Origin of the sequence: Faecalicoccus acidiformans (assembly GCF_014202635.1) — a bacterium.
In the GTDB taxonomy this organism is placed as follows: Bacteria; Bacillota_I; Bacilli_A; order Erysipelotrichales; family Erysipelotrichaceae; genus Faecalicoccus; species Faecalicoccus acidiformans.
Genome location: NZ_JACHHD010000010.1, coordinates 1 through 57,671, shown reverse-complemented (window position 1 = coordinate 57,671; position 57,671 = coordinate 1). Strand labels below are relative to the sequence as shown.

Genomic DNA, 57,671 nt, shown 5'->3' with positions numbered 1-57,671 from the left:
ATCTGTTGTTGATGCTTGATCACGGAATCCCATCGATCAGCAGTGCTAAAGAATTTGTCGATGAATGCCAGAGAATCATTGTTATCGATCATCATCGCCGTAATGATCATTTTGTGCATAATGCGATTTTGACTTATGTCGAGAGCACGGCCAGTTCTACTTGTGAGCTTATTGTTGAAATGTTGCAGAATATTCCCAATCATGTGCCTATTTTTGAAGCTGAAGCAACGATCATGTATCTAGGTATTCTAGTGGATACGAATCGCTTCAAGATGCATACAGACGCACGCACTTTTGAAGCAGCGGCGGTTTTAAACACTTGGGGTGCCAATGTGAAATTGGCCGAGAAAGCACTTTGCGAAGATTTTACACATTTTACTTTGAAGCATCATCTGATTCAGCAAGCAAAACCATTCCATCAAGAGTTTATGATTGTCTGCGAAGAACAGGAAGTCGTTGACAAGACGCTGTTAGCACAAGTCAGTGACTCATTGCTATTGATCAAAGGCTGCAGAGCATCTTTTACGATTGCCAGAACTTTGGATGCCGGGCATCCTACTTCTTGCAGTGCTCGCAGCGATGGAAGTTTTAATGTTCAAAAAATCATGGAAAAATTGCATGGCGGCGGCCATTTCAGCGCGGCTGCTTCGTCTACCATGGATTATGGACCGCGGGCGTTCTATGATCAGCTGGTTACGATATTAGAGGAGGAAATTTAAAATGAAGGTAATATTGCTTAAAGATATTAAGAAAGTGGGAAAGAAAGATGAAGTCATCGAGGTCAGTGATGGCTATGCCCGAAACTATTTGATCAAACGAAATTTAGCAATTGCGTATACAAAGGGAAGTCAAAAAGTTTTAAATGAACAATTGGCACAAAAGGCAGAAGAAGAAAAGCATCTAAAAGCCGAAGCGGAAGTTTTAAAAGCTAAATTAGAGAAGATGAGATTGGAATTTACATTAAGTACCGGTAAAGAAGGACAGGTTTTTGGATCGATTTCAACGAAGCAGATCCATCAGGCTTTGCTCGATCAAGGAATCGAAGTCGATAAACGAAAGATCCATCTTGATGCACCGGTATCAAGTTTAGGTATGACCAATGTCGAGGTGGACCTATACAAGGGGCAAGTCATAGGAACGATTCATGTCCACGTCTCTGAAAAGAGGTAATCATGGTTAGAGAGTTACCAAATTCCCAGCCTTTGGAACAAGCTTTATTAGGTTCATTGATGATCTATCCTTCTGTTATGCAGGAATGCATGGATCTTGATTTACAGCCAATCGAATTTTATCTACCGGCTCATCAACGTCTGTTTGCTTGTATGCAGGAAATCGTTTCAACCGGACAGCGAATTGATCTGAACTTGGTTTTGACTCGTCTTAAAGATAAAGAAGAATTAGAAAGTGTTGGCGGTACGGATTACATCATTCGTCTTCAGGACAGTGCTATCAGCAGTGCCAATACTAGAAACTATATTGAATCTATCAAGAATAGTGCCCAATTGCGCCGGCTTATTTTTGCGGCTGAAAAGATCAGTAACGAATCATACGACGCTTCGGAAGATATTGATACGATCTTAGACGAGGCAGAACGTGAAATCATGGAAGTAACTCGGCAAAGAAGAGGGGCAGAATTTGAATCTAGCCAGACTGTAATCAACCGTGTGATGAATCAATTGATGGAACTGCGCAATAAAAAAGGAGTAACCGGTATTCGAACAGGATATGTGGAACTGGATAAGATTACGAATGGTTTTCAGCGAGGTGATTTGATTATTCTGGCGGCCCGTCCTGCCATGGGAAAAAGTGCTTTGGCTTTGAATTTTGCCAATGAGGTTTCTAAGCTCAATGAAGGTGCAGTTGCCGTCTTTTCTTTGGAGATGCCGGCAGACTCTTTGATGAAACGTTTGTTGAGCTCAGAATCACAAGTTCCTTCCAATAAGCTAAGAGATGGGAAACTGACGGATGCGGAGATGTCTCGTTTGAATTTTAGCGGCAGTCAGTTAGGGGAACGCAATCTGTTTATTGATGATACTAGTTCTATCAAAGTCTCACAGATTTTTTCAAAGTGTCGGAAATTGAAAAACGAATATGGCTCCCTTTCGTTGATCGTAATCGATTACCTTCAGTTGATCACGGGAAACAGAGCAGATTCGCGCCAACAAGAAGTTTCAGATATTTCCAGAAACCTGAAGATCTTGGCTAAAGAATTGGACTGTCCTGTGATTGCTCTATCGCAGTTGGCTCGAAAGGTAGAAGATCGCTCGGATCATGCTCCTCAGCTGAGCGATTTGCGGGAGTCGGGGTCTATTGAACAGGATGCCGATATTGTCATGTTTATTTATCGCGAAGATTATTATAAAAAAGAAGAAGAGGAATCTAAAGATGATACTTCGGTAGTCGATCTTTCCTTGGCAAAACATCGAAATGGCGCTTTAGGTCATATCAATCTAGTCTTTGAAAAAAATATTTCTAGATTTACAAACTTTTCTAATCAAAGTGAGGATATTTATGCGGGTTGATCTGCTGTGCTCCGGATCTAAAGGAAACAGTTGTCTTGTGCGAACTGACAGTACTTCAATTTTGATTGATTGCGGTTCTACAAAACGTTATTTAATGGATGCTTTATCTCGTGTACAACAAGATCCATCGTCCTTAGATTCTCTTTTGATTACGCATACACATAAAGATCATGTTTCTCAGTTATCTCGTTTTGCATCTGTTCCTGTTTATAGTTATTGTGAATTGGATCATGATCAATGGCATTTGGTGCGGCCGTTGGATTGCTTTGTACTCAAAGATTTACGAATCACGGTGATTGGATTAAGCCATGATGCACCTAAGACCGTAGGCTTTGTGATCGAGGATCAAAAAGAAAAACTGGTTTATATCACAGATACGGGCTATTTGCCCAATCATGAGAAAGTTTACTTAGAAAATGCCGATCATTATATTTTTGAAAGCAACCATGATTTGGGAATGTTGATGAAAACAAGTCGGCCTATGTTTGTCAAACAACGGATTCTTTCGGATTCTGGGCACTTGTCTAATGAAGATTCGAGCATGAATTTGACAAGTTTGATCAATGATCATACAAAAACGATCTTATTGGCTCATATTTCGCAAGAAGCTAACGATCCCGAAAGAGCGCTGGATGTATTAAAGAATACTTTTTTAAAAAAAGATATGCCTTATCGCGGCCTTCGTATCGAAGCGGCCCAGCAGTTTTCTATCACATCGATTCTTAATGATTAAACAAGTCTATAGAATACTCTATAGGCTTGTTTTCTGATTCAAAACTGTATGAATTTTGAAAGGGTTTCCATGTCTTTTCTGTTATCAAGTTTCTTGATTCCTTGTTATCCCTGGTATAAACTTAAAAAGTAGGTGATGCGAAATGTTAAAAGTTTTTGATCATCCGCTGATTCGACATAAGTTAACGATCATGCGTGATAAAAATACGAGTTCAAAAGATTTTCGACAAAATTTAAATGAAATTGCGTCGTTAATGGTTTTCGAGATCACTCGTGATTTTCCTGTAACGATAAAACAGGTAGATACTCCCTTATGTTCTTGTAAAGGATATGAGCTGAGTCGGGATATCGTGATTGCGCCTATCTTGCGGGCAGGGTTAGGTCTTGTGCAAGGTATCCAAGATTTGATTCCAACTGCTAAGATTGCTCATATTGGAATGTATCGGGATGAAAAAACGCTTTTACCTAAACCTTATTTTGAAAAGTATCCTTCCAATATAAATGACGCTTTAGTTTTGATCGTAGATCCTATGCTGGCAACAGGAGGATCGAGTATTGCGGCTATTGATCGTGTAAAAATGCAAGGAGCCAAAGATATTCGATTAGTTTGCCTGGTAGGTTCGCCAGAAGGAGTAGAGGCGGTTACACGGGCACATCCGGATGTGGATATTTATCTGGCAGCTTTAGATGATCATTTGAATGAACATGGATATATCGTTCCTGGCTTGGGCGATGCCGGTGATCGTATCTTCGGGACTAAGTAGATGAAACCTCTGACTTTTTCTGGGGTATTGCTTGTCAATATTCTTGTCAGTGTCTGGATTGGTTATCAGTTAGATCAATGGCTTCATACTCTGCCGCTTTTTGTGATAGCAGGATTGATGTACAGTGTAATTGGGTCTATCTATTTATTAATACGTAAGGATAAAAAACATGAATGAATTAAATGGAATGAATAAGAAAATACTGAATTATTCTTTGGGAATCGTTGCGATTGCCTGCATCGTTTCCTTTATCTTGTTTAAAGACTGGAAAGTTGTTTTGGGACTATTGGCTGGTCTAGCGATTGCCCTATTAGGATATCGGATGATCATCGCGATGACACTGTCATTGCGGCCGGATGAAAAATCAGGACAAAAACAAGGATCTCTAGGTTATGTAGTACGCTATCTTTTCTACATCTGCACCTTTGTATTGCTGGTTGTTTTAGGGATTCCTGTTCTTGCTTTGTTGGTTGGCTTTTTGTGTCACAAAGCAGCGATATTATTGTATGTCGTATTGAATAGAGAGGTGGATGATAATGACTGAGGTCAGTGCGTTAGAGATACATCTAGGTTCTTTCTCTTTTGAGATCCAGCAGTCGATATGTGTCTGGTTATGTTTGTGCGTCATCTTCGCTGGTTTCTTTATTTATGCCGGCAAAAAGATTGATCAGGCAGATCCTTCTAAAGCAAGCAAAGGCATTGTTTATATTTGTGAAGAGGCGTTGAACCTGGTTCTCTTTATTGTAAATACAAATTTGAGAGAAAAAACAAAAAAATATATTCCGCTTTTTGGAACATTGATCTTAATGATGCTTGTTTCAAATTTGATTGGTTTAGTAGGCCTTCAAAACCCGACGAGCAATGTCAGTTTCAATGCGACACTGGCCATTACAATGTGGCTGATGATCCAGGGAAATGCGATTCGCAAAGGAGGCTTATTGGCTCGGATGAAGGAATTGACAGAACCGATGGTTCTTTTGACTCCTTTGAATATTATAGGGGAATTGGCATTGCCGATTTCTTTGACGATGCGTCTATTTGGAAATATTTTGGCCGGAAGTATCATTACGATGCTTGTATATACATTGATTAAGGCAATCTTGCCTTGGGGCGTACTAGGATTTGCATTCACGCCATTCTTACACATGTACTTTGATATCTTTTCCGGTGTCATACAAACGTATATCTTCTTTACATTAGCTTCGTTCTTTTTAGGACAACAAGTAGCAGAAGAGGAGTAATAGGGAGGAAACGAAAATGGAATTTAATGAATTTTTTGTACAAGGTATGGCTCTGTTAGGTGCCGGTATTGCGATGGTTGCTGGTTTTGGACAAGGAATTGGACAAGGTTTTGCAGCGGGTAAAGGGGCTGAGAGTGTTGCTCGTAATCCGGAAGCCGCCAGCAAGATTCAGTCAATTATGGTTTTGGGTATCGCTTTGGCAGAAACTACTGGTATCTACTCATTGGTTATTGCGATCTTATTGATCTTTATTAAGGGATAGTTATCGGGTATGGATAGTTTCAATATTGATAACTATCTGCGAATTTCTTTGACGGATGTTGTTCTTGTCTGCATATCCACTTTTCTGATTGTTTTGATTGCGAAGAAGTTTTTTTGGGATAAATTGTTGGCGTATATTCAAAAACGCCAAGATTTGATCCAGCATAACATTGATTCTTCTGTACAGATCAAACAAGAAGCACAAGATATCAAAGATCAATATGATGAAAAGATGAAAAATGCGGGCAAAGAGGCTCATGCGATCTTAGAATCTGCTAGAGCCAGTGCAGCGCAGGAAAAACAGCAGATACTGGAAGAGGCGCAACATGAAGTTTCGCGAATCAAAAAACAAGCGCAAGAAGATCTGGAACGCGAAAAACGAAATGCCCAAAAAGATATGAAAGAGGCAATTAGTTCTGTAGCGATCGAGGCTGCAAAAAAGCTTGTGAAAAAAGAGATGGACGAAGCGGCGCAAAAAGAATACATTGATGATTTTATTGATGAGGCAGGTTCTTCAAAATGGTAGAACAAATGATGCCTTATGGACAGGCTATCTATGAGATTGCGAAAGAGGCAGACAAAGAAGCGGAGTATAAAGGAGTTTTGTATGAACTTTCTTTGATCTGGGAAAAAGAGCCGTCGTTTGTGCTGGCGCTTTCGCATCCGAAGATTTCAAAAGCAGAGAAACAAAAATGGCTCATGGAATTGTTCGAAGATTCTCTGCCGCCAGTAATGATGAAGACATTGTTGATATTCAATGAGCATGGAGTGATTCAAGCTTTGCCGGATATTTATAAAGCGTATGTTCAATGCTTTGAAAAAGACCATGATATCGAGAGTGTCTTAGTGGAAACAGCGTGTCCATTAGATGAAAAACAACAGACATCTTTACAAAAGATGTTGGAACAAAAATTACATAAAACGATTTCCTTGACTTATAAGATCGATCCGGAACTGATTGCGGGCTTACGCGTCAGAGCGGGAGATCTAGTCTTGGATAATACTGTTTTATCGCGGTTAGAAGCGATAAAAGAAAAAATCAGAAACTAGCGAGGTGAATCTATGAGTTTAAATCCTACGCAGATCTCACAGCTGATCAAAGCTCAAATTCAAAATATTGATCAAGACTTGGAAATGAATGAAAGCGGCACGGTTCTGAGCATTGGTGATGGTATAGCTACAGTGTACGGATTACGAAATGCGATGATGAGTGAATTGTTGCTTTTCCCTCATGATGTTTATGGAATGGTCATGAATTTGGAAGACGAACAGGTGGGCGTTGTTTTGATGGGCGACAACAACGATATCAAGGAAGGTGATCTGGTTAAACGTACAGGACATATTGTGGAGGTTCCTGTAGGAGATGCCTTGATGGGACGTGTAGTCAACGCTTTAGGGCAGCCCATTGACGGACAGGGTAATATTGATACTACAAAGACAAGACCGGTTGAACGAGTGGCACCAGGTGTTATGACTCGAAAAAGTGTGTCTGTTCCTTTACAAACGGGTCTTAAAATCATTGATTCCATGATTCCTATCGGACGCGGACAACGAGAATTGATCATTGGTGATCGCCAGACGGGTAAAACAGCGATCGCAATCGATACGATCATTAATCAAAAAGGACAAAATGTAAAATGTATCTATGTTGCCATTGGTCAAAAAGCCAGTACAGTAGCACAGATCGTTGAAAAATTAAAACAACACGATGCCATGGCTTATACTACGATCGTAGTCTCTACTGCCAGTGAACCAGCTCCTTTACAATATTTGGCTCCCTATGCAGGCTGCGCGATGGGTGAAGAGTGGATGGAAAATGGAGAAGATGTTTTGATTGTATACGATGATCTTTCAAAACACGCCGTGGCGTATCGTACTATGTCTTTATTATTGAGAAGGCCTCCGGGACGGGAAGCCTATCCTGGAGATGTTTTTTATCTGCATTCTCGATTATTGGAAAGAGCTGCTCGTTTAAACGAGGACTATGGAAACGGTTCCTTAACGGCTTTGCCGATCATTGAGACGCAGGCAGGAGATATTTCTGCTTATATTCCAACCAATGTGATTTCGATTACCGACGGTCAGATCTTTTTAAAAACGGACATGTTTAATGAAGGAATCCGGCCAAGTGTCGATTCTGGTTTTTCGGTCAGTCGTGTGGGTTCGGCGGCACAGATCAAAGCGATGAAACAAGTCTCTGGTTCTTTGAAACTGGAATTGGCGCAGTATCGTGAAATGGAGGCTTTTTCAAAATTTGGCTCCGATTTGGATGCTTCGACCAAAGAGGTTCTGGATCATGGTGCCCGCTTGACGCAACTATTGATTCAAAAACAGTATTCACCGATGCGTGTGAGTGAACAAGTCATTTCATTGTTTGCGGCCAAACATAAGTACCTCAAACAGGTTCCGGTGGAAAAGGTTCAGGAGTTTGAATCGGGCTTGATCGCCTATATCAACCGGGAATATCCATATGTTCTGGATCAGATTGAAATGAAAAAGGCATTGGATGATGAATTAGAACAACAAATCAAGAACGCCCTAGACGCTTATGCTAAAGAGTTTTCATTGACACTGGGAGCTTAGTATGGCACAGACTAGACAAGCGATCCAAGCGCGAATCAAATCAGTCGATTCGACAAAAAAAATCACAAAGGCGATGCAGCTGGTAGCTTCCAGCAAATTGACAAAACAAAAACAGATCATGGAGCAAAACCGTGAATATGCTTCGGCCTTGGAAGAAATGCTGATGATGGTTTTACGTTCTGCAAAGAAAAATTCCATATACTTAAATAGCGATAAAACGAAACCATCCTATGTTTTTGTGATTGCGAGTGATATGGGTCTTTGCGGAGGATACAATGCCAATATCTTTAAGAAAATACAGAGCGATCTAAAAGCAGAAGATCAAATCGTGATGATAGGATCGAGAGGGCTTGCATGGATCAAAAATCGTAACTATACAGTTGTTGATCAGCTGTGTGATCTCAATGAGGATTCAATGTATCCGGCTCTCTCCAGCAAGATGGAAGAGGCTTTGCATCTTTATGAAAAGCAAGACATTTCTAGTATCAAGATCTTATATACGCATTATAAGAATACCTTGACTTTTGTCCCAACTTTGCAGACGATTCTTCCTGTATCCAAACCATTGAAAGAAGAAAATAAACTTGAACCAGAAATGATATTTGAACCCGGGAAACAAGAAATGCTTGCGGATATGATTCCCATGGCAATGAAATCGGTCTTGTTCTCTAAATTTCTCGAAAGTAAGACCAGTGAACAAGCTTCACGCCGCATGGCTATGGAAAGTGCCACGGATAATGCGAACGAATTACAGGATGCTTTAGAGTTGGCCTTTAACCAGGCTCGGCAAGCGGCCATCACGCAAGAAATCACAGAGATCGTTGGTGGAGCGAATGCATTGGGATAGGAGATGATTGTAATGGCAGAAAATATAGGAAAAGTTGTACAGATCATTGGACCTGTCGTTGATATTTCGTTTGATGAAAATCATTTACCAGATTTATTATCGGCAATTGAAATCAAACGAGAGGGACAGGAAAGCTTGATCGTAGAAGTGGAACAGGGAATCGGAGCTGATCGTGTCCGTTGTATCGCAATGGGAAGTACGGATGGGTTAGTTCGAGGCATGGAAGCTTATGATACTGGAAAACCAATCCAGGCACCTGTGGGAGATGCGGTCTTAGGTCGCATGTTTAATGTATTGGGTCGTCCTATTGACGGCTTAGGCGAGTTGAAGGATGTAGATTGGGAACCTATCCATCGCAATCCTCCGGCTTTTGATGAACAAAGCACGGAGAGCGTTCCTTTAGAAACAGGGATCAAAGTCATTGATCTTCTTTGTCCTTATGCCAAAGGAGGAAAGATTGGTCTATTTGGGGGAGCTGGAGTAGGAAAAACCGTGCTGATCCAGGAATTGATCCATAATATCGCAAAAGAACATGGTGGAAAATCCGTTGTTGTCGGTGTTGGAGAAAGAACTCGTGAAGGAAACGATATGTATCACGAGATGAAAGATAGCGGTGTTTTAGATAAGACAGTTTTAGTGTATGGACAGATGAATGAAAGTCCTGGGGCTCGTATGCGAGTTGGACTGACAGGCTTAACAATGGCCGAACATTTCCGTGATCAAGAGCACCAAGATGTTTTATTGTTTATTGATAATATTTTCCGCTTTACTCAGGCAGGGTCGGAAGTTAGTGCTCTGCTGGGGCGCGTGCCTAGTGCAGTAGGATATCAGCCGACATTAGCAACAGAAATGGGACAATTGCAAGAACGAATCACATCAACGAATGAAGGATCTATTACGTCGGTTCAAGCAATCTATGTCCCGGCTGATGATTTGACAGATCCGGCTCCGGCGACTGCCTTTACACATTTGGATGCCAAGACCGTACTTGACCGAGATATTGCTGCTTTGGGGATCTATCCTGCTGTTGATCCTCTAGAGTCGAGTTCTCGTATTCTAGACCCGCTGGTTGTAGGTGAAAAACATTATAAAGTAGCTAGAGGTGTCCAGAATATTCTTCAAAGATATAAAGAGTTGCAGGATATTATTGCGATCTTGGGAATGGATGAGTTGAGCGAAGAAGATAAAAAAATCGTCAATCGTGCTCGTCGTGTTCGTAATTTTTTGTCGCAACCGTTCAATGTAGCAGAAGTCTTTTCTGGCATTCCAGGCAAATATGTGCCGCTGGAACAAACTATTCGTTCTTTTGAACGGCTGTTAGCAGGAGAATTTGACGATTTACCAGAACAAGCCTTCATGTTTGTAGGAACAGTGGAAGAAGCTGTCGAAAAAGCAAAACAAATGGCTGGTGAGTAATATGATCTCTTTACGGATTATTACACCTCAGGGACAATATGCGAGCAAAGAGGTCAACAGTATCCATCTGACAAGTGTGGAAGGCGAATTGACCCTGTTGACAAATCATGTTCCTATTTTTATGGCCTTGGTTCCTTGCCGATTGATCTTAAAAGATACAGAGGATAAAAAATGGGAATATGCCATTGCGGGTGGCTTTTGCCATCTCGAAAAGAATAAAGCCATGCTTTTAACAGATGCTATCGAGGGCAAGGGTGATATTGATCTCGAACGCGCTAAAAAAGCATACCGCAGGGCTCGTGAACGTCTTGAAAAGAAAGACAGCAAGACGAATATGAAACGTGCAAATCTTGCTCTTGTACGGGCAATGAACCGAATCAAGATCCATAACGACTAGATTTTCTAGTCGTTTTTTAACTGTACTATTAAATTGAGGAGATGAGAGTCAGGGAAATTTCATTTTCTCCTTTATTTATGCTGTTATCTAAGGAAAAATCCAAAATGGATGGGAAAATTAGGATTTATCAGTCATACTTTTCAATATTTGTCGTAGCAATCGCTGATTGATTAGGCTCTCCTGTTTTTAAGTCTTGTGGGGCAGGGACTAACATCATAAATCCGTCTTTTCCATATCGTTTTTTATAGCCCCGTGCGTATTCTTCTTCGACGGAAATATGCTGTACTTGCCCGATAATCATTGAAGTAATGCCTGCTCCGCTTAAATCCTGCGTTTCTTTCAAAGTACACTCCATATTTATAAATGCCTCCTGTATCATAGGGGCATGAATGGTCTTGGCATTTATAAGCGCAAATTTCCCTACTGAAAATTCATCAGCTTCGTAGTCGTTATGGTTAATGGTATCTACTAATTTATCATAGTAACTTATTGGAAGAAAATTGATACAAAAGCACTTTTCCCTTTGGATATTTGCATAAGTATGAGTGTGTTGATAAAGATTTCCCATAACAGCAAAGAAAGCTGTTTTATCACCATGAAAACAACTCCATGCGTGGAAGCATACATTAGGCTTTCTGTTTTCTTTCCATGTGGTAATTGCAAATAAAACCGTTGGTATTCCGGCGGTTACTTCAAAATGTGAAAACAATTCAAATTCTTCTGGATATGAGGATTTGAAATACTGCGGAAAATCTTTCCCAATCTCTATTTTCATTGCGACACCTCTCTACAACTTCCAATTTATAAAAATATTATACCTCTGTTCAGTATCATCTACAATGAAAGCAGGTGTTATAGCTAATACATAAAAATATTATCTTGTCAAATTACTAAAAAAGTGCAATCTCCCCAATTCACTAGTACAGTTCGTTTTTTAGTTCTGTATACACCTTCATAAAAAAAGAGTATAATAAAAAAATGATTTCTACTGTTTTGTTAGATGTGGACAACACATTATTAGATTTTAATGCTTGTGCGTTAGCATCGATGCAAGATGCTTTTTGCGCCTTTGATCTTCCTTTTTCAAAGGAAGTTGTTTTTCCAACATTTTTGCGAATCAATGATCAACTCTGGGCTCAAATCGAAGAAGGAAATTTGACAAAGAGAGAACATTATCAAATCCGATGGAATTTGATTTTAAAAGAATTAGGGATCGATTTCGATGGGATCCGGTTAGAAGAAAAGTTTGTGGAAGGATTGCATCAATATGCTGTACCGATTTCTGGCGCTATGGAACTGGTATCCTATCTATCAAAAAGATATAGTGTTTGCGTGGCCTCTAATGCTCCTTGTTCTCAACAAAAACAGCGGCTTAAAACGGCTGGATTGTTTTCGTATTTTGACCGTTTCTATTTTTCAGAGACGATTGGGCATCAAAAACCATCAAAAGATTTTTTTACCTTTTGTTTAAAGGATCTTGAAATCTTAGATCCCAGACAAGTTGTTATGATTGGTGATTCTTATAAAGCAGATATTCAGGGAGCAAATTCATGCGGCATTACAACCATATGGTATGATGCCAAGAATTCTTGGCGCAGGAGTCGATCTGGTGCGGACCATATTGTGCACGGACTTTTAGAAATAAAAAAAATTTTATAAAAAGTGTTGCATTCTTATTTTCATCATGGTAATATAAATGAGCGCTGATTGAGTAGCGTTCCTGACTTGATTAACTTGGAGAAGTACTCAAGTGGTTGAAGAGGTGCCCCTGCTAAGGGTATAGGTCGGGAAACTGGCGCGAGAGTTCAAATCTCTCCTTCTCCGCCATTTTATTTAAATCTATCTATTTTGGTCCAGTGGTGTAGTGGTTAACATGCCTCCCTGTCACGGAGGAGATCGTGGGTTCGAGTCCCATCTGGACCGCCATTTATTTTTTGCAGGTGTAGTTCAATGGTAGAACTTCAGCCTTCCAAGCTGACTACGTGAGTTCGATTCTCATCACCTGCTCCATCTAATTCCATCTATCAGATTCTTTTGAATCTGATTTTTTTATGTTAGGCTATTGATATGATCTTAAATATAAGCGGACGCACAGATATCGTTGCGTTTTATACCCCATGGCTGATGAATCGTTTGAAGGATGGGTTTGTTCTTGTACAAAATCCGTTTGATCCGCATCAGCTTTCCCGAATATCTTTTGATGAAGTCGATTTAATTGTTTTCTGTACTAAGGATCCTAGGCCGATCCTTCCATATCTGGACATTCTTAAAATTCCTTTTGTGTTTCAGATCACATTGACTCCTTATCATAAGGATATTGAACCCAATGTATCTCATAAAAAAGATATTCTGTCATCCATTCATTTATTGAAAAAACATTGTATCTTGGCAAAACCTATTCTGCGATATGATCCAATCTTACTGAATGATCGATATACGACTTCGTATCATATACATGCTTTTGATAAACTATGTCAAGATTTAGAGGGAGTGATCGATAAGATTATTATCTCTTTTGTTGATATCTATAAAAATGTAAAAAAACATCAACAAGAACTTCGGCTTAAACCAATTCAAGAAACAGATATGTTTGTATTAGCTGATGCTTTCTCAAAAAGCGCCACTCAGCATGGAATATGTGTTCAGACTTGTTTTGAAAAAGTAGATTTGTCGCCTTTTGGAATATCACAAAATGTATGCTTAAGTGTAGAAGAAGCTTTTCGGTTTACTGGGAAAATCTTTCCAAAATGGAAGGCACGCCCTTGTGGATGCGTAGAAATGGTGGATATTGGATCCTATAATACTTGCTCTCATCTTTGTAAATACTGTTATGCGAATTACGATGAACAAAGTGTGAAATCAAATCGTAGCCGCCATGATCCCAAAAGCCCGCTTTTGATAGGAACTTTACAGAATGATCAAATTATCAAAGATCGCCACGATCATATTATTTTTAAATAATGCTTTACAATTTCAATGAAATTGGATAAAATAATTGAGCACATGGCGGTTGTGGTGAAGTGGTTAACACAGCGGATTGTGGCTCCGTCATTCGCGCGTTCGAATCGCGTCAGCCGCCCCATGAGATAATTACACTCGAAAGAGTGTTTTTTTTTATGTTTTTGACGTATTTAATGCTATGAAGGTAAAAGAGATGAGTATGAATCTAAGGCCGCGCGAAAAAGCGATTCGTTATGGTCTGCATTATTTGAGTGATTTGGAGATCTTATGCTTGTTGCTGCAAAGCGGAAATCGAGAAAAGAGTGTTTTTGATTTGGCCGAAGAAGTTTTGGACCTTTCTGAGAATCTTAACCGACTCTTTGATTTACGTTTGGAAGAGTTGATGGAAATTAAGGGGATTAAACAAGTAAAAGCACTGCAGATTTTAACGGGAATAGAACTATGTCGACGAGCCCTTCAAAGAAAGAATTATCAAGCTTCGGTCTATCAGCCGGATGATTTGGTGAAATGGTTTCAATTGGAGATCGGCCCTTGTTTTCAAGAGCATTTTGTGTGTGTTTATTTAAACGCAAAAGGGAAGATCATCCATCATCAATTACTCTTTGTCGGTACTTTAACTGAAAGTTGTGCTCATCCTCGTGAAATCTATCATGATGCCTATCTTTATCATGCGAATGCTTTAATTATGATCCATAACCATCCTAGCGGAGATCCTACTCCTTCTTCACAAGATATAGAGTTTACGAGATGTGTTCAAGAGGTGGGGAAGATGACGGGAATTCCATTATTGGATCATATCATTGTTGGAAAAAATGCCTGGTTTTCCTTTAAGCAACATCAATATCTCGATTGAGTATATACTGTAATTAGTTAGGGATAAAGATATAATATCTTTATAAATTGGAATTTGAGAGGAAGTGCAAAAATGACAATTTCAAATATAAAAGACAGCATTGATAGTAATATTCATAAAGTTTGGGAAACTGTTTTAGCTGTTGATAAATATACTCAATGGCGAAGTGATTTAAGTAAAACGGAAGTAATAAATGAAGAACAATTTATTGAATATACCAAAAACGGCTATCCCACCACTTTTACTATCACTGTTGTAGAACCGCATAAGCGCTGGGAATTTGATATGGAAAATAGCAATATGAAAGGACATTGGGTTGGCATTTTCACTTCCATAGGCGATAAAACGGAGATTGATTTTACAGAACAGGTAATAGCAAAGAAATTCTATATGAAGCCGTTTGTAAAATCATATTTAAAAAAACAGCAAGCACAGTTTATTATGGATTTGAAAAGAATATTAGAGAAATAAATTATAATTTATCGAGTAGATCAACTTATAATAGTTGGTTTTTTTTATGCTCTAATGAAAGGATGTGATTTAATGAGCATACTACAAGAATATGAAGAAATAAGAAAAGAATTAGGAAACGGTATTAATAAGGGTATTGAGTTATACCTATCAAAAAATCCTAATTTAGAAAAAGGTGTTTAAGCACTATATTTAAAAGACAAATTAAAATATACCTAGTGGAAACGTAATTCTACTAGGTTTTTCTTTTGAGTGTTGAAAAAAGTCAAAATCGAAGAAAGTTTCTAAAAGTTCGATAAACAAAGGCTTATTTAAAACTCAAAAAAATTTCATCCTCCGATTTTTTCAGTATAGAACTCGATTGATTGATTATTGAAATCCTATTATAATGAGTAGTAGTTTGGGGGACTTCAATGAAAAAGTTTACACGGCTGCAAAGGATCCTGCTGATTGCCAACATTGTGTTGCTGATTTTTGGATGCCTGATGATGGGGTTGCGGCAAAATACACTTTCGAATATAGGATATAGTGCTTGGACATATATAAAATATGGATTGATCGATTATCCAATTACATCTTTAACGAATATGTTTAGTGATTTTGCGAATCTTTGGCATGCTTATGATGATAATCAATATTTGAATGAACAGCTGGCTCAACAGCGAAGTTATAAAACACTGTATGAAGAACAAAGAAACCGTAACCAGGAGCTTGAAGAATTGATTGAGCTTAACGGAACACTTGATGAAGCAACTACGGTATCTGCTTCTGTTTTGGCGCGCGATACGGATGCTTGGGATCAAACGGTCACGATTTCTGCCGGTTCTACGCAAGGTGTGGAAGAAAATATGATCGTTTGTACTTCCCAGGGGGCTGTCGGTTTGGTGGAGTCGGTACAAACGGCAACGAGTACAGTTCGTCTTTTAACCAGTGATACCTTGATCAATGATATTGCCATCAGCATATCATTAGATGATGGAACGAATGTAGAAGGTGTTTTGGAAAGTTATGATCCGGATGCTCACGCGTACCGCGTTTCATTATTTGATAACGATGCCAGTGTAACGCAGGGACAAGAAGTTAGCACTTCGGGACGGGGAGGAAATTATCCTTCAGGGATATATGTCGGTTCGATCCAAGATGTTGAAACCAATGACAGTGCTTTGATTTCGACGATTTATGTGAGTCCGGTTTCCAATATCGGCAGTTTTAATTATGTTTTAGTGATCGGAAGTGGAGCTCTATCATGAAACTACAAAAAGAGCTCCTGATTGTTCTGCTGTTTTTTCTGATTGATGATCTGATCGAGTTTATATTTCCTATGGATCCGCTCTTTGAACAGTTTTCATTTCTTTCTCAATGTGGATTTTTGTCACTCTGCTTGATTTCTTATCATACTTCTCTTGCAACTGGGTTTTTATTTTCAGCTCTGTGCGGGTTGATCCAAGATCTTTTGTTTGGAGTGGGTTTTCCATTTCATGGGATTCTTTATGGTATATTGGGATGCTGTGTCAGCTTCTTATCGAGGTCTGGAAAAGAGGGTATCTTACGAAAATTCAGTATCTGTTTTTCGTTATTAGTATTAGGAAATTTGATTTCTTTTGGATGGTACCGTATAACAGGAATGATTCAGGTCCATTTTGGAACATGGTTCGTTCATCATGAATTAGGCACAATGGTATTCAATGCGTTTGCTTTCTTTGCCTTAGAATATATTTTTGGGGTTATGGAGCGATATCAGACGATACGCAGGCATCGGATCCAACGTCAGGAAAAAAGAAAATATCGCCGCTTGCGACTTAACGGGAAATGAGTCTTCTCATTTCTTTTTTTTGACCATGTGTTACAATTATTTCAAGAAAATGGAGATCTTTATGAAAAAACTAATGTTACTCGACGGAAATTCAATGTTATTCCGGGCTTATTATGCTACTTTATATACACATAGAATGTCTACATCCAACGGTATTCCAACGAATGCGGTTTTTGGTTTTATTATGATGTTAAAAAAAGCACTCGACCTTATTCAACCAGACGGATTATTGGTTGCTTGGGATGCCGGGAAAAAGACATTTCGCCATGAGAAATATGAAGCTTATAAAGGAACTCGCAAACCATTGGATGAAGAACTCATTGTTCAATTTCCCATTGTTCGGGAGTTTTTAGACGAAGCCGGGATCTTTCGCTATGAAATAGAGGGTTATGAAGCCGATGATATCATTGGTTCTATGGCGAAATCGCACCCGGAACTTCAGACTACGATATTGACTAGCGACCGGGACCTTCTTCAGCTGGTGGATGCTTCAACCTCTGTTTTGTTGATGAAAAAAGGGATCTCAGATATGGATTTAATGAATGTAAAGCATTTTAAAGAAAAGTATCAATTAGATCCCATGCAAATCATTGATTTAAAAGGCCTGATGGGTGATTCGAGCGATAATATACCAGGTGTGAGCGGTATTGGAGAAAAAACCGCTTCAAAGCTTCTGCAACAGTATCAAAGCGTTGAGAATGTCTTTGACCATATTGATGATATTAAAGGAAAACTAAAAGAGAAGCTGCTTCATGACAAAGAATTGGCATTTTTGTCAAAAGAACTGGCAACGATCTACACCCAGATGGAGTTTCCTTTTCAGTTAGAAGATTTAAAATTTGAAGGAATGCAAGATTCAGTAAATGCTTTTTTTCAAAAATATGAGATGCGTTCTTTAATGAATGAGAGACAATCCGTAAAAAAGGAATCTTTGCCTCTTAAAACGATTTCGACATTGCCTGAGATAGAACATCCCGCTCTTTTGATCCCGGTATGTACAAAAGAAAATTTTTTAACGCAAAAGCTTTACGGATTTATGATTCCGACATCTCAAGAAGTTCTCTATATTTCAATAGAGTCAGCCATGGAAGATCAAAATTTTAAAGCGTTGTTAAATAGGAAGGATCTCTCTACATGGGATGCCAAAGAATGTAATCATCTTTTAGAACGTTATGGTTTGCCGACGGTTTCGTTTAAAGAAGATCTCCATATCGCTTCTTTTCTGCTGCATTCGCAGGCAACAGATCAAGATGCGTTGATGATGGCTTTAAACATTGAATTGACAGAAAGTTTTCACGAGTTATCCAAGAAGAAAAAAGATCAGGAAGCATATGCTTGTTGTCGTATGCTGCCGGTAATGCATGCATTCAGCGAACAGCTTCAGGAAAAAGAAAGCGAGATTCTTGAAGAACTGAAAAGGGAAGAACTCTTTGAATTATACGAAACGATAGAAAAGCCACTGATCCCAATTCTTTTTGAAATGGAAAAAGAGGGAATCGATATACAAGAAAGTACTTTAGATGCGATAGGGGAAGAAGTTTCTCGGAAGATGACCGATTTATCGAATCAAATTTATGAATACGCGAATAAGATCTTTAATATCAATTCGCCAAAACAGCTGGCCATCGTTCTTTATGATGATCTGGGCTTAAAAGGGGGAGGAAAGAAACGAAGCACGAGTGCAGAAGTTCTTGAAAAATTGCTGGGCGTACATCCGATTATTGAGACTTTATTAGAATATCGGAAGTTTTCAAAGATCATGTCCACTTACATCGATGGTTTAAAAAAGCATATTCGTACTGATCATAAGATCCATACGACATTCAATCAGACCATGACACAAACTGGACGGCTTTCAAGCAGTGATCCGAATCTTCAGAATATCAGCGTTCGCGACCAAGAAGGTCGAGAGATCCGTAAAGCTTTTGTGGCACCTCCAGGATGTGTGCTTTTATCAGCGGATTATTCGCAAATTGAATTGCGGATGTTAGCTCATATGGCTAATGAAGAACATATGATCCAAGCTTTTATTCATGATGAGGATATTCATAATAAAACAGCCTCTTTGATCTATCATTGTGATTTAAAAGACGTGTCTTCGTCGATGCGTCGCGTTGCGAAGACAGTCAATTTTGGTATCGTGTATGGACAGACGGCATTCGGTTTGTCGACACAGTTACATATCACTCGTAAAGAAGCTACTGAATTCATGAATTCATATTTTGAGAGTTATCCGAATATACATCGTTATATGAATCATTTAATCCAGGATTGTCAGGAAAAAGGATATGTAGAAACACTATTCCATCGGCGTCGGCAAATTCCGGAAATCAACGATAAAAATTTCATGACACGAGAATTTGGCAAAAGAGCTGCCATGAATGCGCCGGTCCAAGGCAGTGCTGCTGATTTGATCAAGATTGCGATGATTCGTGTTGACAAAGCAATGAAAGCGGCGGGTGTCTCATCAAAACTTCTTCTTCAGATTCATGATGAATTAATCTTTATGGTCCCGGAAAATGAATTAGAATGCATGGTTTCATTAGTTAAAGAAGCTATGGAAAATGCGATGACGCTCCGCGTTCCGCTGAAGGCCAGCATTCAGTCTGGCAAAACATGGTACGAGGCTAAATAATGCCAGAAGCACCAGAAGTCCAAACGGTCTTATCGACATTAGAGGATCAGATCAAAGATTTAAGAATTGAAGAAGTCCAAATTCGTTATGAAAAACTCATCGAAAATGAGTCGGTGTCGAGCTTTATTGAAAAAATCAGCAATCAACATTTCCGGCAATTTCATCGCTATGGAAAATACTTGATCTTTGCGTTGGATGATTATGACTGGATCGTTCATTTGCGGATGGAGGGCAAGTTTTATTTGCTTACTGACTTGCCGAAAGATAAACATATTCATGCCGGTTTTTTATTGAGCGATGGCAGATGGTTATGTTATCATGACACACGAAAGTTTGGCAGGATGAAACTCTATCTAAAACAAGAAGATTTTCAATCTCTTCCTTGTTTTCAAAAACTGGGGCCGGATGTCTTAGATCCTTCTTTGAATGCGGATTATCTGTACCAGGCTTTTCATCATTCAAACAGGAGTTTAAAAGCATGTCTGCTGGATCAAAGTCTGGTTGCCGGCATCGGGAATATTTATGCCGATGAAATCTGTTTCGCATGTCAGCTGGATCCTCGCAGCCGTTCTAAACGGATATCAAAGAAAGACTGTGTTCATTTAGTTTATCATATGCAGAGGATTATTAGAGGAGCAATGCGTTATGGTGGAACTACTATTCGAAGTTATACCTCTAGTTTAGGAGTAACCGGTCGATTTCAGTTAAAACTGCGAGTACACGATCGAAAGGACGAAGAGTGTACAGTGTGTCATACTTTAATCAAGAAAATCATAGTGGCCCAAAGGGGGACTTATTTATGCCCAAAATGTCAAAAAAGAAAATAATAGCGATCACAGGAAGTATGGGGTCGGGAAAATCTATGGTTTCCACCATGATTCAAAAGCGATATCCGGTCTTAGATGCGGATCAAGTCAATCGAGACCTGATCAAAATGGGAAATGCAGGATATCGGGCATTGAGCAAGAAACTGGCTTTACCACTGGATTCTCATCAGGAGATCAATAAATCTGAGTTTTCAAAAAAAATATTTTCGGATCCCATATATCGAGATCAAGTGGAAGCAATTCTACATCCTTTGATTATGAAAGCGATTCAAGACTGGATCAAAAATCAAAAAAACACGCTTGTGTTTATAGAAATTCCTTTATTATTTGAAGCGGGGATGGAAGATCATTTTGAAGAAATCTGGTGCGTTGTTTGTGATGAAGAGGTTGCCCTGGAACGATTAAAGGCAGGACGTAATATTTCAAGAGAAGAAGCAAAAGCGCGTTTGGCATGTCAATATTCTCCAGTGATTAAGGTTCAGAAAAGTGATGTCGTCCTTTATAACAACGGAACGATCGAACAGCTTCAAGAGCAGGTCGATCTGTATTTAGAAAGGAGTGCCATGTGAATACCCAAACATTTTCAATTCAGACGCAGTCTTCTCTCAAGGAGGAGACTCTTTCTTCGTTGATTTTATTGTATGGTCCTTTGATAGGAAATGATGCCGTATTACTTTACCAGAGTTTTTATGTGCTTCGAAATCAAATGACAGAAGGAAGCATTGATATTTTGATTCAACTTTGTCATTTGACTCAAACACGATTTCAAGCGGCTAGAAAAAAATTAGAACAGTATTCTTTATTACGCTCCTTTTATGATAAGGACAAAAGGAATTGGTTATTTGTGCTGTGTTCTCCCAAAGAACCGGAAGAGTTTTTGAAACACGATGTCTATTCTCGCCTTTTTTTAGAAAAAGAAGGGTCGGGACAGTTGGATCGTATGAAACTTTTATTCTCTTTTACGGCTCGAATTACCGATTCTATGGTTGATGTCAGTGAACCTTTGGATATTTCTTTGTTGGATGCTTGGACACAGGAAAAAGAACAAGCATTGGATTCTGTTCCTGTTTCTTCCTTTACATCCTCTTATCCTTTTGATTTTGGCCTAATGTTTCAGGGGATGGATCGTATTATTCCGCAGCGTTTGCGAACAAAAGAGAATTTACAGCGTATCCATGAGCTTGCTCGTATTTTTGGAATCGATGAAAAAACAATGCGTCGTTATTTGTCGTTGAGCATTGACCCAGCTAAAACACGAATCGATTTTGAACAACTTAGAGAACGAGTGCTGCAGGCTCGAAAAACAAAAACATCTAGTCAGGATCCATATGAACTTTCTCCGGTTGCATTCCTGCAATGGAAACAAAACGGAATGCCGGTTTCTGTACCAGATAAATTACTTCTGGAGAAGGTTATGGTCGATTATAAACTGCCTAACGAAGTCATCAATGTTTTGATTGATTACGCTTTGCGGGCAACCGATCAAAAGTTCAATCGGTCTTTTGTGGAGAAAGTGGCAAGTTCTTGGGCCCGATTACAAATCGATACAAAGGAAAAAGCGCAAGAGCAAATTCATTCAAGACCACAAAACAAAGAAGAACTGCCCTCTTGGTATCAGGATAGGACTCAACAAGAAAATGATCCTAATCTGGAAAAAGAAATCGAGTCTATGCTTAAAGCATTGAAGGAGGAATCAGGTGATGGAAGCATTTAAAAAAGTACAGAACATGGATCTGGAGTGGATCGTAAGTCTGGCTCAGGAAACAGAAGTTCACGACTTTTTAAAAAGACATGATCTGGGCATGGATTTTTTAAAGAAAAATGCATCTGATTTTTTGTTATGGAAAGAGACTTTGGATCGATGCAAAGACTGTCCGGGTCTTTCCAGCTGTTCACAGCCATTACCTGGAAAGCGAAAAATGTTGGAAATCGACGAAGAGGGTTTTTTGATTCAGAACTTTGTTTCTTGCGCTTATCAAGCGGCCATTGATGAAAAAAGAAAACATCAAAAAAAGTTCTGGCTATCCCATATGAGTTCAAAAGAATATGAGATCGATCTTTCGATTTTGGCTAAGGGGCAAGCCAAGGAATATCAGTTAGCTTTTCGAACCATTCTTGCATCGATTCAAGATGCACAGGGGGTATATCTGTATGGCCAGCCAGGGGTTGGAAAAACGTATTTGATGCTGGGGCTATGCAATCTCTATGCAAAGGAAAACAAAAGTATTTGTTTTGTCAAATTGCCGCAGTTGATCAGTGATTTCAAACAAAAATTGACAGATAATGAATATCGGTTAAAAAACATGTCGCTTTTACAAAAAGCAGATATCGTAGTTTTGGATGATATGGGAGCGGAAGCCATCAGTGCATGGACCAGGGATGAGATCGTTCTTCCTGTTTTGGAATATCGTATGACGCATCAAAAGAAAACATACTTTACAAGTAATTATGCACCGGAAGAGTTATTTAACCAATATATAATTCGTAATGAGAGCAATTCAAAGATCAGTGCTTTACGTTTGTTAGAACGAATTCGCAGCTTGGCAAAACCTTGTAAATTATCTGGAGAATCACGTCGGTAATTCTTTTCAAATCTATTGAATTGGAGTAAAATAATGATAGCAAATTAAACATAAAGGAGGAATTGAAACTATGTTAGTATCTGCTACTGAAATGATCAATAAGGCGCATGAAGGTCATTATGCGATCGGTGCTTTTAACATCAACAACCTTGAATGGACAAAAGCTATTTTAGCAGCCGCTGAAGAAGTAAAATCACCTGTTATGTTAGGGGTATCAGAAGGTGCCGCTAAATATATGTGTGGTTTTAAAACGGTTGTTGCGATGGTAAAAGAGATCCATGATTATATGGGTATTACGGTTCCTGTTGCGATTCACTTGGATCACGGAACATATGAAGGTGCGAAAGCTGCTATTGAAGCTGGATTCACATCTGTAATGTTTGATGGATCTCATTATGATTTCGAAGAAAACTTGGCAAAATCTAAAGAAATGATTGAGCTGGCACATTCAAAAGGCTTGTCTATCGAGTGTGAAGTTGGTGGAATCGGTGGAGAAGAAGACGGTGTCGTTTCTGCTGGTGAATTAGCTGATCCTCAAGAATGTAAAACAATTGCTGAGCTGGGTGTTGATTTCTTGGCTGCCGGTATTGGAAACATTCATGGTAAGTATCCAGCTAACTGGGCTGGCTTGAGCTTTGATCGTTTGGCTGAGATCCAGGCTTCTACAAACGGTAAACCGTTAGTTCTTCATGGTGGTTCTGGAATCCCTCGTGAACAAGTTAAAAAAGCAATCGATTTAGGTGTATCAAAGGTAAATGTCAACACAGAATGTCAGTTGGTATTTGCTGATGCAACTCGTAAATATATCGAGGCAGGCAAAGATCAGCAAGGAAAAGGATATGATCCTCGTAAATTGTTGAAACCAGGTGCAGATGCCATCACTGAACTTGTAAAAGAAATGATGACAAACTTCTTTGGTTCTGCCGGAAAAGCTGAATAATTCGTAAAATATCGAAAGGGCTGATCGTTTTTTGATCAGCTCTTTTTGTTTTGGGTGGATAGATCAGAGAATCTTAGGTAAAATAATCTTTGAAAGAACCCGGGTTTTTGTGTATTATATATGAGCATGTTCGGGAGGTGTCTTATGGAAGAAGTTATCAAGATTGAAGGTGGCCATCCATTAGAAGGTTCAGTCCGTATCAGCGGATCGAAGAATGCAACGGTGGCTTTGATACCTGCTTGTGTGTTAGCCAATGAGCCCATCACGATTTTTGATGTTCCCAATATCAGCGATGTAAAGTCACTTAAAGTTCTCTTAGAAGAACTTGATGTTATAGTAGAGCAGAAAGATGATGACACTTTATATATAGATCCGTCAAAAATGGTCAATCGTCCAATGACCAGTACAGCAGTTAGTAAGTTAAGAGCTAGTTATTATTTCATGGGTGCACTTTTAGGAAAGTTTGGTCATGTTGAGATCAAAATGCCTGGAGGATGTTATCTGGGGCCCCGTCCGATTGACCTCCATCTAAAGGGCTTTGAAGCTTTAGGCGCCAAAGTAGAATACATCAAAGGATGTTATATATTGGATGCTGACAAACTGACAGGTACGAATATTTTCTTAGATATTAGCTCGGTAGGGGCTACGATCAACATTATGATGGCTGCAGTTTATGCAGAAGGAAGAACGGTCATTGAAAATGCGGCTCGTGAACCAGAAATTATTGATATTGCGACTTTGTTAAATAAAATGGGAGCCAGAATCCATGGCATGGGCACGAGCACACTGACAATCGATGGTGTAGATCGTTTAGGCGGATGTATGCATGAGATCATTCCAGATCGCATTGAGGCAAGTACATATTTGATCATTGCGGCGGCAATGGCTAAAAAGATGCGCATTGAAAATATCATTCCACAGCATGTGGATGCCATCACGATGAAGTTAAAAGAAATTGGAATCAAGATGAAGATCGAATCGGATGCGATCGAAGTGTATGAGTCGAAAGATCTATTAAAACCTACGGATATTTTGACAAAACCATATCCGGGTTTTGCGACTGATGTGCAGCAGCCGTTTACCGCATTGTTGACCAAAGCGCAAGGGCAGTCGGTTGTGACCGAAACAATCTATACCGAACGTTTTAAGCACTGTTATGAATTAAATAAGATGGGTGCTGACATTGATGTTCGTGTCCCGAGTTCTTTTATTAACGGACCAACTCCTTTATATGGGACTAGCGTTACGGCAACAGATTTGCGATGTGGGGCTTGTCTGGTCATAGCGGCTTTGATGGCAGAAGGAGTCACCGAAATCCATGATGTTTACCATATTGATCGCGGCTATGAAGATCTTGACGGGAAACTAAAAAGCTTAGGCGCTAATCTCTGGCGAGAATTTACAGAATGATCATTTCTATAAAAAAGACTGTAATTGATTTTACAGTCTTTTTTGGATTAGAATAAAAATATGATCAAGGTTGCGATTCTCGAATATGAAAATGAATCAATGGAAGTTGCTTTGGCTCTTTCTAAGATCTATGCGTATCAAGATTGGACATTCCGCCACTTTACAAAAGCATCTGATCTGGCCAGGCGTCTCAAAGAAGAAGAGTACCAGCTTTTTGTTTTTGACGAAGTTTTTAAAACGCCTCGTTTAGAAAGCGTTTTCGTTCATGACCATCCTAATTCCATGTTTGTCTATTTGTGCGAGAACCCCATTCGAACCAAAGGAAATGATCAGCGCCATCGAGTATTATATCTGGATAAAGGAAATATTCGTCAAGAAGTGCTGCAGGTCCAAGATCAGCTTTTATCTTTGAGTCATCAAATGGATTCTTATGAATTGAATTACGATGGAGTCCATGTTTTCTTGCCTTATCCGGATATCTATTATTTGGATAAAATGGAAAAAATGATCTATTTCCATACAAAAAAGGGAGAATTTCACGAAAGAGCAAATATGTCTGATCTTGAAAAAGTGTTTACACCATATGGATTTTTACGAGTTCATGTTTCTTATTTAGTGAACGCCATTCATATCGTAGCATGGTATAAAGATGAGGTTGAATTGGATAATGGGGATAGGATTCCACTTTCTCGACAACAAAAGCGAAAGATCTTAGCCTTGAAAAAGTCAAATCGGACACTTGGCTGACCGATTTATCCATTTGTATTGTCTTCAGAGTCATCGACGATATAATAGAGTTGAACAAAGGGATTAGATAGGCATAGACGAATTCCTTTTGAAAGAACTTAAGCTGATAGAGAGCGGTGGGAAGATGACAATACAATAATAGCCGGGAACAAGTTTCCTGGCGAAGCACGAAGCTATGGAGAGAAGACTCCAAACGTCAGGTCGGATAAAACCGAAAAAAACATTCCTTGGACTTGGTTGATGATAGAATGTCAGAATTGAACAGACCGATATTTGGCTGTTACAAGATCCATGATCAGAATAAAAGGACAATAGATCATTAACTAAGGAGTCATCTAAAGTCTGCATAAAAAGAGCACAGACACCTGAATAACAATAGAGGAAATGCTGTAGAAAATACGTTATGCAGTCGCTGATCGATAGATGAAAAGAAATAAATATTGAATAAAGAATATAGAAAACGAGGCTTGTGAAGAGTCTCGTTTTTTGTTGTGTTTTGAATTATGTGATTTTCACGAAGTATGGTATATTATATTCATAAAAGAAAAGTTGAGGACCTGTTATGAAATTATTAGCAACGGATTATGATGGAACATTGAAATATGCCAGCCACATCATGCCTGAGGATCTAGAAGCCATCCAGGACTGGAAACAGGCAGGAAACATGTTTGTGATCGTGACTGGCCGTTCGATGGAATCCATTGAACAACAAGTCAAGGAGAACGACCTTCCTGTGGATTATTATGTAACCAATAACGGTGGAATGGTCTTTGATAAAGAGGGCAACGAACTGCTTGCTCATTATTTGGATCTGGTTACCGCAATTGATATTATTTATGCTGCTCAAAACGAAGAGGGGGTTGCCAGTGTTGTGATCAATGATGGTAGAAACCGTCATAAGATGACCGTTGATCCAAGTGTTTCAGACCGGCGATACCCGCATATGCAAGATGATATGACAATGGAAGATCTTGAAAACTGCCCAAAAATTGCACAGATTGTTCTGTCAATGGCCGAACAGAATATGGCGGTAACTTTAGCCGATAATATCAATATGTTCTTTGGGGAGAATGTGGTTGCTTATGCGAATAATTTTGTAGTCGACGTTGTACCGAAAGGGATTTCTAAAGCTACCGGATTAGAATTTGTGGTTGAATATGCTGATATTGACGAAGCTGATGTCTATACGATCGGCGATTCTTATAATGATATTCCTCTGATGACGTATGGATATAACGGAGCTTGCATGACAACGGCTCTAGAAGAAGTGCAACAAAATGCTACGGTTCTCTATGATTCAGTGGGAACGATGATCTATTCCATTTTAGATTAGTGAAAAGGGGGATGGGAAATGGATATTACGACAAGTGATATTTCATTGATCCTTAGATTGATCCTCGATGTGATCGTGATTTGGGCTTTGGTTTACTATGCTTTGCGTATTGTCCGCAACAATACTCGAACGATCCAGATCGCAAAGGGGATCTTGTTTATTTTGATCGTACAAGGATTATCTGCAATCTTGGGGCTGAATGCCTTGAACTACCTAATCAATATCTTTGTGAATTGGGGAGTAGTTGTCATTATGATTATTTTTCAGCCGGAGATTCGTGCTATGCTTGAAAAATTCGGGAAAACTTCTTCGATTTTAGGGCTGAATGTATCACATGATGAGCAAATTAGTATGATCGATGAATTGGTCAAAGCCTGTGCGCAAATGTCTAAAACAAAAACCGGAGCTTTGATTTCGATTCAAAGAAATACATCAATGGAGGATTATGTCCATACTGGAATCGAGATGGATTCGGTTGTTTCCAGTGAACTGTTAGGGACGATCTTTCAATATGGAACGCCGATGCACGATGGAGCTGTCATCATCATCGGCAATAAGATTGCATGTGCAGCGGCTTATTTTCCGCCAACCACTAAAGATCTGCCAAGCAAATATGGAGCCCGCCATCGTGCTGCGGTCGGAATCAGTGAGATTACCGATTCCATCACGATCATTGTGAGTGAAGAAACTGGAAATATATCTGTCGCAATGAATGGTCAGCTCACTCAATATAAAGCAGAAGGGCTTCATCGCCTTCTGATGAATCTTCTGGTGCCGGATAGAGAGGAAGGAGCGACCTCTTCTTTGTTGAGGCCTGTTATCAACACCGCAAAAAATTTAGGTTTGACGCGAAGCCGAAAACCTGGTGAAACAAAATATTCTGCGGATGAGCGTATTCAGCCTCTGGCCATAGTGGATTTGCGGGATCAGGGGGTGAATTCACATGAATGAGTCGAACAGATCTCCGCAAAATAAGAATAAAGGCTGGATCGAATCCTTTAAAAATGCAATCGGCTCTTTTTATCGTCGAGTCAATAAGTTATTCGATCGAATTGTCTTCAATAAAGCAGGATCGTTGATCGTTTCCTTGATGATCTCTCTTGTTATTTGTGCGGTAGTGGATTATCAGGATATTCGGTATGAATTGTTTGATAATACATCGACTACGGTAAATCTTGGTAATGTGGATGTGAATATCCTGAGTGATCAGGAACAGTATGAAGTCAGCGGAATTCCAAATAGTGTTCAAGTGACTCTGACAGGAAACGCTGCCGAAATCCAAGTGTATCGACAACAGCACACAAATTTGAGTGTTACAGCGGATCTGCGTCCCTATGAGGAGGGCAGTTTTATTATTGATTTGAGCTTAGATGATCTGCCTTCTTCGATTGAAGCCACTTTATCACCATCTAGTGTTACTGCTACAATCACGGCAAAGAAAGAGCGATCCTTTACAGTTGATCCGGAAATGTTGATTGGTTCAGGACAAAGAGCTTCTGATTTTAAAACGCCAACTTTATCTTCTTCGACTGTTAAGATACGCGCTACGGAGGATGAACTGAATGCAATTCGGTTTGTTCGGGCAATCGTGGATGTTAGTGGATTCACAAATGGCGATCAGTACACGACAGAAGCTACTGTTGTTGCTTATGATGCGGAAGGAAATCGTGTCCAGGTGGAGATTGATCCATCGACTATAGAAGCAACGGTTGAGAAAAACGATACAGATACAGAATAGGAGTATTCAATATGGGTAAATATTTTGGAACGGATGGCGTACGAGGACGAGCCAATGAAGATCTAACATTAGATATGTCCATCCGTATTGGTCAGTATTTAGGAATGTATTATGGCAAAGACCGCCATGCGAAGATCTTGATCGGAAAAGATACGCGGTTAAGCGGAGATATGTTTGAACTTGGTCTGGCAGCGGGAGCAACTTCCATGGGGGCGATGGTGTATCTATTAGGTGTTTGTCCTACCCCGGCAGTCAGTTATTTAATTCGTAAAGAAAGATTTGACTGCGGGATCATGGTATCGGCCAGTCACAATCCTTATTATGATAATGGAATCAAGATTTTCAATCATAATGGAGAAAAAATGGAAGAGGACGTCTTATTGCAGATTGAAGATTACATGGATGGAAAGACTTCGCTGGACCTTAAAACAGGAAGTCAGATTGGAGAGTATTTCGATTGGCAGGATGGATTGGAAATCTATATGTCTTGGCTGAAAGAGACTGTCCCTGTTGATTTGAGCGGATTTAAGATTGCTGTAGATAATGCGAATGGTTCAGCTACCAGTACGGCTATTGAGACTTTAGATTCTTTGGGGGCTACTGTAGAAGCAATCTCCAATTCCCCTAACGGAATCAATATCAATAAGGATTGTGGATCGACTCATCCTGAAAAACTACAAAGAAATGTGCGCGAAGGTGATTTCGATATTGGTCTTGCCTTTGATGGAGATGCAGATCGCTTGATTGCAGTGAATTCAAAAGGGGAACTGGTCAACGGGGATTATATTTTATATATCTGTTCTCGTTATATGAAGTCTCAAAATTCATTGAACAAAAATATGTGCGTTACCACGGTAATGGCTAACTTAGGACTTTATAAAGCGCTGGATGAAAATAAGATCGATTATATTCAAACTCCGGTCGGTGATAAGTATGTCTTTGAAGAGATGCAGAAAAATGACTATTATCTGGGCGGAGAACAAAGCGGACATATCATCTTCTATGAACATGCAGTGACAGGAGATGGCCTTTTGACAGCTTTGAAGCTTTTGCAGATCATGAAAGAAACAAACAAGAGTCTAGAAGAGCTATCCGATGGTTTGTTCATTTATCCGCAGCTGCTGAAAAATGTTAAAGTTAACTGTAAAGAAAAGGCGTTAAAAGATCCTCGGTTATTGAATGTGATCCAGGAAGTTGCTGATGAACTTGGAGATGAAGGTCGAATCTTAGTCAGACCGAGTGGAACAGAGCCTCTGGTTCGAGTTATGGTTGAGGCAAAAACAGATGATTTGTGCGAAAGCTATGTACAGCGTGTTGTTGATTTTATTGAGCAGAATCAATATTAAGGAGGTATCCTATGAAACGAGTGATTTGTGTCGTAGAAGATGAAAAAGACTTAAATAATTTAGTTGCCCAATATTTGCGTAAAGAAGGATATGAGGTCCGCTCTTACTATACGTATGAAGAAGCTAGTGCTCATGTCCAAGATGATGATGTTCATCTTTGGATCCTCGATATCATGTTGGATGACAAATCAGGTTTTGATCTGATTGAAGAGATTCGTTTGCAGGGCCCAGAAACACCGGTGATTTTCATGTCGGCGCGCGATAAGGAATTTGATCGCATCATCGGTTTGGAAAAGGGATGCGATGACTATATCACAAAACCTTTTTCACCTAAAGAAATGGTATTGCGCGTCAATAATATCATTAAACGAGCTTATAAAGATGACAATAATCGAATTGCAGTTGATGGATATGAACTTGATGAAGAACAACGTAAGATCTATGCAGATAATGTAGAGATTGAGCTGACCACAAAAGAATTTGATCTTTTGATGATGTTTATCAAGAATAAAGGGATTGCTTTTTCACGAGATAAGATCTTGGAGAATGTTTGGGATGAAAATTACTTCGGCAGCGATCGAGTTGTAGATGATACTTTACGTCGGTTGAGAAAGAAATTACCAAATTTAAATATCCATACCATTTATGGGTATGGTTATCGCCTAGGATAAAATCATGATTTCACGTTTATTTAAAAAAATGTCTTTGACACAGCAGGTCTTGATCATGATCCTGCTGTTTATCAGTTTTTTTGGGATTTTCTTTATCTTTTACCTAAATAACAACATCGAGACAACGATTGCCAATCAGATGTATATGACAATGGCCAATCGTCAACAGCCCATTATTTCTTTAATGGAATCAGGGTTTGCCGGAGAAGATAATATCTATGAATATTTGGCGGCAGACAGTATTCAAACAAATTGTATCATCAATAATAAAACCATTACGGTTTTAAATCCAGATGAAAACCAAAAGACCAGCAGAAGCTTTTATGAGTATCTTGTTGAACGGTCTCAAAGCTTGATTTACGAAAGTGACGAAACCGACCAAGGAACCATCATTCATCAAGGGGAACGTTATTATTATCGTATGCAAGTTGTCGAAACAGCTTTGGGAGACCGTGTATTGGTCAGTTTTATGAATGACACTTACCCCCAGTCAATCAAAAATACGTTAGTGGATTCTACGGTGTATGCTACGATTCTTGCCTTTTGTGTTTTCATCATCATCATGATGGTTTGGGTATTCTCTATCATCCATCCATTGAATCAAATCAAGAATTATATTGCACAGGTAAAACAGGGAAAAGAGGTTGAACTCCATTTAAATCGGGATGATGAAATAGGGGAAGTAGCCAATGAACTGATCAATATGAAAGACGAACTTCAAAAACAGGAAAAAGTCAAAGAAGAAATGATTCATAACATTTCTCATGATTTAAAAACTCCAATCGCAACGATCAAATCGTATTCTGAATCCATTAAAGATGGGGTTTATCCTTATGGCACTTTAGAAAAAAGTGTTGATGTGATCTTAGATAATGCGAATCGTCTAGAAGCAAAAGTACACAATCTGCTTTATTTGAACCGAATCGAATATTTAATCACGAGCGATGCAGAAGGCGTTGTGACGAATATGAAGGAAGTAGTTGAGGAAGTAGTCTTGAATTCAGCAGTGATTCGTCCTGAGATCTCTATTATAACGGATGTAGAAGAAGTATTCTTTGATGGTCTTTTGGAATCGTGGCGCGTCTGTATTGAAAATATTATGGAAAATGCATTCCGATATGCACAGAGCTATATTAAGATCCAAGTTCGTGAAAATGATTTACAGATTTCCAATGATGGACCAAAGATGCCGGAAGATCGCATAGAAGCGCTTTTCCGTCCTTATGAAAAAGGAGAAGGCGGCCGTTTTGGATTAGGCTTATCCATTGTATCGCGCGTTGTGAAAGCAAATAAATATCACGTTAAGGGATATAACACAGAAGATGGAGTCTGCTTCAGAATCTATCGAGACGAACCGAAACAAAAGAAAAAACAAAATGAAAAGAAGGCGCGACGTGATTCAAAAAAAGAAGTTTTAGAGGGGAAAAAAGATTTCTTTGTTTCTCATGAATCAAAGGATCATTCAGAATAGGAGAGTTTAAAATGAAAGTAGGTACTATCGGCAGCGGTGTGATTGTGGATCGTATGATCGAGGCTATGAAAATGACGCAGGGAATAGAAGTATGCGCCGTTTATTCTCGAACACTTTTGAGAGCAAAGGAATTTGCTCAAAAACATCACATCTCAAAATATTATGATGATCTCGATAAGATGTTAAACGATGACGATCTGGATACGATTTATGTTGCCAGTCCTAACGGCTTACATTATAGTCAATCAAAACAAGCTCTTTTGGCAGGAAAACATGTGATCTGTGAAAAGCCTTTTGTCCCTACCGTTCAGGAAGCTATCGATCTTTTTACGATTGCTAAAGAAAAAAAAGTGTATATTTTTGAGGCGATCACGACGATCCATCTTCCAAACTATAAAATCACAGCTTCCCATTTAAAAGACTTGGGCGATATTAAGATGATTCAATGTAATTTCTCTCAATACTCTTCTCGTTATGAAAAATATAAAGCATTTGAGGTGACCAATGTATTTGATCCGGCTTTTTCCGGAGGTTCTTTGATGGATATCAATGTATATTGTATTCACTTTGTGGTTGGGCTTTTTGGAAAACCAGATTCTGTTCAATATGTTTGTAATCGAGGATTCAATGGGGTGGACACCAGCGGGACTGCCTTGCTGTTTTATCCGGATAAGTTTGCAATCTGTACTGGTGCAAAAGATTCAAGTTCTCCAAACCATGTTTATATTCAAGGAGATCAAGGAACGATCCGCGTTTATGGATCTAGCTGCGGAGTTTGTGCGCATGTTGAAGTCTTACCGACAAAAGGAGATATGATCGGCAAAAAAGATACTTCTTCTTCGCGTGATATCGGAGTAGATCAAAAACCTCATATGATTTATGAATGTGAAGACTTTTTGTCAATCGTTCAAAATCATGATTCTCCTGCTTATGAAAAGCTTTGTCAACAAACATTAGATGTTGTATCTATTTTAGAAGAATGCCAAAAACAAAACACAATGGTTTGACCATTGTGTTTTATTGCTTTTTGCGTGTGAAAACAATTTGGTTTGAAGAGCTTAATGATTCAGAATAATGATAACCCAAAAGGTCAAAATGTTGGATTTCTTTAACGGATTCGATTTGATTTTGAGCAAGATAGCGAACCATTTCTCCTCGAGCAATCTTAACATATACTCCTTTTTCGACAAGACGATGGGAATTCTGTTCAAAGAATTTTACATCGATCAAAGAACGATAAGGGCGGATGCATTTGGCATATTCTTCGCTGGCAAGATTCAGAATAATAGGATCTTGAATGGAATCTGCTAAGGTTGATCCCCAAAATTCATATAAAGAAAAAGGGATCTTTGACTGCATTTCTAAACGATATTTAACGATCGTATCAAAAGGCCGCAACAAACCATAAAAACCAGATAGGATCAACAGATGTTTTGAAAGATATCGAAGAGCTTCATCCTCCAAGATCTCGGGAGACATCGTTGTATATTGGATGCCGCGATAGGCAAATAATGCAGGAGTATTTGCTCGATTCAGATCTAGGGTCTGATAGTTTTCATACGCTTCTCTTGCGATCTTTTCAGAGCATTTGAAAGCTTTTTTTAACTCTGGATAAGGTAGAGATTTTAAATGCTCTAATAAAAGATTTGTTTTGTGCAGAAACAGAGGCGATGAAGAGGTATTAAAATAATCATCATAAGATTTCATCTGTTTGGCAGGGCTGATCAGTATTTTCATGTCTTTATTTTAACATATTAAAAACGATGAATCGATTCAGTCAGAATGAAAGCGCTCGTCAATTTCTTTGAAAATATTTTCAAAAAGAATACAAAAGAACATGAAAGTTTGCTATAATAAAAATCAAACATAAAAGAAGAAGGTGAGACCATGAAATTAACGGGAGCACAGATCACTGTGGAAACGTTGATTGAACAGGGGACTGAAGTTGTCTTTGGATATCCTGGAGGGCAAGTAATCGATTTATACGATGCTTTATATCAAGCCGGTGACCGAATTCATCATGTGTTGACAGCACATGAACAGGGTGCTTCTCATGCAGCAGACGGATATGCCCGCAGCAGTGGAAAGGTGGGAGTCGTGATTGCGACTAGCGGTCCGGGAGCAACAAATTTAGTCACAGGGATCGCAACTGCCCATTTGGATTCTACGCCAATGGTTGCGATTACTGGAAATGTATCGAATGCGATGATTGGACGAGATAGTTTTCAAGAAGTCGATATTACCGGTATAACGATTCCAATCACAAAACACAACTTTATTGTCAAACATGTTGAGGACTTGGCCGATACGATCCGAACAGCGTTTCAGATTGCTAAATCTGGACGGCCGGGCCCAGTATTGATTGACATTCCTAAAGATGTGCAGACGGGTATTTGTGAGTTTGAGGCGGCCGATGTTGTTGAAAAAGAAAAGCAGCGACTACCAAAGGAGTTCAAGATCAGATTGGCTGCGAATATGATTCGTGAATCGCAACGCCCGTATATTTATATTGGCGGCGGTGCTATCACAGCAAAAGCAAGTCAAGAGATCGAAGAATTGGCAGACTGTATTGATGCACCGATTGGTTCTACGTTAATGGGACTTTCTGCCATTTCTCATGAAAATCCCAGATTCTTAGGTATGGAGGGAATGCATGGACACTATGCAAGCTCTATGGCACAGAATGAAGCGGATTTGATTTTGGCTGTTGGAGCTCGTTTTTCGGACCGAGCGACAGGGAATGTGAGCAAATATGCTAAGAAAGCAAAAATAATTCATATCGACATCGATCGAGCGGAGGTCGATAAAAACATCGCTTCGGATCTTGGCATTGGCGGAGATCTGAAAATAGCCCTTCAAGAACTCTTAAAAATTGTTGAACCCAAAAAGAATTTGGAATGGGATCAAAGGTTAGACGAACTTCGTCGTGAGGAACAAGAGCAGTTCCAAAAGAATTGTTCTGACGATTTATTAGAACCTTATGCTTTGATTCATGAAGTACAAAAACACACAGATCCGGATATGCCTGTTGTGACGGATGTTGGACAACACCAAATGTGGGTTGCACAGTATTATCGATTCCATAAACCACGGACATTTATTACGAGCGGAGGACTAGGTACGATGGGATTCGGCTTGGGAGCCGCCATTGGTTCTTGCCTGGCTACAGGCAAGAAAACAGTTTTGTTTACAGGGGATGGCAGCTTTGGAATGAATCTTAATGAACTCGCAACGGTCTCCAAGCTTAATGCGCCAATCGTTATCTTTATTATGAATAATGGTGTATTGGGAATGGTACGCCAATGGCAAAACCTGTTCTATCATAAACATTATTCGCAGACAACGCTGGATCGCAAAACTGATTTTGTGAAATTGGCGGACGCTTTTGGACTAAAAGGGTATCGTATCTCAAATCGCGAAGAATTATCGGATGTTGTGGCTAAGGCGATGAATGAAGACGGGCCTGTTTTAGTGGATTGTTTGATTGATAAAGATGAATTGGTGCTTCCTATGTTGCCTCCTGGAGGATCTTTTGACGATATTATTACTTTAAAGGAGGATCCCTCATGAAAGATGATCAATTTATCATTGGTATTTTAGTGGATAATGCGGCTGGGGTCTTGACTCGTGTCAGCTCTTTGTTTACTCGAAGAGGTTTCAATATTGATAGTTTGACTGTTGGAACCACTGAAGATCCACGATATTCTCGTATTACGATCTCTGCACATGGAGATGATGCAATTCGCAAGCAGATCATCAAACAAGTTCGTAAGCTTTACAATGTCAAAGAAGTGAAGATCCTTCCCGTTGATAACAGCGTCAAACGTGAATTGGCTCTGATCAAATTGCGAAATAAGCCACAAACACGAAATGATATATTATCCGCTGTTGATATCTTCCGTTGTAAGATCGTTGATTTTTCACCGAATACATTGTGTGTTGAGATTACGGGGAACTCTTCTAAGATCGATGCGTTTATTACAGTTGTAAAACCGTTGGGAATCCTGGAACTTTGTCGTACAGGTGTCACGGCATTGGAAAGAGGATGTATCTATTTAAATAGCGAGACAAAAACATTTGAAGAAATTTGTGAACAAGAAAAAGGAGAAGAATAAAATGTCTAAAATTTATTATCAACAAGATTGTGATATCCAAAAATTGGATGGTAAAAAGGTGGCCATCATCGGTTATGGCTCACAAGGACACGCACATGCTTTGAATTTAAAGGATTCTGGTGTTGATGTTGTAGTCGGGTTGTATGAAGGAAGCCGCTCTATTGAAAAGGCTAAGCGTCAAGGCTTAGAAGTAATGTCTGTCGGAGAAGCCACGAAAGCAAGTGATATCATTATGATCTTGATTCCGGATGAAAAACAGCAGGCAGTTTATGAATCTGAGATTGCTCCAAATTTGACAGCCGGTAAAACATTGGCTTTTGCTCATGGTTTCAATATTCATTTTGGCTGCATTGTTCCACCTAAGGATGTTAATGTTATCATGATTGCTCCTAAAGGACCTGGACATACTGTACGTAGCGAATATGAAGCAGAAAAAGGTGTTCCTTGTCTTATTGCTGTAGAACAAGATGCAACTGGAGATGCCTGGGATCTTGGTTTGGCTTATGCCGCTGGTATCGGGGGAAGTCGTGCCGGTGTCTTAGAAACAACGTTCCGAACTGAAACGGAAACAGACTTGTTTGGTGAACAAGCAGTTCTTTGCGGTGGTGTTTGTGCTTTGATGCAGGCTGGTTACGAAACGTTATGTGAAGCGGGATACGATCCAAAAAATGCATACTTTGAATGTATCCATGAAATGAAATTGATCGTGGATCTGATTTATCAATCTGGTTTTGCTGGAATGCGTTATTCAATCAGCAACACAGCAGAATATGGTGATTATATCACAGGACCAAAGATCATCACCGAGGATACAAAGAAAGCCATGAAACAAATTTTGAGTGATATTCAAGATGGTACATTCGCGAAAGATTTCTTATTAGATATGTCTAAGGCAGGTAATCAGGTTCATTTCAAAGCTATGCGTAAAAAGGCTGCTGAACACGATTGTGAAAAAGTGGGTGCGGAAGTACGTGCTTTATACAGCTGGTCAGATGAAGATAAACTGATCAATAACTAAGATGAAAATTAGACAATCCGTTATGGGTTGTCTAATGCTTTATATAGGATTAGGAGGAAAATATAATGAAGAGTGATGCGATGAAAAAAGGTTTTGATAAAGCCCCTCAACGTTCTTTGCTGCACGCATTGGGATTGACCCAAGAAGAGATCGATCGGCCTCTTGTCGGGATCGCCAGTTCATACAATGAAATCGTTCCAGGCCATATGAATTTGGATAAGATTACAGAAGCAGTCAAAATGGGAGTTGCCATGGCGGGAGGAACCCCTATTGTATTTCCTGCGATCGCCGTTTGTGATGGGATTGCCATGGGGCATCAAGGCATGAAATATTCTTTGGTGACTCGAGATTTGATTGCAGACTCTACAGAAGCCATGGCTTTGGCTCATGCTTTTGATGCCCTTGTTATGATTCCTAACTGTGATAAGAACGTTCCGGGTCTTTTAATGGCGGCTGCACGAATCAATGTTCCAACGATCTTTGTTTCTGGTGGACCAATGTTAGCTGGGCATATCGATGGCCATAAAACATCTCTATCAAGTATGTTTGAAGCGGTTGGTGCCTATCAGGCAGGAAAGATCAGTGAAGAAAAACTGACAGAATATGAATTGAAAACATGTCCGACTTGTGGTTCTTGTTCCGGAATGTACACGGCCAATTCCCATAACTGTTTGACAGAAGTATTAGGAATGGGACTTCCAGGGAACGGGACGATCCCATCGGTTTACTCGAAACGCATTGAATTGGCTAAGCATGCTGGAATGCAAGTTATGAAATTATGGAAACAGAATATTCGTCCCTTGGATATCATGACTGAAAAAGCTTTCCATAATGCATTATGTGCAGATATGGCATTAGGATGTTCAACAAATTCTATGCTTCATCTGCCGGCTATTGCGAATGAATGTGGAATCCAGATCAATTTGGATATTGCTAATGAAATTAGTGCTAAAACACCGAATCTTTGTCATCTGGCACCTGCAGGACCTACATATATCGAAGAATTGGATGCCGCTGGTGGAGTTTATGCGGTTTTAAACGAGTTGAATAAAAAAGGATTGATTTATACAGATGTTATGACATGTACGGGCAAAACGTTAGCAGAAAACTTAAAAGGACATCCGAATTTGAACCCAGATGTGATCCGTCCTATTGATCACCCATATTCAGAGACGGGAGGCATTGCTGTTTTAAGAGGAAACTTGGCTCCAAATGGATGTGTAGTCAAGCAAAGTGCTGTGGCACCCGAAATGTTGGTGCATGAGGGACCAGCCAAAGTATATGACAGCGAAGAAGAGGCCATAGCCGGTATCTTCAATCGGGAAGTCCAAGCTGGAGATGTTGTTGTGATTCGCTATGAAGGACCGGCCGGAGGGCCAGGTATGCGAGAAATGCTTTCACCGACAAGCGCAATCGCGGGAATGGGATTAGATAAACAAGTTGCCTTAATTACGGATGGACGTTTTTCAGGAGCAACTCGTGGAGCAAGTATTGGTCATATATCTCCGGAAGCAGTATCTGGTGGAACCATTGCTTATGTGAAGAATAATGATGTGATTGCTATTGATATTCCTAATCACTCCATTACTTTAAAAGTAAGTGATCAAGAGCTGGAAAAACGTAAAGAGACGATGCCGATTAAAGTGAAGACAAATGTCAAAGGATATTTAAAACGTTATGCACAAATGGTAAGCAGTGCTGATAAAGGAGCAATTATCAACAAATGAGTCTAAGAGTGTTAAGTGATGTTCAATCTTTTACTGTGTTTAAAGCGTTAGATAAGGATAAAGTAATTCATAATTTTTATCGTCTTCTATTGAAAGAAGATATGGAATCGTATTCAGATTTTGTGAGCTCATTATATAAAACAGGGACAGATGACTGGACACAATATCTTTACGATAAAGTAATGTCTCTGGAAAACTGTATTGTCAAAAACACTTGTGAAAAAAAGGATATTCCTCATTCTATTCAAGAAGCTCTTTCATTTGAATTAGGTATCTTGCAGGAACTTTCACAGATGGTTCCGGATGACTTCAAAATGAAAGGATTTAAAGCATCTTGGGTCACACACTCGGTTAATTTCGAATCAGAATACTATGACCGCTTGTCTCATATTGAACAATTTGGTTTTGGAGATTATGCTCGTTTTACGACATTCCGGCTAGAATTGACGGGCCAGGAACCAGGTTTTGTATTAAAGCCGGTTGAATATCCTGATCCCATCTGTTTTTCAGATTTGATAGGCTATGATCTTCAAAGACAGCAAGTGATCGCGAATACGGAAATCTTGTTAAAGGGTCGTTTAGCCAGTAACGTTTTACTATACGGAGATGCCGGTACAGGAAAAAGTGCGACAGTCAAAGCTATAGCCAATGAGTTTAGTAATCGAGGTCTTCGCTTGATCGAATTAGGGAAGAAAGAACTGCATCTTCTTCCTAAACTGTTAGATCTTTTGGCCAAGAATCCTTTGAAGTTTATTTTATTTATTGATGATCTTTCTTTTCAGGAAAATGATGATGATTTTAGCGCTTTAAAAGCTGTCTTAGAAGGCAGTGTATCTGTTCGTTCAAATAATACGGTTATTTATGCGACCAGCAATCGTCGACATATTGTAAAAGAAACTTTCCAAGCACGAGAGGGAGATGAGATTCATCGCAATGACACGATGCAAGAAACCATATCTCTATCCGAAAGATTCGGCATGAAAGTTTATTATGAAAAACCCAAAAAAGATTTATATCAGGAAATTGTATTTGGATTAGCAGATCAATATGGTCTGAATATTGATAGAGAAATATTGGCTTTAAAGGCAGAACAGTTTGCGTTACGAAAAGCGGGACGCTCTGCTCGTGCGGCTCGGCAGCTGATCGAGCAGTTGAGCGCCCAAGAAGAGAATCCGAGGTGAAAAGATGCTGACACTGGATAAAATCTATCATGCGAGTTATGTTTTAAAAGATGTTGCACGTAAAACAGATGTTTTATATGCTCCTAAGATCAATCCTGATGCGAATGTTTATCTAAAAACCGAGAATCTTCAGAATACAGGTTCATTTAAACTTAGAGGAGCATATTATAAGATCAGTTCATTGTCCGATGAGGAAAAAGCGCACGGTGTTATTGCATGCTCAGCTGGGAATCATGCTCAAGGAGTCGCTTTTGCCGCAACAAAAAACAAGATTTCTTCCGTAATCTGTCTTCCGGATGGGGCGCCTATCTCAAAAGTTGAAGCAACAAAAGGATATGGAGCGCAAGTGGTTTTGGTTCCCGGTGTTTATGACGATGCTTATAATAAGGCTCTAGAGCTTCAAAAAGAAAAAGGGTATACATTTATTCATCCTTTCGATGATGAAGATGTAATTGCGGGTCAAGGTACCATTGGTCTAGAGATACTCAGTCAACTTCCACAAACCGATGCGGTCGTTGTCCCGGTTGGCGGAGGCGGCTTGATTTCTGGTATTGCTTTCGCAATAAAGAGCTTAAATCCTAAAATCAAAGTATATGGGGTTCAGGCAGAAGGTGCTGCCAGCATGGTCGAATCCCTGAAGGAAGAAGAAATCGTTCAATTAGAAAGAGTCAATACGATTGCGGATGGAATCAAAGTCAAAGAGCCAGGAAATCATACGTTTGATTTATGTAAAAAATACGTAGATGAAATTGTGACGGTTTCTGATGATGAAGTGGCTGGAGCTATTCTTTCTTTGATAGAAAATCAGAAATTAATCACGGAAGGAGCAGGTGCTGTTTCGGTTGCCGCTGTCATGTTCAATAAACTTCCAGTGAAAGGAAAGAATGTTGTCTGTGTCTTATCGGGCGGTAATATCGATGTTACGATCCTTTCGAAAGTTATTGAACGAGGTTTATTGAAATCTGGACGCAGCGATACACTGGTTATTCAGCTGGAAGATAAACCAGGGCAACTGAAGGGCGTTTCAGCTATTATTGCGCAGTATGGCGCTAATGTCACAAGTGTGAATTACGAGAAAGCCAGTGAAGGCAGCAATATCACAGATTGTGTCTTGCGCATCAATCTAGAAACACGAAATTTTGATCACATTCTTTCTGTCCGTCAAGGATTGGAACAAGCAGGATTTAAATTAATATAGGAGATGAGATAGCATATGGATAAAATTTATACCCCTTACGCCCCGGAGGCAATCGGTCCTTACAGTCAAGCCGTTGTTTTAAATGGAATGGTCTATACTTCGGGTCAAATTGCGATCGATCCAGCGACTGGCGAACTTTCTGGAGCAGATATTCAAACACAAACAAAACAAGTTATGGAGAATTTGGGCCATGTTTTAGAAGCTTGCCAAAGTGATTTTTCCCATGTGGTCAAAACGACTTGTTTTATTGCAGATATGGAGGACTTCGCAACCTTTAATGCTGTTTATGGTGACTATATTCAGGACAAGCCTTCAAGAAGCTGTGTAGCGGTAAAAGAACTCCCCAAAGGGGCATTGGTCGAAGTGGAAGTCATTGCGGTACAAAAATAAATCAACAAACCTGAGATCGTCGATCTTAGGTTTTTTTATAGTTGTATTCACGTTGTCAAATTGTTCCAGATGCATATAATTAAATAGGTGAGAAGGGTGATTATGCGATTGAAAGAGGGAACTATCGGAATCGAATATATTGTTTCCAGATTGGATCTGGGAATGCATTTGAAAGATCGTCTTCAATCTTTGGGGATGATTACAGGTACTCAAATTGAAGTGATTCATAAAAAAAAGAATGGAACTATGGTAATCGACTTACGTGGGACACGATTTGCTATAGGAAGTCATATTACAGATAAAATAGAGGTGACTCCATGCCAAGAGAAATAACAGTTTGCTTCATCGGAAACCCCAATTGTGGAAAGACCACTTTGTTTAATGCGTATACAGGAGCAAATTTGAAAGTTGCCAATTGGCCAGGCGTAACTGTAGAACGGATGGAAGGTGCCATCCAAGATCATGATATGAAGATTCATTTAGTTGATCTTCCTGGTACTTATTCTTTGACATCTTATACGATGGAGGAACAAGTTTCTCGTCAATTTATCTTGAGTGATCAAGTAGATGTCATCATAGATGTTGTAGATGCTTCCAGTTTGGAAAGAAGTCTTTACTTGACTCTTCAGCTTCTTGAACTCAATAAACCAATGGTATTGGCATTAAATATGATGGATATCATCGAAAAACGAGGAATGGAGATTGACCTTCATCGTTTATCGGAATTGTTAGGAATTCCGGTTGTTCCTGTGACAGCTAGAAAAAAACAAGGGATTCACACTTTGATGCACGCTGCCTGTCATCAAGAAGAAGGACAAAATTCACAAGTGAATCATCGACCACAAGCCATTCAGGGAGAGGTCATCAAAAGATACGCAATGGAATATGATTATAATCTTGAAAGCAAGATTTCCAAGATCCAAAGTGAATTAGTTCATAAAGATCCTCATATTCTAAATCCCAGATGGGTTGCGATCAAACTGCTGGAGAACGATAAAGAAATCAAAGAAAAATATTCATTCGATATAACGGAATTGATTGATGGAGATGAAGATACTCGAATCATCAATCAAAAATATGATTATATCCAGGCTATTATTCATGAGGTCCTACTCGGGAAAAAGTCCAAAGATGAACTAACTGATAAAATCGATCGTGTTGTGACACATCCTGTTTTTGGATTGTTATTTTTCTTGTTGATCATGTTGCTGGTTTTTGGATTGACATTTTTGCTGGGAGATATGTTAAAAGGCTATGTGGAAACCTTTGTAGATTGGATGATCCAGATATGCACTTCGGGCATGGAAACGCTGCATGTTTCGGATTGGCTGATTGACTTAGTGACGAATGGAATCATTGGCGGAGTTGGAGGTATTTTGACTTTTTTACCTAATATCGCAATTCTATTTTTGGCCCTCGCATTCTTGGAAGACAGTGGATACATGGCGCGTGTTGCTTATGTGATGAATGATATTATGGAGCATTTGGGACTCTCCGGACGTTCTTTTATTCCTATGGTTTTGGGCTTCGGATGCACAGTGCCGGCTTTAATGGCCAGTCGTGCACTGGAATCTGATAAAGATCGACATCGAGTAATGTTGGTGACGCCGTTCTTTTCTTGCAGCGCTAAACTACCGGTCTATATTTTGTTCAGCGGATTGTTTTTTGGCGAATACGCTACTTTGGCAGCTTACAGCATGTATATCATAGGGATTCTTGTTGCCTTGATAGTTGCATGGCTCTTGCATCTGAAAGATAAGGGAAAGGATATTAATCCCCTGTTAATAGAACTTCCTTTATATAAAATGCCGAGCGCTTACACGATCTTTATTTATGTTTGGGATAAAGTAAAAGACTTTTTGACGAAGGCTGGCACTACGATTTTTATCGCTTCGATCATTGTCTGGATTTTGATGCATGTTGGATTCAATGGCTATACATCGGATATCTCTACTAGTTTTGCAGCGGCTATCGGGAATGCGATCGTTCCGGTGATGACTCCGATCGGACTTGGCTTCTGGCAGATATGTGTAGCGCTTCTGGCGGGTTTAAGTGCAAAAGAAGTTGTGGTATCCAGTACTGCTGTTTTGTTTGGTATTTCTAATATTAATGGGATAGCCGGTATGCAGACGTTGCATACAACATTATCGAGCATGGGATTTACAGCTCTGAATGCATATTGCTTGTTATTGTTTTGTCTTTTATATGTACCCTGTGTTGCTTCTTTAGGTACGATACGTAAAGAGAGCGGCTCTATCCGATATATGTTTATAACCATGATCTTTCAGATCTTGCTGGCATGGGTCATTTGTTTTGTGGTCTATCAAACAGGATCTATATTTTTGCATTAACTTTATGGTATTTCTTTTGACTTCGTTTTTAATTCATCCTATAATCTAGCTAACGATAGTGATAAGGATATGGATGAAGGATGCTTTGATAAGAGAGGAAAGTGGCTGGTGAAAACTTTCTGAGAGGACCTTTGTTTACTCCCTTTGAATTGCCCTTGAAAAAGTGTGCCGTAATCTTGCGTTAAAAGAATAATGAAGTGCACATACTATGTATGTGAACAAAGGTGGTACCGCGTGCGACAGACGTCCTTTGAGATGACTGTCGCTTTTTATATGAAAGGAAGGATACTATGGAACTGATCAATGTATTAGAACACGAAGATTTAGTCAAACTGAATCATTCTTGTGCCCATATGATGGCACAAGCTGTAAAACGTCTGTATCCACAGGCGAAGTTTTGGGTGGGGCCTGTTATTCAAGATGGCTTCTATTACGACATGGATCTTGGCGATGTCAAACTCAGTGATGAAGATTTAGAGAAAATTTCGAAAGAGATGAAAAAAATTGCCAAAGACGGAAAACGTATCGTTCGCCGTGAAGTATCTAAAAAAGAAGCCGAAGATATGTTCAAAGATGATCTTTATAAAGAAGACTTGATCTCTCATTTAGAAGATGGAACAATAACGGTTTATTCTCAAGGTGAGTTTACCGATCTTTGCCGCGGTCCGCATGTGGATAGTGTTAAGGAGTGTAAAAATTTCAAGCTGTTAAAACACTCTGGAGCTTACTGGAAAGGAGATGCCAACAATAAACAGTTGCAGCGTGTTTACGGAATCTGTTTTCCTACAAAAGAAGAATTAGAAGCTCATTTGGAAGCATTAGAAGAAGCAAAAAAACGAGATCATAAAAAACTGGGAAAAGAAATGGGACTGTTCATGGTTTCTGAATATGCTCCAGGTATGCCGATCTTCTTGCCGAATGGTATGATTTTGCGAAATATTTTGGAACAGTTTTGGTATCAAGAGCATACCAAAGAAGGTTACCAGTTTATCAAGACCCCTATTATCATGTCTCGCGAGCTTTGGGAAACATCCGGGCATTGGGATCATTACAAGGAAAACATGTATACCACAATGGTCGATGATCGTGAGTTCGCCATCAAACCGATGAATTGCCCTGGAGCTTTGTTGGTTTACAATAATGATCTTCATTCTTACAAGGATCTACCTTTAAGAGTCGGAGAACTTGGACAAGTACATCGTCATGAAGCAAGTGGTGCTTTGAATGGTCTTTTTAGAGTTCGTACGTTTACTCAGGATGATGCTCATATCTTTGTTATGCCGGAACAAATCGAAGATGAGGTAAAAAATGTTTTGATGCTTATCGATAGACTCTATGGTGTCTTTGGCCTTTCTTATGATATCGAATTATCGACACGTCCTGAATCTGGCTATATCGGAAGTTTAGAGATCTGGGAACAAAGCGAGAAAGCTCTAGCGAATGCATGTCATCATGCGGGTAAAGATTTTAAAGTCAATCCTGGTGATGGAGCGTTCTATGGACCTAAATTAGATATTCATATCAAAGATAGTCTCGGACGAGTTTGGCAGTGTGGTACGATCCAACTGGATATGAACTTGCCATGCCGGTTCGAATGTACATATGTTGATCACGAAGGTAAAAAACAAACTCCAATCATGTTGCATCGTGTTGTCTATGGTTCGATCGAGCGCTTTATTGGTATTTTGATTGAGCATTTTGCAGGCCATTTTCCATTATGGTTGTCTCCTGAACAAATCGTAGTTATTCCAGTACACCAAGAAAAACATTTAGAATATGCGAAGAAAGTGACAGAGGCATTGAAGTCAAAGGGACTTCGTGTCGAATTGGATGCGCGAAATGAAAAATTAGGCTATCGAGTTCGTGAAGCCCAGATGAAGAAAGTTCCTTATCAGATTGTTGTCGGAGACGGGGAACAAGAAAATGAAACAGTTACGATACGTAAAAGCGGTTCAAAAGAGTCGAATACGATTTTGTTGTCAGAAGCCGTGCAGCGCTTTGTAGAGGAGGTTGAAAACAAATGTCTATTCAAGCAGTAAAAAAGATCGGATCTCTTGCTTTGGCAGGGGTCCTGACTTTCAGTCTTTTTGGGTGTGCTTCTCCGGAAGAATCCGTAAGTGATGAGCCGGTATCTATCCTATGTCCTACAGGGGCACCTGCTCTTAGCATCTTGGGGGCTTCGGATTTAGAAGATGTTACTATCGAATATGTGGATGGAACAGATATTTTGACTTCAGAACTTGCAAAAGAAGACGGAGAATATGATATTATTCTGGCCCCGACCAATCTAGGGGCTAAAGTATATGCCCAAAGCGAAGCTTATCAGTTAGATGCGGTTATGACTTGGGGTAATCTTTATCTTGTTGGACAAGAAGGCGTAGATCTTTCAACAGCAACGATTGCGGCTTTTGGTCAAAATGCTGTTCCTGGGCTTGTCTTTAACACTGTAGAACCTGAAGGCTTGAATGTGACTTGGTATAATTCTGTATCAGAATCGCAACAAGCTTTATTGACAAACCAAGTACAAGTTGCGCTGTTGGCTCAGCCGGTAGCTCAGGCTACGATTGCCAAGGCAAAGGAAAACGGAAATACATTGACGATCTTACAAGATCTCCAATCTTTGTGGCAAGAGAATACCGAAAGTGAAGATGCCGGTTATCCGCAAGCTTCTTTGTTTGTCAAGACGGGAGAAGAAGAAAAGGTACAACGCGTTGTCGATGCGGTTGAGACTTATATTGCAGATGCGAATGAAGAGACATTAACGGCTTCAATTGATTCGGTAGGAGCCCAGGTTTTGGGAGTTCCTAATACAGAGATTGCGGTTAAGACTTGGGAAGCACAGAATATTCGGTTTGAAGCAGCCGGTGATGTGGCAGATGAAATTGAGAGTTTCTTATCGATCTTTAATATTGAAATGCCGAAAGGTTTGATTCTTGAATAGAAAATGAACTCTTGGGGACGCTCCCTAAGAGTTTTTCTTATGATTCTGTCGATTTTTTTAGCAAACCTATTGCACAAGTGCTAAAAGTGAGTATAATTATGCTTAGCACATAGATAAAGGGAGTGCTAAAAAGGAGGAATCGAGCATGTTGAAACCTTTACATGACTATGTCTTATTAGAAAAAGAAAAAGTAGAAAAAACAACGAGTTCTGGGATTATTTTAACCAGCGGTAAAGAAAAATCTAAATTGGCAACGGTGAAAGCGATCGGATCTGGAGTAGAAAAGCCTGAGTATAAAGTTGGAGATCGTGTATTGTATCGTGAATATGCTGGTACGAATATGAAAGTTGACGATGAAGAGTTTATCGTTATCAAAGATGAAGATATCATCGCATCAGAGGAATAGGAGGAAAGAACATGGCAAAAGAAGTACGTTTCTCAAAAGATGCCCGTGAGGCAATGTTAAAGGGTGTTAATACACTGGCGAATGCAGTTCGTGTTACATTAGGTCCAAAAGGTCGCAATGTCGTTTTGGAAAAAGAATATGGTTCACCACTAATTACAAATGATGGAGTCAGCATTGCGAAAGAAATTGAACTGGAAGATACATTTGAAAATATGGGTGCTAAATTGGTCTATGAAGTTGCCAATAAGACCAACGATACAGCAGGTGATGGAACAACAACGGCTACGATCTTAGCACAAAGCATGATTGAAAACGGATTGAAACAAGTTGATCGTGGAGCTAATCCAGTTTTAATGCGTGAAGGGATCGAAAAAGCCAGCAAAGCTATTGCGGCTTATATTTTAGAGCATGCGAAAAAAGTTGAAAGCAATCACGATATCCAAAATGTAGCTTCTATCTCTTCGGGAAGTGATGAAATCGGAAAATTGATTGCGGATGCAATGGACAAAGTTGGTCGCGATGGTGTAATCTCTACGGATGAATCAAATGGATTTGAAGATGAATTAGAGATCAGTGAAGGTATGCAATATGATAAGGGATATGTATCTCCATACATGGTCAGCGATCGTGAGAAGATGGAATGTACAATGGAAAACCCTTATGTTATGGTAACGGATCAAAAGATCACAACGATTCAAGAGATTCTACCGGTATTGGAACAAATCGTTCAAAGCAATCGTGCTTTATTGATCATTGCAGATGATTATGAAAACGAAGTTACCTCTACATTGGCATTGAATAAATTGCGTGGTACCTTTAATGTTGTTGCCACAAAAGCTCCGGGATTTGGAGATAATCAAAAAGAAATGTTGCAGGATATTGCGATTTTAACAGGAGCTACATTCTATTCGAAAGATCTGCAGATGGAATTAAAAGAATTACAGTTATCTGATTTAGGTACCGTTAAGAAATTGGTTGTAACGAAAGATAATACAACGATGATTGGCGGAGCTGGTGATAAAGAAGCTGTAGAAGCCCGTATTCATGAGATTGAAGCTCAGATCGAAAATACGAAGAGTGATTATGATAAAAAGCGCATGCAAGAAAGATTGGGAAAACTTTCTAATGGCGTTGCAGTTATCAAAGTTGGTGCTTTGACTGAAAGCGAAATGAAGGAAAAGAAACTTCGTATTGAAGATGCTTTGAATTCTACAAGAGCAGCAGTTGAAGAAGGTATGGTTATCGGCGGCGGCGCTGCCTTGGTATCTGCCTACACGGCTTTAAAAGATACGATTAAGAGTGATGTTGTGGATGTTCAAAAAGGAATCAAGATCGTATTTGATTCTTTATTGACACCTATTGAACAGATTGCGGAGAACGCTGGATATAATGCAGAAGATATTGTTTCTGAACAATTGAAAGCTGAAAACAACATTGGCTTTGATGCAAAGAATGGTACTTGGGTCGACATGTTTGAAGCTGGAATCATCGATCCATGTAAAGTTACACGTAATGCATTATTAAATGCTGCCAGCATTTCGGCATTATTCATTACTACGGAAGCAGGTGTCGCAAAAATTCCTGAACCCGAAAAAGAAATGCCGATGCCGCAGGGAATGTATTAATAGTTAGGACGTTTCGACGTCCTTTTTCATTTGGTTTTCAAAGAATGAAAAATTTTCATTTTTAGTGTTGAAATCTTTTGACTTACTTGTTATACTTCAAATAAATCAAAACGCAGTGATAGGGAGCTGTGATACGTTTCGCTTTGCAGAGAGTGATTATTTGGTGAAAGATCATAAGGGAACCACTCACACACTCACCCTTGAGCAGCTTTGCTGAATGAAGTAAGTAAAGACGGAGACTCACCGTTATCAAGAGAAAGTGATTCGTTTAGACTGATCACAATGAGCGGCTGTATGATTACGGCAAAGAGAGTGGTACCGCGGGAAACTATACAATTTAGTCCTCGTCTCTCAGGATGAAAGTCCTTAGAGATGAGGGCTTTTTCATTGGCAGGAAAGGAGAATGTACAATATGATGGATGCGACAAAATACGCACCGGGTTATTATCCGCCAAAAGAAAATGAATATCGTTGGGTCAAAAAAGACCACATTGAAAAAGCACCAGCTTGGTGTTCGGTTGATCTGCGAGATGGAAATCAGGCTTTGATCGTTCCGATGTCCTTAGATGAAAAACTGGAATTCTATCAATTGTTATTAAAAATCGGTTTTAAGGAAATTGAAGTTGGTTTTCCGGCTGCCAGTCAAACAGAATATGAATTTTTAAGGACCATCATTGAAAAAGATATGATCCCAGAAGATGTCACAGTCCAGGTTTTGACACAATGCAGAGACCATATCATTCGTAAAACTTTTGAAGCTGTACAAGGAGCGCCTCGAGCTGTCATTCATTTTTATAATTCGACCAGTGTTGCTCAACGCGAACAAGTTTTTAAGATGTCAAAAGAGGAAATCAAAGAAATCGCGGTCAGTGGAGCCCGTTTGGTCAAACAATTATCACAGGAGTACGAGGGAAATTTCTTATTTGAATATTCTCCCGAATCTTTTACAGGAACTGAACCCGAATATGCGGTTGAAGTATGTAATGCGGTCTTGGACGTCATGCAGCCTACTCCGGATCGACCAATGATCATCAATTTACCGGTCACGGTGGAGATGAGCATGCCGCATGTCTATGCCAATCAGATTGAATATTGTTCGGATCGTCTGAAGTATCGTGATTCTGTCATTTTATCTACACATCCTCATAACGATCGTGGAACAGGGGTTGCTTGCACGGAACTGGCTCTTTTAGCGGGTGCACAGAGAGTGGAGTGTTGTCTATTTGGAAACGGGGAACGTACGGGAAACGTTGATGCGATCACCCTTGCTATGAATATGTATTCTCATGGAGTTGACCCGAAACTGGATTTTTCTGACATGCCGCATATTTGTGAAGTTTATGAGCGTGTGACCCGGATGAAGGTCAATGACCGTCAGCCATACGCTGGCAGTCTGGTCTTTGCGGCTTTCTCGGGATCTCATCAGGATGCAATTGCTAAAGGTATGCACTATCGAGACGAACATCATGAACATCGCTGGACTTGTCCTTATTTGCCAATCGATCCGCACGATGTAGGACGTACATATGATGCCGATGTCATTCGTGTGAATTCGCAAAGTGGAAAAGGCGGTATCGGATATATTTTGGAAGAATCTCATGGATTCCAACTTCCTCCGAAAATGCGCGAACATTTTGGATATCGTATCAAAGATATTAGTGATCAACATCATAAAGAATTAAAGCCAGAAGAGATCTTTGATGTATTTAATAAGGAATATCGTAATAAGATTTCTCCGATCAATGTAATCGAAGCTCATTATGTTCAACAAAAAGGAAATAATATTACAGCGATGGTCACGATCGAGAAAGACGGGGAAGTGTACGATTCTACCGCAAAAGGAAATGGTCGTTTGGATGCCGTCAGCAACGCTATTAAACTTTTGACGGGTTATTCCTATGCGTTAGAGACTTATACGGAACATTCTCTAGAAGATATGGGAAGCGGCTCACAAGCTGTCAGCTACATTGGTTTAAAGTGGAAAAACGATCAAATGAGTTGGGGAGCAGGACAAGATACAGATATCATTCGTTCAGGTATCAAGGCCTTAGTCAGCGCTATCAATAACAAACCTGAAAAGGAGGACTAGAATATGGCCATGACAATGACACAAAAAATCTTGGCGGCACATGCACATCTTGCAGAAGTGAAACCGGGCCAATTGATTTTGGCAGATCTTGACGGTGTTTTAGGAAATGACATCACAACACCGGTTGCGATCAAGGAATTTGAAAAAGCGGGATTTGATCATGTTTTCGATCGTGAAAAGGTCAATATTGTTTTAGATCATTTTGTCCCGAATAAAGATATCAAGGCTGCACAACAATCGAAAGCTTGTCGAGATTTTTGCCATAAACATTCTGTTAAGAATTTCTTTGATGTGGGACAGATGGGAATTGAGCACGCTCTTTTGCCGGAACAAGGACTGGTGACGGCAGGAGATTGTGTGATCGGTGCTGATTCGCATACATGTACTTACGGTGCTTTAGGCGCTTTTAGTACGGGTGTCGGTTCGACAGATATGGCTGCTGGAATGGCAACAGGCAAAGCCTGGTTTAAAGTGCCTGAGGCTATCAAGGTGGTATTAAAAGGGAAATTGTCACCTTATGTATCGGGGAAGGATGTTATCTTACATTTAATTGGTGAAATTGGTGTAGATGGCGCTTTGTATCGCTCATTAGAGTTTACAGGAGAAGGTGTTCAATCTTTGTCGATGGATGACCGTCTTTGTATCTGCAATATGGCAATTGAAGCAGGTGCTAAAAATGGAATATTCCCAGTGGACTCACTTACTCTTTCTTATCTGGAAGGGCGTAGTCAGCGGCCTTGGAAAATCTATGAGGCAGACGAGGATGCTTCTTATATTCAAACGATCACTTTGGATCTTTCTTTGTTAGAGCCGACGGTATCTTATCCGCATCTTCCGGAAAATACACATCTTGCCAAAGAAGGGGAATCGATTTTTATAGATCAGGTGGTAATTGGATCTTGTACCAATGGTCGTTTAGAAGATATGCAAGCAGCTTTTGAAATCTTAAAAGGAAAAAAAGTAAAAGATGGTTTACGTGTTATCATTATTCCCGCTACGATGCAAATCTATAAAGAATGTCTTGTACGCGGATATATAGAAGCTTTTATTGATGCCGGTTGCGTGGTTTCTACTCCTACGTGCGGGCCATGTTTAGGCGGTTATATGGGAATTTTGGCAGAGAATGAGCGATGTGTTTCTACAACGAATCGAAATTTTGTCGGTAGAATGGGACATACTTCTAGTGAGGTTTATCTCGCAAGTCCTTATACGGCAGCTGCCAGTGCATTAACGGGTCATATTACCGATCCTAGAAAGGTTTGATCATTATGGAAAATGTAAGAGGACGTGTTTTTAAATATCCTGATAATGTGGATACGGATGTAATCATTCCGGCTCGTTATTTAAATACACCGGATGCCAAAGAATTGGCGGTTCATTGTATGGAAGATATCGATCGTAATTTTGTATCGCAAGTATGTGCTGGTGATGTAATGGTTGGAGGATGGAATTTTGGTTGTGGTTCTTCTCGCGAACATGCTCCGCTGGCAATCAAGACTTGTGGTATTGGGGTGGTGATCGCAAAGAGTTTTGCACGCATTTTTTATCGTAATGCAATCAATATCGGGCTACCCATTTTAGAATCTGAAGAAGCTGCCGAAAAGATTCAACCTGGAGACATAGTATATGTTGACTTTCAGACGGGTTTGATCACTGACGAAACATTAGGTTGTTCATGGCAAGCAGAACCTTTCCCTGAGTTTATTCAAAATATCATAGATAAAGGTGGCTTAATGGCTAGTTTGAAGGAGTAGTTTATGAATAAAATTATTGGTGTGATTCATGGGGATGGTTCATCTCCGGAAATCGTAAAACAGGCAATTCAAGTTTTAGATACGATTCAGGAAAAATTTCATCATCAGTTTACATATACACAAATTGACATGGGAGGAGCGGCAATTGATAAATATGGGGACCCGTTACCGGAACATGAATTACAAAAGTGTTTAGATTCCGATTCGGTTCTTCTCGGTGCAATTGGCGGACCAAAATGGGAAGGACTTCCAGGGGATAAAAGACCTGAGAAAGGATTGTTGAAATTAAGAGCCGGGATGAAACTCTATTCGAATAATCGTCCGGCAACATTGTGGCCTCAACTGCGAGATGCATCTCCTTTAAAATCGTCGATCGTTGATAAAGGAATCGACTTCGTTGTGGTACGCGAATTGATCGGCGGTGTATATTTTGGAAATCATGAGACCTTTATTCAAAACGGAGAAAAAGTAGCGGTAGATACAATGCCTTACAGTGAGCATGAGATCATGCGCATCGGCCGCATCGGCTTTGATATGGCCATGAAGCGCCGCAAGAAACTTTGTCTTGTCGATAAAGCGAACGTATTGGATACATCTCGACTTTGGCGTGAAGTGATGCACAAACTCAAAAAGGAATATCCGGAAGTCGAGTATTCTGAGATGTTTGTAGATAACTGTGCTATGCAAATATGTAAAGATCCAAGTCAGTTTGATGTGATCGTTACAGAAAATATGTTTGGTGACATTTTGAGCGATGAAGCGAGCATGATCACTGGTTCAATCGGGATGATCCCAAGCAGTTCTCTGGGAGAAGGAACAAGAGGTCTTTATGAACCTATTCATGGTTCGGCTCCTGATATTGCTGGTATGGATAAAGTCAATCCTATTGCTTGCATTCTAAGTGCTGCGATGATGATGCGATATAGTTTTGATGCCGAAAAGGAAGCGCAATGTATCGAACAAGCGGTTCACAAAGTACTTGATCAAGGATACCGGACTTTTGATATTTATAGTGAAGGCTGTCGCTTGATAGGGTGCAAAGAAATGGGAGAACGGATTTGCGAAGCTATTAAGAGTTCAAATTGATTTGGACTCTTTTTTCTTTTATAATGCCTTTGGTGATAGAAATGAAAACAATTTGGCTAGCGACTAACAATCTTCATAAATTAGAAGAGTTTCAATCTATGCTGAAAGACAAAGCACAAGTAAAATGCCTAAAAGATCTGAATCGGCCAGTTGAAATTCAGGAGACGGGAACTACGTTTGAAGAGAACGCTCTGATCAAAGCAAAATCTTTGTATAATGTATTGCACGAACCTGTGATAAGTGACGATAGCGGCTTAGAGGTCGATGCGATGGATGGCATGCCTGGGGTGTACTCAGCTCGATTTATGGGAGAAGATACGAGTTACGAGATCAAGAATAAAGCCATTATTGATGCCGTTCAAGGAAAGAAGAGAACGGCTCGATATGTTTGTGTGATTGCTTATATTGATGAAAACGGGAAAGAAAAAACCTTTAGAGGAACAATCGAAGGAGAGATCAATGAAATCCCTTTAGGTGATAAAGGCTTCGGCTATGACCCTATTTTTTATTATCCTCCGTTTCATACAACGTTGGCTAATGTAAGCGAGGAAATGAAAAACAGCGTTTCTCATAGAGGAGCTGCCTTACGTCTTTTTTTAACAGATTTGGGGGAAGCCTTATGATCCATGTTGTTTTATATGAGCCTGAGATTCCTCAAAACACTGGAAATATAATTCGAACTTGCATGGCAACTAATTCGATTTTGCATCTAATCGAACCGCTAGGATTTTCTTTAGATGAAAAACACCTGCGGCGAAGTGGTATGGATTATATCAAAGATGCCAAGATCTATATTCACAAAAGTTGGGATGATTTTGTCAAGGAGAATCCGTCTGACCACTATTACTTTATGACGCGTTATGGGCATCGCCCTCCCACATCCTTTGATTTTACTAAAGAAAAAGGAGACATCTATCTTGTTTTAGGAAAAGAAAGCACAGGTGTTGACAAACATATTTTAAAAGATCATTTGGATACTTGTATGCGTTTGCCTATGGTAGCCAATGCACGTAGTTTAAATCTTAGTAATTGTACCGCTATTGTCGTTTATGAAGTCCTGCGCCAGTTGGGGTACCCAGGATTGAGTTGGAATGAAGAACTTAAAGGAGAAGATTTTCTTGAAAGTTTATAAATGGATCGATTCATTCTTTAATACATATCAAAAGCGAAAAAGAAACTTGACGATACTTGTTTCTTTATTTTGGATCTGGCAATATCTTTGGCAGATTCTTTTCTTTTTAGAATTAAATCAAGTCAAAGATTATCATTCTTTGTTTTCGTTTATGCAGATTATGGATGGTTATTCAGCTTCTTATTTGATACAACTGACTTACCATATGATTGCGAAAGGAACGCTGTCATTTATCAATATGGCAGAGTCCTTGACTAGTCTTTTTTCTTTTTCTTATTTCTTTTGGGCATTATTAACCCTCTTATTTTGTTTACAGACAAACAAAAGACGACTTATGCTTTTTGGGTTATTTAATTTGGCTTGGCTTTTCATGATCCTAGTTTTACTTGGGACAGGTTTCAATAGTTCTTCTATTGAAGATTTGGTTTCTGTATTACATTATTTATCTATAATGGGTTTGATGGGGAGTTCTTTTTCTTTAGGATATCTGTTATTCAAATTTGTACAACTATGTTGTATATATCGTAAAAAATAGCAAATTTACTCTTAAAATGTTTGTGATTTGTGAACAGTTGTTTTCTTTCGAAATTTTTTATAATTTTTTAAAAAATCACACATTTTCCCATAAAGTATAAAATGACCCTTTATTTAAAGGATGATATTATTTTTGTATATTTGAATAAAATGTGATTTTTGTAAAAATAACCTGGATTTTTTTGAGAAAAAAAACCGTGCATGCTATTCTATGAGTGTTGTATGAGAGGTGACAGTAATGAATTTTATCGAAAAACACAGCAAAATCTTAGCCGTTGCCCTCTGTGCCTGTGCCTGTGGTCCAGTGCTTTCTACAGTATATGCTTATGAAACACAACCTGGATGGCATGGCGAAGGTAAGAATCGAAGCTATGTATTAGAGTCGACTCGTCAAGAGGCAACCGGATTAACTGAAATCGACGATGAATTATACTACTTTGACCAAGACGGAACTCTTCAGCTAGGATGGCAGAATGTTGGTAACGACATCTACTATTTTACAGAAGATGGGACTGCAGCAACAGGTGATATTGTTCTGCAAGGTACAACTTACACCTTCCAAAAAGAAGGAAAGCTTCTTCAAGGATGGCAAGATGATGGAACTTACTACAATGAAAAAGGTGAGCAGGTTGCATCAACTTGGATGGAAATTGATGGTAAGAAGTACTATTTTGATGCAGATGGATATTCTCTAACTGGTTGGCAAGATCTCGAAGGTAAACGTTATTACTTCAATGAAGATGGATCTATGGCTACTGGTGAAATTGATGTAGACGGTACGAAATATTATTTGACTGATTCTGGTGAATTAAAAACCGGTTGGGTCAAAGAAGGTGAAACGACTTACTACTACAATGAGAATGGTCAAAAGGTATCCAATACTTCGCAAGATATCGAAGGAAAGAAATATTTCTTTGATGAAAACGGAACATTGATTAAAGATACTGAAAAAGATGGCTATACGATTGACAGTGATGGTGTTGCGACGGAAGTTGTAGAGACACCTGAAACACCTGCTACACCTAATCAAGGAACAGGTGAAACATCTCAGCCTTCACAGCCGGAACAATCTACACCTGCAACTCAGGAACCATCGAATTCAACTTCGAATTCTCAGCCTTCTGTTCAGCAACCATCGAACAATGTTGGTAGTTCTGTAAGTTCAAGTGCCATTGCCAGCGCGGCTTTAGCACAGGTCGGAGTAAATCAAGATTGTACGATGCTTGTAACGAATGCTTTGGCTTCTGTTGGCATCAACTTCCATGGTTGGCCTAGTGAATATGCTAGCTTAGGAAGCTGGACGAGCAGTCCTGTTGCAGGAGATATCATCATCTATAGTGGACATGTTGCTATTTACATTGGTAATGGACAAGCTGTTCATGGTGGATGGAACGGATATACAACAGTTGTAAGTTCTGTGAATTGCAGCAATGCTTTAATTGGCTATATCCACGTAGGATAGAATTTAGGCGCTTTAAATTCTGTTGGGGTTTTCCTAAATTCAATTTAAATCAAATTGGGGTGATTTCACCCCAATTTGTTTTTAAAGGCTCGATTCTATGT

At 39.5% G+C, this 57,671-nt stretch carries 59 protein-coding genes, 4 tRNA genes and 2 other annotated features (1 of these 65 running past the window's edge); of the genes, 61 read left to right on the top strand and 2 right to left on the bottom strand.

From position 1 onward, the window contains the following. From HNQ43_RS05830 to atpC, 15 genes are all read left to right on the top strand, one after another. On the top strand, window positions 1–719 hold the final stretch of the coding sequence (locus tag HNQ43_RS05830; protein ID WP_183375703.1) for a GGDEF domain-containing protein. Its footprint begins 1,231 nt before the window's first position; the window shows 719 of its 1,950 coding nt (coding positions 1,232–1,950); the start codon falls outside the window, past its left edge; the stop codon is at window positions 717–719. 1 nt (window position 720) lies between these two features. Then, window positions 721–1,170 (top strand): 50S ribosomal protein L9, encoded by a 450-nt coding sequence (gene rplI / locus HNQ43_RS05825; RefSeq protein WP_183375701.1) that lies wholly within the window; start codon window positions 721–723, stop codon window positions 1,168–1,170. A 2-nt stretch (window positions 1,171–1,172) separates the two neighbouring features. Continuing rightward, window positions 1,173–2,522: a replicative DNA helicase gene (gene dnaB, locus HNQ43_RS05820; protein ID WP_183375699.1), complete on the top strand. Its 1,350-nt coding sequence runs from the start codon at window positions 1,173–1,175 to the stop codon at window positions 2,520–2,522. After that, window positions 2,512–3,255, top strand: coding sequence for an MBL fold metallo-hydrolase (locus HNQ43_RS05815; protein ID WP_183375697.1), 744 nt, complete (start codon window positions 2,512–2,514; stop codon window positions 3,253–3,255). Before dnaB ends, HNQ43_RS05815 begins: the two co-directional genes overlap by 11 nt. 142 nt (window positions 3,256–3,397) lie before the next feature. Further along, a complete protein-coding gene (gene upp / locus HNQ43_RS05810) occupies window positions 3,398–4,018 on the top strand; it encodes a uracil phosphoribosyltransferase (RefSeq protein WP_183375695.1) in 621 nt (206 codons plus the stop codon). Further along, window positions 4,019–4,195, top strand: coding sequence for an AtpZ/AtpI family protein (locus HNQ43_RS05805; RefSeq protein WP_183375693.1), 177 nt, complete (start codon window positions 4,019–4,021; stop codon window positions 4,193–4,195). Next, complete coding sequence (locus HNQ43_RS05800) at window positions 4,188–4,562, top strand: ATP synthase subunit I (protein ID WP_183375691.1); 375 nt, start codon at window positions 4,188–4,190, stop codon at window positions 4,560–4,562. The genes HNQ43_RS05805 and HNQ43_RS05800 overlap by 8 nt, the downstream gene beginning before the upstream one ends. Continuing rightward, a complete protein-coding gene (gene atpB, locus HNQ43_RS05795) occupies window positions 4,555–5,259 on the top strand; it encodes a F0F1 ATP synthase subunit A (protein ID WP_183375689.1) in 705 nt (234 codons plus the stop codon). Before HNQ43_RS05800 ends, atpB begins: the two co-directional genes overlap by 8 nt. Before the next feature lie 16 nt (window positions 5,260–5,275). Continuing rightward, window positions 5,276–5,521: an ATP synthase F0 subunit C gene (gene atpE, locus HNQ43_RS05790; RefSeq protein WP_183375687.1), complete on the top strand. Its 246-nt coding sequence runs from the start codon at window positions 5,276–5,278 to the stop codon at window positions 5,519–5,521. A gap of 9 nt (window positions 5,522–5,530) precedes the next feature. Continuing rightward, window positions 5,531–6,046: a F0F1 ATP synthase subunit B gene (atpF, locus tag HNQ43_RS05785; protein WP_183375685.1), complete on the top strand. Its 516-nt coding sequence runs from the start codon at window positions 5,531–5,533 to the stop codon at window positions 6,044–6,046. Continuing rightward, window positions 6,040–6,570 carry an ATP synthase F1 subunit delta gene (gene atpH, locus HNQ43_RS05780; protein ID WP_183375683.1) on the top strand — a complete coding sequence of 177 codons (531 nt, stop codon included), beginning with the start codon at window positions 6,040–6,042 and terminating at the stop codon, window positions 6,568–6,570. Before atpF ends, atpH begins: the two co-directional genes overlap by 7 nt. Before the next feature lie 12 nt (window positions 6,571–6,582). Beyond that, entirely contained in the window at window positions 6,583–8,103 is a 1,521-nt protein-coding gene (gene atpA, locus HNQ43_RS05775; RefSeq protein ID WP_183375681.1) for a F0F1 ATP synthase subunit alpha, read from the top strand. A gap of 1 nt (window position 8,104) precedes the next feature. Beyond that, window positions 8,105–8,950, top strand: a complete 846-nt coding sequence (gene atpG / locus HNQ43_RS05770) for an ATP synthase F1 subunit gamma (protein WP_183375679.1) — start codon at window positions 8,105–8,107, stop codon at window positions 8,948–8,950. A 12-nt stretch (window positions 8,951–8,962) separates the two neighbouring features. Further along, window positions 8,963–10,366, top strand: a complete 1,404-nt coding sequence (atpD, locus tag HNQ43_RS05765) for a F0F1 ATP synthase subunit beta (protein WP_183375677.1) — start codon at window positions 8,963–8,965, stop codon at window positions 10,364–10,366. A 1-nt stretch (window position 10,367) separates the two neighbouring features. Next, window positions 10,368–10,763 (top strand): ATP synthase F1 subunit epsilon, encoded by a 396-nt coding sequence (gene atpC / locus HNQ43_RS05760; protein ID WP_183375675.1) that lies wholly within the window; start codon window positions 10,368–10,370, stop codon window positions 10,761–10,763. Window positions 10,764–10,890: 127 nt separating this feature from the next. Here atpC and HNQ43_RS05755 read toward each other — a convergent pair whose 3' ends face one another. Continuing rightward, window positions 10,891–11,538: a flavin reductase family protein gene (locus HNQ43_RS05755; protein WP_183375672.1), complete on the bottom strand. Its 648-nt coding sequence runs from the start codon at window positions 11,536–11,538 to the stop codon at window positions 10,891–10,893. A 203-nt stretch (window positions 11,539–11,741) separates the two neighbouring features. On the opposite strand from HNQ43_RS05755, the gene HNQ43_RS05750 reads away from it, so the two are divergent. The 25 genes from HNQ43_RS05750 to HNQ43_RS05630 all read left to right on the top strand — a co-directional run bounded on the left by HNQ43_RS05750 (window position 11,742) and on the right by HNQ43_RS05630 (window position 33,568). Next, window positions 11,742–12,422 carry an HAD family hydrolase gene (locus tag HNQ43_RS05750; RefSeq protein WP_183375670.1) on the top strand — a complete coding sequence of 227 codons (681 nt, stop codon included), beginning with the start codon at window positions 11,742–11,744 and terminating at the stop codon, window positions 12,420–12,422. 77 nt (window positions 12,423–12,499) lie between these two features. Continuing rightward, window positions 12,500–12,590 (top strand) — tRNA-Ser (locus HNQ43_RS05745). A gap of 23 nt (window positions 12,591–12,613) precedes the next feature. Beyond that, a tRNA-Asp gene (locus HNQ43_RS05740) sits at window positions 12,614–12,689 on the top strand. Window positions 12,690–12,699: 10 nt separating this feature from the next. Beyond that, window positions 12,700–12,773 (top strand) — tRNA-Gly (locus HNQ43_RS05735). Window positions 12,774–12,830: 57 nt separating this feature from the next. Then, window positions 12,831–13,724 (top strand): DUF1848 domain-containing protein, encoded by an 894-nt coding sequence (locus tag HNQ43_RS05730; RefSeq protein ID WP_183375668.1) that lies wholly within the window; start codon window positions 12,831–12,833, stop codon window positions 13,722–13,724. A 45-nt stretch (window positions 13,725–13,769) separates the two neighbouring features. Beyond that, window positions 13,770–13,845: transfer RNA gene (locus HNQ43_RS05725), tRNA-His, on the top strand. A 57-nt stretch (window positions 13,846–13,902) separates the two neighbouring features. Further along, entirely contained in the window at window positions 13,903–14,577 is a 675-nt protein-coding gene (gene radC / locus HNQ43_RS05720; RefSeq protein ID WP_342353963.1) for a RadC family protein, read from the top strand. Between the two features lie 72 nt (window positions 14,578–14,649). Next, window positions 14,650–15,048 (top strand): SRPBCC family protein, encoded by a 399-nt coding sequence (locus tag HNQ43_RS05715; RefSeq protein WP_183375664.1) that lies wholly within the window; start codon window positions 14,650–14,652, stop codon window positions 15,046–15,048. Between the two features lie 413 nt (window positions 15,049–15,461). Beyond that, window positions 15,462–16,298, top strand: a complete 837-nt coding sequence (gene mreC / locus HNQ43_RS05710; protein WP_183375662.1) for a rod shape-determining protein MreC — start codon at window positions 15,462–15,464, stop codon at window positions 16,296–16,298. Next, a complete protein-coding gene (gene mreD, locus HNQ43_RS05705) occupies window positions 16,295–16,861 on the top strand; it encodes a rod shape-determining protein MreD (protein ID WP_183375660.1) in 567 nt (188 codons plus the stop codon). The genes mreC and mreD overlap by 4 nt, the downstream gene beginning before the upstream one ends. A gap of 61 nt (window positions 16,862–16,922) precedes the next feature. Then, window positions 16,923–19,496 carry a DNA polymerase I gene (gene polA / locus HNQ43_RS05700; protein ID WP_183375658.1) on the top strand — a complete coding sequence of 858 codons (2,574 nt, stop codon included), beginning with the start codon at window positions 16,923–16,925 and terminating at the stop codon, window positions 19,494–19,496. Further along, window positions 19,496–20,323, top strand: a complete 828-nt coding sequence (gene mutM, locus HNQ43_RS05695; protein WP_183375656.1) for a DNA-formamidopyrimidine glycosylase — start codon at window positions 19,496–19,498, stop codon at window positions 20,321–20,323. The genes polA and mutM overlap by 1 nt, the downstream gene beginning before the upstream one ends. Continuing rightward, on the top strand, window positions 20,296–20,892 hold the full coding sequence (coaE, locus tag HNQ43_RS05690) for a dephospho-CoA kinase (protein WP_183375654.1): 597 nt from the start codon (window positions 20,296–20,298) through the stop codon (window positions 20,890–20,892). Before mutM ends, coaE begins: the two co-directional genes overlap by 28 nt. Beyond that, on the top strand, window positions 20,889–22,037 hold the full coding sequence (locus HNQ43_RS09285) for a DnaD domain protein (RefSeq protein WP_183375652.1): 1,149 nt from the start codon (window positions 20,889–20,891) through the stop codon (window positions 22,035–22,037). The genes coaE and HNQ43_RS09285 overlap by 4 nt, the downstream gene beginning before the upstream one ends. Further along, window positions 22,024–22,905 (top strand): ATP-binding protein, encoded by an 882-nt coding sequence (locus HNQ43_RS05680; protein ID WP_183375650.1) that lies wholly within the window; start codon window positions 22,024–22,026, stop codon window positions 22,903–22,905. Before HNQ43_RS09285 ends, HNQ43_RS05680 begins: the two co-directional genes overlap by 14 nt. Before the next feature lie 70 nt (window positions 22,906–22,975). Beyond that, entirely contained in the window at window positions 22,976–23,845 is an 870-nt protein-coding gene (gene fba, locus HNQ43_RS05675) for a class II fructose-1,6-bisphosphate aldolase (protein ID WP_183375648.1), read from the top strand. A 144-nt stretch (window positions 23,846–23,989) separates the two neighbouring features. Then, entirely contained in the window at window positions 23,990–25,255 is a 1,266-nt protein-coding gene (locus tag HNQ43_RS05670; protein ID WP_183375646.1) for a UDP-N-acetylglucosamine 1-carboxyvinyltransferase, read from the top strand. Window positions 25,256–25,315: 60 nt separating this feature from the next. Next, a complete protein-coding gene (locus tag HNQ43_RS05665) occupies window positions 25,316–26,002 on the top strand; it encodes a LytR/AlgR family response regulator transcription factor (RefSeq protein WP_183375644.1) in 687 nt (228 codons plus the stop codon). A 562-nt stretch (window positions 26,003–26,564) separates the two neighbouring features. Beyond that, window positions 26,565–27,335 carry an HAD-IIB family hydrolase gene (locus tag HNQ43_RS05660; protein ID WP_183375642.1) on the top strand — a complete coding sequence of 257 codons (771 nt, stop codon included), beginning with the start codon at window positions 26,565–26,567 and terminating at the stop codon, window positions 27,333–27,335. Window positions 27,336–27,353: 18 nt separating this feature from the next. Further along, entirely contained in the window at window positions 27,354–28,286 is a 933-nt protein-coding gene (cdaA, locus tag HNQ43_RS05655) for a diadenylate cyclase CdaA (protein ID WP_183375640.1), read from the top strand. Further along, a complete protein-coding gene (locus HNQ43_RS05650; protein WP_183375638.1) occupies window positions 28,279–29,073 on the top strand; it encodes a CdaR family protein in 795 nt (264 codons plus the stop codon). Before cdaA ends, HNQ43_RS05650 begins: the two co-directional genes overlap by 8 nt. Window positions 29,074–29,084: 11 nt before the next feature. Then, a complete protein-coding gene (gene glmM / locus HNQ43_RS05645) occupies window positions 29,085–30,419 on the top strand; it encodes a phosphoglucosamine mutase (protein ID WP_183375636.1) in 1,335 nt (444 codons plus the stop codon). Between the two features lie 11 nt (window positions 30,420–30,430). Then, a complete protein-coding gene (locus HNQ43_RS05640) occupies window positions 30,431–31,090 on the top strand; it encodes a response regulator transcription factor (protein WP_022790006.1) in 660 nt (219 codons plus the stop codon). A gap of 4 nt (window positions 31,091–31,094) precedes the next feature. Continuing rightward, window positions 31,095–32,561 carry a HAMP domain-containing sensor histidine kinase gene (locus HNQ43_RS05635; protein ID WP_183375634.1) on the top strand — a complete coding sequence of 489 codons (1,467 nt, stop codon included), beginning with the start codon at window positions 31,095–31,097 and terminating at the stop codon, window positions 32,559–32,561. An 11-nt stretch (window positions 32,562–32,572) separates the two neighbouring features. Beyond that, window positions 32,573–33,568 (top strand): Gfo/Idh/MocA family protein, encoded by a 996-nt coding sequence (locus HNQ43_RS05630; protein ID WP_183375632.1) that lies wholly within the window; start codon window positions 32,573–32,575, stop codon window positions 33,566–33,568. Between the two features lie 10 nt (window positions 33,569–33,578). Here HNQ43_RS05630 and yaaA read toward each other — a convergent pair whose 3' ends face one another. Next, window positions 33,579–34,298: a peroxide stress protein YaaA gene (gene yaaA, locus HNQ43_RS05625; protein WP_183375630.1), complete on the bottom strand. Its 720-nt coding sequence runs from the start codon at window positions 34,296–34,298 to the stop codon at window positions 33,579–33,581. A gap of 150 nt (window positions 34,299–34,448) precedes the next feature. On the opposite strand from yaaA, the gene ilvB reads away from it, so the two are divergent. The 21 genes from ilvB (at window position 34,449) to HNQ43_RS05520 (ending at window position 57,570) form a co-directional block, all read left to right on the top strand. Beyond that, window positions 34,449–36,131, top strand: a complete 1,683-nt coding sequence (gene ilvB / locus HNQ43_RS05620) for a biosynthetic-type acetolactate synthase large subunit (RefSeq protein ID WP_183375628.1) — start codon at window positions 34,449–34,451, stop codon at window positions 36,129–36,131. Continuing rightward, a complete protein-coding gene (gene ilvN / locus HNQ43_RS05615) occupies window positions 36,128–36,676 on the top strand; it encodes an acetolactate synthase small subunit (RefSeq protein WP_183375627.1) in 549 nt (182 codons plus the stop codon). Before ilvB ends, ilvN begins: the two co-directional genes overlap by 4 nt. A 1-nt stretch (window position 36,677) precedes the next feature. Continuing rightward, window positions 36,678–37,694, top strand: a complete 1,017-nt coding sequence (gene ilvC / locus HNQ43_RS05610) for a ketol-acid reductoisomerase (protein WP_183375624.1) — start codon at window positions 36,678–36,680, stop codon at window positions 37,692–37,694. 65 nt (window positions 37,695–37,759) lie between these two features. Beyond that, window positions 37,760–39,421 (top strand): dihydroxy-acid dehydratase, encoded by a 1,662-nt coding sequence (gene ilvD / locus HNQ43_RS05605; RefSeq protein ID WP_183375622.1) that lies wholly within the window; start codon window positions 37,760–37,762, stop codon window positions 39,419–39,421. Further along, entirely contained in the window at window positions 39,418–40,602 is a 1,185-nt protein-coding gene (locus HNQ43_RS05600; RefSeq protein ID WP_183375620.1) for an ATP-binding protein, read from the top strand. The genes ilvD and HNQ43_RS05600 overlap by 4 nt, the downstream gene beginning before the upstream one ends. Window positions 40,603–40,606: 4 nt before the next feature. Beyond that, a complete protein-coding gene (gene ilvA / locus HNQ43_RS05595; RefSeq protein ID WP_183375618.1) occupies window positions 40,607–41,800 on the top strand; it encodes a threonine ammonia-lyase in 1,194 nt (397 codons plus the stop codon). Between the two features lie 15 nt (window positions 41,801–41,815). After that, entirely contained in the window at window positions 41,816–42,190 is a 375-nt protein-coding gene (locus tag HNQ43_RS05590; RefSeq protein WP_183375616.1) for a RidA family protein, read from the top strand. Between the two features lie 102 nt (window positions 42,191–42,292). Further along, the gene (locus HNQ43_RS05585) at window positions 42,293–42,523 is read left to right on the top strand and encodes a FeoA family protein (protein ID WP_183375614.1); all 231 of its coding nucleotides are present in this window, start codon (window positions 42,293–42,295) and stop codon (window positions 42,521–42,523) included. Next, the gene (gene feoB, locus HNQ43_RS05580) at window positions 42,508–44,541 is read left to right on the top strand and encodes a ferrous iron transport protein B (protein WP_183375612.1); all 2,034 of its coding nucleotides are present in this window, start codon (window positions 42,508–42,510) and stop codon (window positions 44,539–44,541) included. The genes HNQ43_RS05585 and feoB overlap by 16 nt, the downstream gene beginning before the upstream one ends. 49 nt (window positions 44,542–44,590) lie before the next feature. Beyond that, window positions 44,591–44,795 (top strand) — a binding site (T-box leader). A 36-nt stretch (window positions 44,796–44,831) separates the two neighbouring features. Next, window positions 44,832–46,580: a threonine--tRNA ligase gene (gene thrS, locus HNQ43_RS05575; RefSeq protein WP_183375610.1), complete on the top strand. Its 1,749-nt coding sequence runs from the start codon at window positions 44,832–44,834 to the stop codon at window positions 46,578–46,580. Continuing rightward, entirely contained in the window at window positions 46,562–47,482 is a 921-nt protein-coding gene (locus HNQ43_RS05570) for a hypothetical protein (RefSeq protein ID WP_183375609.1), read from the top strand. The genes thrS and HNQ43_RS05570 overlap by 19 nt, the downstream gene beginning before the upstream one ends. A 145-nt stretch (window positions 47,483–47,627) precedes the next feature. Then, window positions 47,628–47,888, top strand: a complete 261-nt coding sequence (locus HNQ43_RS05565; RefSeq protein ID WP_183375608.1) for a co-chaperone GroES — start codon at window positions 47,628–47,630, stop codon at window positions 47,886–47,888. A gap of 11 nt (window positions 47,889–47,899) precedes the next feature. Next, window positions 47,900–49,513, top strand: coding sequence for a chaperonin GroEL (gene groL, locus HNQ43_RS05560; protein WP_183375607.1), 1,614 nt, complete (start codon window positions 47,900–47,902; stop codon window positions 49,511–49,513). A 106-nt stretch (window positions 49,514–49,619) separates the two neighbouring features. After that, window positions 49,620–49,868 (top strand) — a binding site (T-box leader). A 57-nt stretch (window positions 49,869–49,925) separates the two neighbouring features. Continuing rightward, on the top strand, window positions 49,926–51,602 hold the full coding sequence (locus HNQ43_RS05555; protein ID WP_183375606.1) for a 2-isopropylmalate synthase: 1,677 nt from the start codon (window positions 49,926–49,928) through the stop codon (window positions 51,600–51,602). A 3-nt stretch (window positions 51,603–51,605) separates the two neighbouring features. Then, on the top strand, window positions 51,606–52,865 hold the full coding sequence (leuC, locus tag HNQ43_RS05550) for a 3-isopropylmalate dehydratase large subunit (RefSeq protein WP_183375605.1): 1,260 nt from the start codon (window positions 51,606–51,608) through the stop codon (window positions 52,863–52,865). A gap of 5 nt (window positions 52,866–52,870) precedes the next feature. Beyond that, the gene (locus HNQ43_RS05545) at window positions 52,871–53,356 is read left to right on the top strand and encodes a 3-isopropylmalate dehydratase small subunit (RefSeq protein ID WP_183375604.1); all 486 of its coding nucleotides are present in this window, start codon (window positions 52,871–52,873) and stop codon (window positions 53,354–53,356) included. A gap of 3 nt (window positions 53,357–53,359) precedes the next feature. Beyond that, on the top strand, window positions 53,360–54,442 hold the full coding sequence (leuB, locus tag HNQ43_RS05540; protein WP_183375603.1) for a 3-isopropylmalate dehydrogenase: 1,083 nt from the start codon (window positions 53,360–53,362) through the stop codon (window positions 54,440–54,442). Between the two features lie 41 nt (window positions 54,443–54,483). Next, a complete protein-coding gene (gene rdgB, locus HNQ43_RS05535) occupies window positions 54,484–55,065 on the top strand; it encodes an RdgB/HAM1 family non-canonical purine NTP pyrophosphatase (RefSeq protein ID WP_183375601.1) in 582 nt (193 codons plus the stop codon). Next, window positions 55,062–55,574: a tRNA (cytidine(34)-2'-O)-methyltransferase gene (locus tag HNQ43_RS05530; protein ID WP_183375599.1), complete on the top strand. Its 513-nt coding sequence runs from the start codon at window positions 55,062–55,064 to the stop codon at window positions 55,572–55,574. Before rdgB ends, HNQ43_RS05530 begins: the two co-directional genes overlap by 4 nt. Continuing rightward, entirely contained in the window at window positions 55,561–56,109 is a 549-nt protein-coding gene (locus HNQ43_RS05525; RefSeq protein WP_183375597.1) for a hypothetical protein, read from the top strand. Before HNQ43_RS05530 ends, HNQ43_RS05525 begins: the two co-directional genes overlap by 14 nt. Window positions 56,110–56,346: 237 nt before the next feature. Further along, complete coding sequence (locus HNQ43_RS05520) at window positions 56,347–57,570, top strand: NlpC/P60 family protein (RefSeq protein ID WP_183375595.1); 1,224 nt, start codon at window positions 56,347–56,349, stop codon at window positions 57,568–57,570. The last annotated feature ends 101 nt before the right edge of the window (window positions 57,571–57,671 follow it).

Bases quoted from the DNA above. Each gene is read 5' to 3' on its own strand.
- HNQ43_RS05590 (WP_183375616.1), top strand. From the start codon at position 41,816: ATGGATAAAATTTATACCCCTTACGCCCCGGAGGCAATCGGTCCTTAC.
- glmM (WP_183375636.1), top strand. From the start codon at position 29,085: ATGGGTAAATATTTTGGAACGGATGGCGTACGAGGACGAGCCAATGAA.
- HNQ43_RS05585 (WP_183375614.1), top strand. From the start codon at position 42,293: ATGCGATTGAAAGAGGGAACTATCGGAATCGAATATATTGTTTCCAGA.
- feoB (WP_183375612.1), top strand. From the start codon at position 42,508: ATGCCAAGAGAAATAACAGTTTGCTTCATCGGAAACCCCAATTGTGGA.
- ilvB (WP_183375628.1), top strand. From the start codon at position 34,449: ATGAAATTAACGGGAGCACAGATCACTGTGGAAACGTTGATTGAACAG.
- ilvC (WP_183375624.1), top strand. From the start codon at position 36,678: ATGTCTAAAATTTATTATCAACAAGATTGTGATATCCAAAAATTGGAT.
- atpF (WP_183375685.1), top strand. From the start codon at position 5,531: ATGGATAGTTTCAATATTGATAACTATCTGCGAATTTCTTTGACGGAT.
- HNQ43_RS05750 (WP_183375670.1), top strand. From the start codon at position 11,742: ATGATTTCTACTGTTTTGTTAGATGTGGACAACACATTATTAGATTTT.
- leuC (WP_183375605.1), top strand. From the start codon at position 51,606: ATGGCCATGACAATGACACAAAAAATCTTGGCGGCACATGCACATCTT.
- HNQ43_RS05670 (WP_183375646.1), top strand. From the start codon at position 23,990: ATGGAAGAAGTTATCAAGATTGAAGGTGGCCATCCATTAGAAGGTTCA.
- HNQ43_RS05565 (WP_183375608.1), top strand. From the start codon at position 47,628: ATGTTGAAACCTTTACATGACTATGTCTTATTAGAAAAAGAAAAAGTA.
- polA (WP_183375658.1), top strand. From the start codon at position 16,923: ATGAAAAAACTAATGTTACTCGACGGAAATTCAATGTTATTCCGGGCT.
- HNQ43_RS05715 (WP_183375664.1), top strand. From the start codon at position 14,650: ATGACAATTTCAAATATAAAAGACAGCATTGATAGTAATATTCATAAA.
- ilvD (WP_183375622.1), top strand. From the start codon at position 37,760: ATGAAGAGTGATGCGATGAAAAAAGGTTTTGATAAAGCCCCTCAACGT.
- HNQ43_RS05520 (WP_183375595.1), top strand. From the start codon at position 56,347: ATGAATTTTATCGAAAAACACAGCAAAATCTTAGCCGTTGCCCTCTGT.
- yaaA (WP_183375630.1), bottom strand. From the start codon at position 34,298: ATGAAAATACTGATCAGCCCTGCCAAACAGATGAAATCTTATGATGAT.
- dnaB (WP_183375699.1), top strand. From the start codon at position 1,173: ATGGTTAGAGAGTTACCAAATTCCCAGCCTTTGGAACAAGCTTTATTA.
- rplI (WP_183375701.1), top strand. From the start codon at position 721: ATGAAGGTAATATTGCTTAAAGATATTAAGAAAGTGGGAAAGAAAGAT.
- leuB (WP_183375603.1), top strand. From the start codon at position 53,360: ATGAATAAAATTATTGGTGTGATTCATGGGGATGGTTCATCTCCGGAA.
- HNQ43_RS05730 (WP_183375668.1), top strand. From the start codon at position 12,831: ATGATCTTAAATATAAGCGGACGCACAGATATCGTTGCGTTTTATACC.
- HNQ43_RS05570 (WP_183375609.1), top strand. From the start codon at position 46,562: ATGTCTATTCAAGCAGTAAAAAAGATCGGATCTCTTGCTTTGGCAGGG.
- rdgB (WP_183375601.1), top strand. From the start codon at position 54,484: ATGAAAACAATTTGGCTAGCGACTAACAATCTTCATAAATTAGAAGAG.
- cdaA (WP_183375640.1), top strand. From the start codon at position 27,354: ATGGATATTACGACAAGTGATATTTCATTGATCCTTAGATTGATCCTC.
- atpH (WP_183375683.1), top strand. From the start codon at position 6,040: ATGGTAGAACAAATGATGCCTTATGGACAGGCTATCTATGAGATTGCG.
- mutM (WP_183375656.1), top strand. From the start codon at position 19,496: ATGCCAGAAGCACCAGAAGTCCAAACGGTCTTATCGACATTAGAGGAT.
- groL (WP_183375607.1), top strand. From the start codon at position 47,900: ATGGCAAAAGAAGTACGTTTCTCAAAAGATGCCCGTGAGGCAATGTTA.
- mreC (WP_183375662.1), top strand. From the start codon at position 15,462: ATGAAAAAGTTTACACGGCTGCAAAGGATCCTGCTGATTGCCAACATT.
- HNQ43_RS05635 (WP_183375634.1), top strand. From the start codon at position 31,095: ATGATTTCACGTTTATTTAAAAAAATGTCTTTGACACAGCAGGTCTTG.
- HNQ43_RS05660 (WP_183375642.1), top strand. From the start codon at position 26,565: ATGAAATTATTAGCAACGGATTATGATGGAACATTGAAATATGCCAGC.
- atpC (WP_183375675.1), top strand. From the start codon at position 10,368: ATGATCTCTTTACGGATTATTACACCTCAGGGACAATATGCGAGCAAA.
- HNQ43_RS05650 (WP_183375638.1), top strand. From the start codon at position 28,279: ATGAATGAGTCGAACAGATCTCCGCAAAATAAGAATAAAGGCTGGATC.
- HNQ43_RS05530 (WP_183375599.1), top strand. From the start codon at position 55,062: ATGATCCATGTTGTTTTATATGAGCCTGAGATTCCTCAAAACACTGGA.
- upp (WP_183375695.1), top strand. From the start codon at position 3,398: ATGTTAAAAGTTTTTGATCATCCGCTGATTCGACATAAGTTAACGATC.
- atpD (WP_183375677.1), top strand. From the start codon at position 8,963: ATGGCAGAAAATATAGGAAAAGTTGTACAGATCATTGGACCTGTCGTT.
- mreD (WP_183375660.1), top strand. From the start codon at position 16,295: ATGAAACTACAAAAAGAGCTCCTGATTGTTCTGCTGTTTTTTCTGATT.
- HNQ43_RS05600 (WP_183375620.1), top strand. From the start codon at position 39,418: ATGAGTCTAAGAGTGTTAAGTGATGTTCAATCTTTTACTGTGTTTAAA.
- HNQ43_RS05630 (WP_183375632.1), top strand. From the start codon at position 32,573: ATGAAAGTAGGTACTATCGGCAGCGGTGTGATTGTGGATCGTATGATC.
- HNQ43_RS05815 (WP_183375697.1), top strand. From the start codon at position 2,512: ATGCGGGTTGATCTGCTGTGCTCCGGATCTAAAGGAAACAGTTGTCTT.
- ilvN (WP_183375627.1), top strand. From the start codon at position 36,128: ATGAAAGATGATCAATTTATCATTGGTATTTTAGTGGATAATGCGGCT.
- HNQ43_RS05665 (WP_183375644.1), top strand. From the start codon at position 25,316: ATGATCAAGGTTGCGATTCTCGAATATGAAAATGAATCAATGGAAGTT.
- HNQ43_RS05640 (WP_022790006.1), top strand. From the start codon at position 30,431: ATGAAACGAGTGATTTGTGTCGTAGAAGATGAAAAAGACTTAAATAAT.
- atpA (WP_183375681.1), top strand. From the start codon at position 6,583: ATGAGTTTAAATCCTACGCAGATCTCACAGCTGATCAAAGCTCAAATT.
- atpE (WP_183375687.1), top strand. From the start codon at position 5,276: ATGGAATTTAATGAATTTTTTGTACAAGGTATGGCTCTGTTAGGTGCC.
- ilvA (WP_183375618.1), top strand. From the start codon at position 40,607: ATGCTGACACTGGATAAAATCTATCATGCGAGTTATGTTTTAAAAGAT.
- HNQ43_RS05680 (WP_183375650.1), top strand. From the start codon at position 22,024: ATGGAAGCATTTAAAAAAGTACAGAACATGGATCTGGAGTGGATCGTA.
- HNQ43_RS05555 (WP_183375606.1), top strand. From the start codon at position 49,926: ATGATGGATGCGACAAAATACGCACCGGGTTATTATCCGCCAAAAGAA.
- HNQ43_RS05805 (WP_183375693.1), top strand. From the start codon at position 4,019: ATGAAACCTCTGACTTTTTCTGGGGTATTGCTTGTCAATATTCTTGTC.
- coaE (WP_183375654.1), top strand. From the start codon at position 20,296: ATGCCCAAAATGTCAAAAAAGAAAATAATAGCGATCACAGGAAGTATG.
- atpG (WP_183375679.1), top strand. From the start codon at position 8,105: ATGGCACAGACTAGACAAGCGATCCAAGCGCGAATCAAATCAGTCGAT.
- atpB (WP_183375689.1), top strand. From the start codon at position 4,555: ATGACTGAGGTCAGTGCGTTAGAGATACATCTAGGTTCTTTCTCTTTT.
- HNQ43_RS05800 (WP_183375691.1), top strand. From the start codon at position 4,188: ATGAATGAATTAAATGGAATGAATAAGAAAATACTGAATTATTCTTTG.
- fba (WP_183375648.1), top strand. From the start codon at position 22,976: ATGTTAGTATCTGCTACTGAAATGATCAATAAGGCGCATGAAGGTCAT.
- HNQ43_RS05755 (WP_183375672.1), bottom strand. From the start codon at position 11,538: ATGAAAATAGAGATTGGGAAAGATTTTCCGCAGTATTTCAAATCCTCA.
- radC (WP_342353963.1), top strand. From the start codon at position 13,903: ATGAAGGTAAAAGAGATGAGTATGAATCTAAGGCCGCGCGAAAAAGCG.
- thrS (WP_183375610.1), top strand. From the start codon at position 44,832: ATGGAACTGATCAATGTATTAGAACACGAAGATTTAGTCAAACTGAAT.
- HNQ43_RS05545 (WP_183375604.1), top strand. From the start codon at position 52,871: ATGGAAAATGTAAGAGGACGTGTTTTTAAATATCCTGATAATGTGGAT.